General features: G+C 63.6%; 59 protein-coding genes and 1 tRNA gene (2 of these 60 running past the window's edge). 32 read left to right on the top strand and 28 right to left on the bottom strand.

Annotated elements, in window-relative coordinates; translation table 11 throughout:
* Positions 1–346 carry the 3' portion of a hypothetical protein gene (locus tag F2P46_RS17400; RefSeq protein ID WP_166892122.1) on the top strand. The gene continues 290 nt to the left of window position 1, outside the view, so only the last 346 of its 636 coding nucleotides appear in the window; the start codon falls outside the window, past its left edge; the stop codon is at positions 344–346.
* An 8-nt stretch (positions 347–354) separates the two neighbouring features.
* On the opposite strand, the gene F2P46_RS17395 is transcribed toward F2P46_RS17400, so the two are convergent.
* On the bottom strand, positions 355–660 hold the full coding sequence (locus F2P46_RS17395; RefSeq protein WP_166892119.1) for an Arc family DNA-binding protein: 306 nt from the start codon (positions 658–660) through the stop codon (positions 355–357).
* Positions 661–732: 72 nt separating this feature from the next.
* Here F2P46_RS17395 and F2P46_RS38825 point away from each other — a divergent pair, with 72 nt between their 5' ends.
* From F2P46_RS38825 to F2P46_RS17380, 3 genes are all read left to right on the top strand, one after another.
* Positions 733–909 carry an Arc family DNA-binding protein gene (locus F2P46_RS38825; RefSeq protein WP_166892116.1) on the top strand — a complete coding sequence of 59 codons (177 nt, stop codon included), beginning with the start codon at positions 733–735 and terminating at the stop codon, positions 907–909.
* Between the two features lie 175 nt (positions 910–1,084).
* A complete protein-coding gene (locus F2P46_RS17385; protein ID WP_166892113.1) occupies positions 1,085–1,519 on the top strand; it encodes a hypothetical protein in 435 nt (144 codons plus the stop codon).
* A gap of 214 nt (positions 1,520–1,733) precedes the next feature.
* A complete protein-coding gene (locus F2P46_RS17380) occupies positions 1,734–2,369 on the top strand; it encodes a hypothetical protein (protein WP_166892111.1) in 636 nt (211 codons plus the stop codon).
* A gap of 616 nt (positions 2,370–2,985) precedes the next feature.
* On the opposite strand, the gene F2P46_RS17375 is transcribed toward F2P46_RS17380, so the two are convergent.
* Complete coding sequence (locus F2P46_RS17375; protein ID WP_166892108.1) at positions 2,986–3,216, bottom strand: hypothetical protein; 231 nt, start codon at positions 3,214–3,216, stop codon at positions 2,986–2,988.
* Between the two features lie 475 nt (positions 3,217–3,691).
* On the opposite strand from F2P46_RS17375, the gene F2P46_RS17370 reads away from it, so the two are divergent.
* Positions 3,692–4,621 (top strand): Abi family protein, encoded by a 930-nt coding sequence (locus F2P46_RS17370; RefSeq protein ID WP_368737925.1) that lies wholly within the window; start codon positions 3,692–3,694, stop codon positions 4,619–4,621.
* 150 nt (positions 4,622–4,771) lie between these two features.
* Here the strand turns inward: F2P46_RS17370 and F2P46_RS17365 are convergent.
* The 6 genes from F2P46_RS17365 to petA all read right to left on the bottom strand — a co-directional run bounded on the left by F2P46_RS17365 (position 4,772) and on the right by petA (position 9,032).
* A tRNA-Thr gene (locus tag F2P46_RS17365) sits at positions 4,772–4,847 on the bottom strand.
* A gap of 27 nt (positions 4,848–4,874) precedes the next feature.
* Positions 4,875–5,399, bottom strand: a complete 525-nt coding sequence (locus F2P46_RS17360) for a ClpXP protease specificity-enhancing factor (protein ID WP_166892102.1) — start codon at positions 5,397–5,399, stop codon at positions 4,875–4,877.
* A 105-nt stretch (positions 5,400–5,504) separates the two neighbouring features.
* Complete coding sequence (locus tag F2P46_RS17355; protein ID WP_054265664.1) at positions 5,505–6,116, bottom strand: glutathione S-transferase N-terminal domain-containing protein; 612 nt, start codon at positions 6,114–6,116, stop codon at positions 5,505–5,507.
* Between the two features lie 104 nt (positions 6,117–6,220).
* The gene (locus F2P46_RS17350) at positions 6,221–6,982 is read right to left on the bottom strand and encodes a cytochrome c1 (RefSeq protein WP_166892099.1); all 762 of its coding nucleotides are present in this window, start codon (positions 6,980–6,982) and stop codon (positions 6,221–6,223) included.
* Between the two features lie 29 nt (positions 6,983–7,011).
* A complete protein-coding gene (locus F2P46_RS17345) occupies positions 7,012–8,424 on the bottom strand; it encodes a cytochrome bc complex cytochrome b subunit (protein WP_166892096.1) in 1,413 nt (470 codons plus the stop codon).
* 2 nt (positions 8,425–8,426) lie between these two features.
* On the bottom strand, positions 8,427–9,032 hold the full coding sequence (gene petA / locus F2P46_RS17340) for a ubiquinol-cytochrome c reductase iron-sulfur subunit (protein WP_166892092.1): 606 nt from the start codon (positions 9,030–9,032) through the stop codon (positions 8,427–8,429).
* Between the two features lie 293 nt (positions 9,033–9,325).
* Between petA and mscL the strand changes: the two genes are divergently transcribed.
* The 5 genes from mscL (at position 9,326) to F2P46_RS17315 (ending at position 12,771) form a co-directional block, all read left to right on the top strand.
* A complete protein-coding gene (gene mscL, locus F2P46_RS17335) occupies positions 9,326–9,745 on the top strand; it encodes a large conductance mechanosensitive channel protein MscL (RefSeq protein WP_166892089.1) in 420 nt (139 codons plus the stop codon).
* A 13-nt stretch (positions 9,746–9,758) separates the two neighbouring features.
* Positions 9,759–10,907 carry a Do family serine endopeptidase gene (locus F2P46_RS17330; RefSeq protein WP_166892086.1) on the top strand — a complete coding sequence of 383 codons (1,149 nt, stop codon included), beginning with the start codon at positions 9,759–9,761 and terminating at the stop codon, positions 10,905–10,907.
* A 48-nt stretch (positions 10,908–10,955) separates the two neighbouring features.
* The gene (locus tag F2P46_RS17325; RefSeq protein ID WP_166892083.1) at positions 10,956–11,645 is read left to right on the top strand and encodes a DUF2461 domain-containing protein; all 690 of its coding nucleotides are present in this window, start codon (positions 10,956–10,958) and stop codon (positions 11,643–11,645) included.
* Positions 11,646–11,656: 11 nt separating this feature from the next.
* On the top strand, positions 11,657–11,986 hold the full coding sequence (locus tag F2P46_RS17320; protein ID WP_166892080.1) for a cupin domain-containing protein: 330 nt from the start codon (positions 11,657–11,659) through the stop codon (positions 11,984–11,986).
* 146 nt (positions 11,987–12,132) lie between these two features.
* On the top strand, positions 12,133–12,771 hold the full coding sequence (locus F2P46_RS17315; RefSeq protein ID WP_166892077.1) for a transporter substrate-binding domain-containing protein: 639 nt from the start codon (positions 12,133–12,135) through the stop codon (positions 12,769–12,771).
* Between the two features lie 67 nt (positions 12,772–12,838).
* Here the strand turns inward: F2P46_RS17315 and F2P46_RS17310 are convergent, their stop codons facing one another.
* The 5 genes from F2P46_RS17310 to F2P46_RS17290 form a co-directional block, all read right to left on the bottom strand.
* Positions 12,839–13,879, bottom strand: coding sequence for an NAD(P)H-dependent glycerol-3-phosphate dehydrogenase (locus F2P46_RS17310; RefSeq protein WP_166892074.1), 1,041 nt, complete (start codon positions 13,877–13,879; stop codon positions 12,839–12,841).
* A 5-nt stretch (positions 13,880–13,884) separates the two neighbouring features.
* Positions 13,885–14,328, bottom strand: coding sequence for an SH3 domain-containing protein (locus F2P46_RS17305; RefSeq protein WP_166892071.1), 444 nt, complete (start codon positions 14,326–14,328; stop codon positions 13,885–13,887).
* Positions 14,329–14,445: 117 nt separating this feature from the next.
* Positions 14,446–14,919, bottom strand: a complete 474-nt coding sequence (gene secB, locus F2P46_RS17300; protein WP_166892068.1) for a protein-export chaperone SecB — start codon at positions 14,917–14,919, stop codon at positions 14,446–14,448.
* Between the two features lie 148 nt (positions 14,920–15,067).
* The gene (gene grxC, locus F2P46_RS17295) at positions 15,068–15,331 is read right to left on the bottom strand and encodes a glutaredoxin 3 (protein ID WP_166892065.1); all 264 of its coding nucleotides are present in this window, start codon (positions 15,329–15,331) and stop codon (positions 15,068–15,070) included.
* A 13-nt stretch (positions 15,332–15,344) separates the two neighbouring features.
* Positions 15,345–15,746 (bottom strand): rhodanese-like domain-containing protein, encoded by a 402-nt coding sequence (locus F2P46_RS17290; protein WP_166892062.1) that lies wholly within the window; start codon positions 15,744–15,746, stop codon positions 15,345–15,347.
* A 148-nt stretch (positions 15,747–15,894) separates the two neighbouring features.
* Between F2P46_RS17290 and gpmA the strand changes: the two genes are divergently transcribed.
* The 20 genes from gpmA (at position 15,895) to F2P46_RS17190 (ending at position 37,399) form a co-directional block, all read left to right on the top strand.
* Positions 15,895–16,641: a 2,3-diphosphoglycerate-dependent phosphoglycerate mutase gene (gpmA, locus tag F2P46_RS17285; RefSeq protein ID WP_166892059.1), complete on the top strand. Its 747-nt coding sequence runs from the start codon at positions 15,895–15,897 to the stop codon at positions 16,639–16,641.
* A gap of 51 nt (positions 16,642–16,692) precedes the next feature.
* Positions 16,693–18,174, top strand: coding sequence for a peptidoglycan DD-metalloendopeptidase family protein (locus F2P46_RS17280; RefSeq protein WP_166892056.1), 1,482 nt, complete (start codon positions 16,693–16,695; stop codon positions 18,172–18,174).
* 22 nt (positions 18,175–18,196) lie between these two features.
* Positions 18,197–19,699: a S41 family peptidase gene (locus F2P46_RS17275; protein ID WP_166892053.1), complete on the top strand. Its 1,503-nt coding sequence runs from the start codon at positions 18,197–18,199 to the stop codon at positions 19,697–19,699.
* 25 nt (positions 19,700–19,724) lie between these two features.
* Positions 19,725–20,474 (top strand): molybdopterin-synthase adenylyltransferase MoeB, encoded by a 750-nt coding sequence (locus F2P46_RS17270; protein ID WP_166892050.1) that lies wholly within the window; start codon positions 19,725–19,727, stop codon positions 20,472–20,474.
* A gap of 299 nt (positions 20,475–20,773) precedes the next feature.
* Positions 20,774–22,894: an amidohydrolase family protein gene (locus tag F2P46_RS17265; RefSeq protein ID WP_166892047.1), complete on the top strand. Its 2,121-nt coding sequence runs from the start codon at positions 20,774–20,776 to the stop codon at positions 22,892–22,894.
* 268 nt (positions 22,895–23,162) lie between these two features.
* The gene (gspG, locus tag F2P46_RS17260; RefSeq protein ID WP_166892044.1) at positions 23,163–23,630 is read left to right on the top strand and encodes a type II secretion system major pseudopilin GspG; all 468 of its coding nucleotides are present in this window, start codon (positions 23,163–23,165) and stop codon (positions 23,628–23,630) included.
* A gap of 15 nt (positions 23,631–23,645) precedes the next feature.
* Positions 23,646–24,125 carry a type II secretion system minor pseudopilin GspH gene (gene gspH, locus F2P46_RS17255; protein WP_267875869.1) on the top strand — a complete coding sequence of 160 codons (480 nt, stop codon included), beginning with the start codon at positions 23,646–23,648 and terminating at the stop codon, positions 24,123–24,125.
* Between the two features lie 29 nt (positions 24,126–24,154).
* On the top strand, positions 24,155–24,547 hold the full coding sequence (gene gspI / locus F2P46_RS17250) for a type II secretion system minor pseudopilin GspI (protein ID WP_229509329.1): 393 nt from the start codon (positions 24,155–24,157) through the stop codon (positions 24,545–24,547).
* Entirely contained in the window at positions 24,544–25,221 is a 678-nt protein-coding gene (locus tag F2P46_RS17245; RefSeq protein WP_166892042.1) for a prepilin-type N-terminal cleavage/methylation domain-containing protein, read from the top strand. Before gspI ends, F2P46_RS17245 begins: the two co-directional genes overlap by 4 nt.
* On the top strand, positions 25,221–26,219 hold the full coding sequence (gspK, locus tag F2P46_RS17240) for a type II secretion system minor pseudopilin GspK (RefSeq protein ID WP_166892040.1): 999 nt from the start codon (positions 25,221–25,223) through the stop codon (positions 26,217–26,219). The genes F2P46_RS17245 and gspK overlap by 1 nt, the downstream gene beginning before the upstream one ends.
* A gap of 18 nt (positions 26,220–26,237) precedes the next feature.
* Complete coding sequence (gene gspL / locus F2P46_RS17235) at positions 26,238–27,455, top strand: type II secretion system protein GspL (RefSeq protein ID WP_166892037.1); 1,218 nt, start codon at positions 26,238–26,240, stop codon at positions 27,453–27,455.
* Positions 27,452–27,985, top strand: coding sequence for a type II secretion system protein GspM (gene gspM / locus F2P46_RS17230; RefSeq protein WP_166892034.1), 534 nt, complete (start codon positions 27,452–27,454; stop codon positions 27,983–27,985). The genes gspL and gspM overlap by 4 nt, the downstream gene beginning before the upstream one ends.
* Positions 27,982–28,761 carry a type II secretion system protein N gene (gene gspN, locus F2P46_RS17225; protein WP_166892031.1) on the top strand — a complete coding sequence of 260 codons (780 nt, stop codon included), beginning with the start codon at positions 27,982–27,984 and terminating at the stop codon, positions 28,759–28,761. The genes gspM and gspN overlap by 4 nt, the downstream gene beginning before the upstream one ends.
* Positions 28,761–31,004, top strand: a complete 2,244-nt coding sequence (gene gspD / locus F2P46_RS17220; protein ID WP_166892028.1) for a type II secretion system secretin GspD — start codon at positions 28,761–28,763, stop codon at positions 31,002–31,004. The genes gspN and gspD overlap by 1 nt, the downstream gene beginning before the upstream one ends.
* Before the next feature lie 22 nt (positions 31,005–31,026).
* Positions 31,027–32,472 (top strand): type II secretion system ATPase GspE, encoded by a 1,446-nt coding sequence (gspE, locus tag F2P46_RS17215; protein ID WP_166892026.1) that lies wholly within the window; start codon positions 31,027–31,029, stop codon positions 32,470–32,472.
* Between the two features lie 10 nt (positions 32,473–32,482).
* The gene (gene gspF, locus F2P46_RS17210; protein ID WP_166892023.1) at positions 32,483–33,703 is read left to right on the top strand and encodes a type II secretion system inner membrane protein GspF; all 1,221 of its coding nucleotides are present in this window, start codon (positions 32,483–32,485) and stop codon (positions 33,701–33,703) included.
* A gap of 11 nt (positions 33,704–33,714) precedes the next feature.
* Positions 33,715–34,314: a type II secretion system protein N gene (locus F2P46_RS17205; RefSeq protein ID WP_166892020.1), complete on the top strand. Its 600-nt coding sequence runs from the start codon at positions 33,715–33,717 to the stop codon at positions 34,312–34,314.
* Between the two features lie 7 nt (positions 34,315–34,321).
* Positions 34,322–36,574 (top strand): patatin-like phospholipase family protein, encoded by a 2,253-nt coding sequence (locus F2P46_RS17200; protein ID WP_166892017.1) that lies wholly within the window; start codon positions 34,322–34,324, stop codon positions 36,572–36,574.
* A gap of 269 nt (positions 36,575–36,843) precedes the next feature.
* Positions 36,844–37,131, top strand: a complete 288-nt coding sequence (locus F2P46_RS17195; RefSeq protein ID WP_166892014.1) for a type II toxin-antitoxin system prevent-host-death family antitoxin — start codon at positions 36,844–36,846, stop codon at positions 37,129–37,131.
* A complete protein-coding gene (locus F2P46_RS17190; protein ID WP_166892011.1) occupies positions 37,094–37,399 on the top strand; it encodes a Txe/YoeB family addiction module toxin in 306 nt (101 codons plus the stop codon). Before F2P46_RS17195 ends, F2P46_RS17190 begins: the two co-directional genes overlap by 38 nt.
* Positions 37,400–37,518: 119 nt before the next feature.
* On the opposite strand, the gene F2P46_RS17185 is transcribed toward F2P46_RS17190, so the two are convergent.
* Positions 37,519–38,253 (bottom strand): helix-turn-helix domain-containing protein, encoded by a 735-nt coding sequence (locus F2P46_RS17185; protein WP_166892008.1) that lies wholly within the window; start codon positions 38,251–38,253, stop codon positions 37,519–37,521.
* Positions 38,254–38,396: 143 nt separating this feature from the next.
* On the opposite strand from F2P46_RS17185, the gene F2P46_RS17180 reads away from it, so the two are divergent.
* Positions 38,397–38,972 (top strand): outer membrane beta-barrel protein, encoded by a 576-nt coding sequence (locus tag F2P46_RS17180; RefSeq protein WP_166892005.1) that lies wholly within the window; start codon positions 38,397–38,399, stop codon positions 38,970–38,972.
* 64 nt (positions 38,973–39,036) lie between these two features.
* On the opposite strand, the gene F2P46_RS17175 is transcribed toward F2P46_RS17180, so the two are convergent.
* The 11 genes from F2P46_RS17175 to F2P46_RS17125 form a co-directional block, all read right to left on the bottom strand.
* Complete coding sequence (locus F2P46_RS17175; RefSeq protein WP_166892002.1) at positions 39,037–39,234, bottom strand: hypothetical protein; 198 nt, start codon at positions 39,232–39,234, stop codon at positions 39,037–39,039.
* Complete coding sequence (locus F2P46_RS17170) at positions 39,231–39,431, bottom strand: hypothetical protein (RefSeq protein ID WP_166891999.1); 201 nt, start codon at positions 39,429–39,431, stop codon at positions 39,231–39,233. The genes F2P46_RS17175 and F2P46_RS17170 overlap by 4 nt, the downstream gene beginning before the upstream one ends.
* An 11-nt stretch (positions 39,432–39,442) precedes the next feature.
* Positions 39,443–40,783, bottom strand: a complete 1,341-nt coding sequence (hslU, locus tag F2P46_RS17165) for an ATP-dependent protease ATPase subunit HslU (RefSeq protein ID WP_306667699.1) — start codon at positions 40,781–40,783, stop codon at positions 39,443–39,445.
* A 29-nt stretch (positions 40,784–40,812) separates the two neighbouring features.
* Positions 40,813–41,349 (bottom strand): ATP-dependent protease subunit HslV, encoded by a 537-nt coding sequence (gene hslV, locus F2P46_RS17160; RefSeq protein WP_099873691.1) that lies wholly within the window; start codon positions 41,347–41,349, stop codon positions 40,813–40,815.
* Positions 41,350–41,502: 153 nt separating this feature from the next.
* Complete coding sequence (locus tag F2P46_RS17155) at positions 41,503–42,834, bottom strand: STAS domain-containing protein (RefSeq protein ID WP_166891996.1); 1,332 nt, start codon at positions 42,832–42,834, stop codon at positions 41,503–41,505.
* A 299-nt stretch (positions 42,835–43,133) separates the two neighbouring features.
* The gene (dksA, locus tag F2P46_RS17150; protein WP_054265697.1) at positions 43,134–43,586 is read right to left on the bottom strand and encodes an RNA polymerase-binding protein DksA; all 453 of its coding nucleotides are present in this window, start codon (positions 43,584–43,586) and stop codon (positions 43,134–43,136) included.
* Positions 43,587–43,783: 197 nt separating this feature from the next.
* Entirely contained in the window at positions 43,784–44,830 is a 1,047-nt protein-coding gene (locus tag F2P46_RS17145; RefSeq protein ID WP_166891993.1) for a GTP-binding protein, read from the bottom strand.
* A 139-nt stretch (positions 44,831–44,969) separates the two neighbouring features.
* A complete protein-coding gene (locus F2P46_RS17140; protein ID WP_166891990.1) occupies positions 44,970–45,920 on the bottom strand; it encodes a tyrosine recombinase XerC in 951 nt (316 codons plus the stop codon).
* A 1-nt stretch (position 45,921) separates the two neighbouring features.
* A complete protein-coding gene (locus tag F2P46_RS17135; RefSeq protein WP_166891987.1) occupies positions 45,922–46,584 on the bottom strand; it encodes a DUF484 family protein in 663 nt (220 codons plus the stop codon).
* A 467-nt stretch (positions 46,585–47,051) separates the two neighbouring features.
* Complete coding sequence (locus F2P46_RS17130; protein ID WP_166891984.1) at positions 47,052–48,335, bottom strand: porin; 1,284 nt, start codon at positions 48,333–48,335, stop codon at positions 47,052–47,054.
* A gap of 272 nt (positions 48,336–48,607) precedes the next feature.
* Positions 48,608–49,669, bottom strand: a complete 1,062-nt coding sequence (locus tag F2P46_RS17125; RefSeq protein ID WP_166891982.1) for a porin — start codon at positions 49,667–49,669, stop codon at positions 48,608–48,610.
* A 462-nt stretch (positions 49,670–50,131) separates the two neighbouring features.
* On the opposite strand from F2P46_RS17125, the gene F2P46_RS17120 reads away from it, so the two are divergent.
* Positions 50,132–51,769: an SEL1-like repeat protein gene (locus tag F2P46_RS17120; RefSeq protein WP_166891980.1), complete on the top strand. Its 1,638-nt coding sequence runs from the start codon at positions 50,132–50,134 to the stop codon at positions 51,767–51,769.
* Between the two features lie 63 nt (positions 51,770–51,832).
* Here F2P46_RS17120 and dapF read toward each other — a convergent pair whose 3' ends face one another.
* The 3 genes in view from dapF to F2P46_RS17105 are tightly spaced (at most 24 nt apart) and all read right to left on the bottom strand, a layout consistent with a single transcriptional unit that may run on beyond the window.
* Complete coding sequence (dapF, locus tag F2P46_RS17115) at positions 51,833–52,705, bottom strand: diaminopimelate epimerase (RefSeq protein WP_166891977.1); 873 nt, start codon at positions 52,703–52,705, stop codon at positions 51,833–51,835.
* A 24-nt stretch (positions 52,706–52,729) separates the two neighbouring features.
* Positions 52,730–53,602: a lipid A biosynthesis acyltransferase gene (locus F2P46_RS17110; protein WP_166891974.1), complete on the bottom strand. Its 873-nt coding sequence runs from the start codon at positions 53,600–53,602 to the stop codon at positions 52,730–52,732.
* Positions 53,599–54,336 carry the 3' portion of a lysophospholipid acyltransferase family protein gene (locus F2P46_RS17105; RefSeq protein ID WP_166891971.1) on the bottom strand. 114 nt of this gene lie beyond the right edge of the window, so the window shows 738 of its 852 coding nt (coding positions 115–852); its start codon lies off the right edge, out of view — the gene reads right to left on this strand; it ends in the stop codon at positions 53,599–53,601. Before F2P46_RS17105 ends, F2P46_RS17110 begins: the two co-directional genes overlap by 4 nt.

Genomic DNA, 54,336 nt, shown 5'->3' with positions numbered 1-54,336 from the left:
TTACTGGGGAAATATTCTGATAATCGACAGACTTGAAATTCTCCCAAAATTCAGAGCTCACAATCTCGGCCTTGTGGCCATGCGCCGCATAATCGAGCGATTCCGGCCAGGCGCTGAGATAGTCGCAATAAAGCCATTCCCCCTACAGAATGAGGTTTTCATTGGCAACGACGCTGCTTGGCGCGCCCGCCTTGATCTACCGAACTTCAAAGGAAATCAAGCACGTGCGGTGGCAAAGCTGCGCCGCCATTATGCCAAGCTGGGCTTTAAGCGGCTGCGAGACACGGAGTTCATGTTTCTGTTTGGGGGCGCGATTTTGCCGGGCATCGCGGGCCTGGAGAAGTAGCCGTGCGGTTATTTTTTCTTGGGGGCGATTCCTGCTCTCTTGGCCGCGTCACCCGACACTACCAATTGAAGCGTGCCATCGAGGCGCTTGACGACAGTCGACAGTAGCTGTTCGGTGGGGATGGATGCGAGGTCAATTTGCGGCTCCAGTGCCGCCATCACCATGGCGACTATTTCGGAATTAACGCTACGTCCATTTTTCTTTGCATGAGCTTCGAGGCGTTCGCGCAGCGCGGGCGCCATACGAAGGGGGAAGGGGGTTGTTTGGCTCGGTGCAGGCATGTGCGCGATTGTCCCCCACAGCGTCAGTTCCATCAAAGAGTCTTCTTGACTCTGAGTCTATTAGATTCTATATTGAGTGTAATCAATTTCCATGAGGGATGAAAAATGGCCAGTCAGCCAGCAGGGTATCCGTTGCGTATGCCGTCTGAGCTACGAGAGTGGTTTAGCGCAGAAGCGACGAAAAACGGGCGGTCCTTGAACAGCGAGCTGGTCCATTGCTTAACAGAGATTCGGGCACGCAGTACCCCGCCGGCCGCCGCAACGCAGCAGTTGGGCACCTAAGGCCGCGTCAACAGATGAAAGGAGTGTAATCGAAGAAATGAAAGCCAGATGTGACAAGGGCCAACTGTAGGAGGTCGGCCCTTGGAAAGTACACCGCCTAGTGGAGCTAGGCAAGTTGGGCCTTAAATGTATCAGCATTTATGGCCTGTTGGATCAGTGCATCTTGGAGAGACACATGAACATATCGAACATTAAAGTAGGCGGCGGAAAATGTCAATCGTCCCTGGTTACCAGTACCGCCATTTCGCCTATCCTGGCGGAGCTGCGCCACGCCGACTATATAATCGGTGCCATGCTGAACGCCATGACCCCCCGGCAGAAAGCCAAGGTCCACGAGCAGCTGGTCAAGGCCGGCGTGTCCGGCGAAGGCATGACGCGTGCAAATGAGCGCAGCGCCGTCATCGAGGTGGCCACCGCCACCGTTGCCGCATCGCCGACTGCGGCACCGATTCATCTTACGGAAGATGGAAGGCGGATGCTGGCGGCGTATCGCGCCCTTAATAAGGACCTCCAGGGATTTTGTTTAGGCATAGCGCTATCAATGGCGGTGGAAAGCCGGGCGCGCAACAAGCGCCCGGCCCTGCACTTGGTGCCCGGTGGTGCAGTATGAGCGGCCCGACTAAACGCCAAGACCGGCCAGGGAAGCTGGTACCGTTGGGCTCAACCTCTGCTGCGGCCCCACTGACGCATGACGAGCAGCAGATGTTGGAGCTGTTCCGTGCCACCACGGATAAGCAGCTTCTCTTGGGCTTTGCAGCTGTTTGTGTGAAAACTACCCCATGCCACAAGCGCCCTGTACTGCGCCTGGTGCGCGGGGGTGTAGCGTGAACGGCCCGAACCCTCACTTCAACCAGATCGAGCGCGCGCCCGCAAGCCTGGAGAGGGATGCCGTCGCAGACAACCCAAGCCTAGGGCGTGTCGACCGGGCGCCGTACCAACTTGCAAATTTGCTTCGTCGCCTGCCGGCTGACTTCTCAGCATATCAGCCGTTCCCCGATGCCGACTGTGCGACAGCAGAGATGGTGGCGCACCACGCTAGGAACGCTAACGACACGTTAATGCATGGACTTGCCGCGCTAGGCCACGTGATGATGTTGGCCGGCCTCAATGAAGAGGGGCGGGTGGCTTCGAGCCATCTGGCACGAATGGGCGACCTCATCACGCATCTGGCGGTCGAAGCCGAGGCAATGCAGGAACTGGACCTGTCGATTAGTAATGCGCTTAAAGCCCAGCTGAGCAGCGCTGGTGAACCCCAATGTTGGGTACCCGCCTTGCCTAGCCAGCTACCGCCACCGGAGCAAACTGTGATCGGCTGGCATACCGAGCTGGAGAGCCCGGTTGTTATTTTTTACGACAGCAGTGGAATTGGTGAGCCGTGCTGGCGGGTCTGCGCTGACGGGGGGCAATTCCCCCTCGCCGCCGTGACGCACTGGCGCCCATGCCAGCAACCAGGTAGCTAGATTCGCAAGGGTTTCTGAACGCGCGATAAGCGTGAAAGCCATTGCGAATCAAATGGTTGCGGCAGAGCGCGCAATGCCAATGCCGACCGTTTCTGAACGGATCGGCGGCGAGTTCGCTGCCGGCGCCAGCATTCGAGCCGGGGGGGCGTCAATGAGCGCGCGCCCAAAATTCACCTCGAGCTGGGGCGGCAAGGCCGACGCGGTGCCGGATGCCGGGTATGTGCTGGAGCGCGCAGTCGTCAGCTCGGCTGGTGGCTCCTGCACAACAACGGGCCGGTGCCGGAGGTGCCCGAATAGGTCACTTGTTTTTGAATAGCCCCTTTAGCGATTGCTGAATAGCCGCTGTGGTTTGTTTGGCGCCTTCCGCCATGACTTCGCCATACTTGCCTTTTGCCCCGCACGCATTGCATGTAATTACAGTGTCCGCGTGAGGGCTCTCGGGAATCAAGAACTCTTTACTGCCGCATGAGCAAGCGATAGAAACGTCAAAAGTGTCGCGTGACATATTTACCCTTTCAAGAATCGTTGTGTGAGAGCTTTGATCGTACCGTAAGGAAGCGAGTGCAGGTTACTTGCAATAGGCAATGCCCTGTTTCGTCCTGTGTCCCCTGTCCCGCTACCAAGCAACAACCTCCTGAGGGTTGCATTTCAAATGCGACCCTTGACGCCCGACCAGTGAAAGCTGCGCGGGGATTTTTTGCGAATCGTATGGGCAAAGTGCCGGAAAGTGCCGGGAGGGGCCGTAGCCGACGAGGCGTCCTGACGGGATAGCGCAGCGTACCAGCGCGGTCAGGTGCGGCGCCAGCGCCAGCAAAATGGCGGCGATTGCCTGTTGTTCCGGGTTCAACGCGCGCCTAGCTAGCTGGGCGAATAAGTCGCCGAAAAGTACGGGCCAATACGGTAAGGCGTCGACCGCCGCCTTGCCTAAGCCGGACGAACTCGCCTCTGTTTCGCGTCGGGATGGCGCCCGAATTGGCGACAGTGGCATGCGCGAGGTGGACAAAGTGCCGGAAAGCGTCCACAGCCTAAGGACGCACGGCAGCCCTAGAATAGCTAGAATTTCGCCTCTAGGCGGCAAGTCCAGCCCGCATTTAGTTCTGAAGGAGAATCGTGGCTTGATAGCCAAATGCATCATTTTGTAACAATTGAGTTGGTGCGCTTTTCTATATGCTGATGTATTATCATAGTCAATATGGCCCGGCCCTCTGCGCAAGCACGGTCGGGTTTTCTCATTTAAGGGGGCGAAAATTTCGCTAGTTCCGTTCGAGAAGCCCCATCTTAGCTATGCCGCTCAGTTAGCGCTGCTTAAGCAGCGCGGTTTGGTGGTACGTGACGATCAGCAGGCCCTTTGGTACTTAGAAACAGCGGGCTACTATCGTCTCAGCGGCTATTTCTATCCTTTTCGCTGCCTACCCGAACCATTGGTCGTGAACGGCAAGGCTCAACGCCAACCACGTCTATCAGAGTTCATTGCGCAGTCATCATTCGATGCAGTTGCGTCACTCTATCGATTCGACAACGAGCTTCGACTCTTGGCGTTAAGTGCCATCGAAAAGCTTGAGATTGCGATTCGGGCCAAGATCGCGCACTATCTTGCGGAAAAGGACCCAAGCGCGCATCTGAACGCTGAGTTGATGCACGTCAAGTTTAGGGCGGCCATATTGGATGATGTTGGCAATGCAACGCCTTCAAATTATGAGGTTTGGCTTCAACAACACTCCAAGTTAATCACTCGGTCCAAGGAAGACTTCGTTAAGCATTTTCGCGATAAATATGAGCCCCCGATTCCGATTTGGGTATCAATTGAAGTTTGGGACTTTGGTTTGCTTTCGCATTTCTTCAATGGGTTGAATGACATTGACAAAGCAGCTATTGCAAGTTTTTTTGGCTTGTCACGCTTCGTGCTCCTCGCGAGTTGGCTACGGTCGATTAGCCATCTGCGCAATATTTGTGCGCACCACAGTAGGCTCTGGAATAGGGCTTTGATCGACAACCCTAAGCCACCAGGACGCAACGAGATTCCCCTCCTTGAGCACTTGATGGGGGACCCGCATGACAGAACACATGTTTACGGGACCCTTGCAATCATGCAATTTTTGCTTGTTAAAACTGGCTTCGGAAATGCCTGGGCGGACAAACTTAAGTCACTTGTCGGAACCTTTCCAGTTTTGAGTCCAGCAGCTACATTGCACGCCATGGGCTTCCCAGAGCACTGGGACAAACTTGCAATATGGAATTTACCCAAGGAATAGCAATGTTCCGACATCTCGTGCGTGATTCAGATTCATTGCGCACTTCGGCCGCTGGGTTACATAGTGGTTACATCATCCGTAGATAGTTATGCCTATGAAAAAAGGGTTACACGCCGAAGCCTGTAACCCTTTGATTTTCCTACTAAATTCTGGTGCCGACTGCCGGTTTCGAACTGGCCACCTGATGATTACAAATCAACTGCTCTACCAAATGAGCTAAGTCGGCGAAACTTTTACAGCCGCGATTATACGCTTATTTGATGCGCGTGAGCGTCGGACGGCCACCTTTTTTAGGCGGATCGTTGTTGTCGTCCGGACCCGGCGCGCTGGCCGGCACGCCCGTCGGCGCACTGTCCGATGCCGTCACCGGCACGCTCGACAGTCCCACCGGCGCTGGCTTGGACGGCGACGGCACGCTCGACAGTGGGCTGTCGGTCGGCTGCCCGGCGCCGTTCTCGGACGCCGTGCTGGTCACTTCGAACGCCATCCCCTGGCCGTTCTCGTTGCCGTAGATCGCCAGCACATTTTGCACCGGTACGTAAATCTCGCGCGAGACGCCGCCGAAGCGGGCGTGGAACTGGATCGCTTCATTGTCCATCTTCAAGCCCGAAGTGGCGCCGAAGCTGATGTTGAGCACGATTTCGCCTTTTTTGACGAATTCCATCGGCACCGTCGTGGCGGCGTCGACCTTGACGGCGAGGTAGGGCGTGAACCCGTTGTCGGTGCACCACTCGTAAATAGCGCGCAGCAGGTAGGGCTTGGTTGAGATCTCGGACATGTTCTGTAATGGTGTGGTGCGACGCGTACACGCCAGTCTACTGCGATTCGCCCGCGCGCGGGCCAACTGGCGTGTAAGGAAAGTTGCAGCTGGCGCCAGGGGCGATCAGCGGCGCATGACTTTCTCGGATGGGGTCAGCGCTTCGATGTAGGCCGGACGCGAGAAAATGCGCTCGGCGTACTTCATCAGCGGTGCAGCCGTCTTCGACAGTTCGATGCCGTAGTGATCCAGGCGCCACAGCAGCGGGGCGACGGCCACGTCGAGCATCGAGAATTCGTCGCCGAGCATGTACTTGTTCTTCAGGAACAGCGGCGCGAGCGTGGTCAGGCGGTCGCGGATTTCGGCGCGCGCCTTGTCGTGGCTCTTGTCGTTGGCCTTGGCGCGCTCGCTCTCGAGCACGTGCACATGGACGAACAATTCTTTTTCGAAGTTGAACAGCATCAGGCGCGCACGCGCGCGCATCAGCGGATCGGCCGGCATCAGTTGCGGATGCGGGAAGCGCTCGTCGATGTATTCGTTGATGATGTTCGATTCGTACAGGATCAGTTCGCGCTCGACCAGGATCGGCACCTGGCCGTACGGATTCATCGTCGAGATGTCTTCTGGCTTGTTAAACAGGTCCACATCGCGCACTTCGAAGTCCATGCCTTTTTCGAACAGGACCAGGCGGCAGCGTTGGGAGAACGGGCACGTGGTGCCGGAGTAGAGAACCATCATTTTTATAGTTCCTTAGAAACAAAGGGGGTGAAACGACGAGCGGATCACCCCGAAATGTGCCCGCTGAATGACTCAGCGGGCAATGAATGAAGCGTGCAGCCTGCTTACTTGACTTCTTTCCAGAACGATGCGCTCAGGCGCCATGCGAACAGGGCGAAGATCGACATCAGGAACAAGACCCACACACCCAGGCTCTTACGGGTGGCGGCGGCCGGCTCGGCCATCCACTCGAGGTAGGCCACCAGGTCGGCCGTCGCTTCGTCGAACTGGAGCGGGGTCATGGTGCCGGGTGTCACTTGCGTAAAGCCAGCGAACTTGTGCACGGTTTTGTTTGCATCATGCGGATCTTTGACCTCATCCATCTTGACGGTACGCACACCCTGCTGTTGCCACATGACGTGCGGCATGGCGACGTTCTCGACCAGCAGATTGTTCCATCCGGTCGGACGGGTATCGTCCTTGTAGAAGGTGCGCAGATAGGTGTACAGATAGTCGGGGCCGCTGCCGGCCGAGGAAGCCTTGGCGCGCGCGATCACCGACAGGTCGGGCGGTACCACGCCGAACCATTCCTTGGCGTCGGCCGGGCGCAGCGCGGTGGTCATCAGCGCGCCGACTTTTTCACCGGTAAACAGCAGGTTTTCCTTGATTTGCTCTTCCGTCAGACCCAGGTCTTTCAGGCGGTTGTAGCGCATCGAGGAAGCCGAGTGGCAGTTCAGGCAATGGTTGACGAACAGCTTCGCACCGTTTTGCAGCGAGGAGAGGGTCGGACGCGCCGGCGCCTTGTTGTACGGATGGGTGCCACCGCTGGCCAACGCCAGGCCCGGCAGCAATGCCAGGATACCGATCAGTTTTTTCGGAAAATTCATGTAATGTCCTTTTGCTGTGATGTCGTCGATTAGTGCGGATGGAACGTCACACGTTTCGGCACGGGCTTGAAGGTGCCCATCGAGCTCCACCAAGGCATCAACATGAAGAAACCGAAGTACAACAGCGTGCACACCTGCGAGGCGGCCGTGAAGAAGGCGGTCGGCAGCTGGGTGCCGAGGTAGCCGAGGATCACGAACGACAGGCCGAACACCATGTAGACATACTTGTGCCAGTCGGGACGGTAGCGGATCGACTTGACCGGCGACTGGTCCAGCCACGGCAGGGCGGCGATGATCATCACCGACGAACCGAACAGCACCACGCCCCAGAATTTCGCGTCCAGCACCTGCGGCAGCATGCCGATGATGACCAGCAGCGCGAAAGCGGCGATGCCGGCCTTGACGATGAACGGCAGGCGCGTCTTGACCCAGATGAAGGCCACGTACAGGGCGATCGCCCCCATCAGCACATACATGAAGTCGGCCGTGGTGGCGCGCAGCACCGAGTAGAACGGCGTGAAGTACCAGGTCGGGGCGATGTGCGCCGGGGTCTTGAGCGAATCGGCCGGGATGAAGTTGTTGTACTCCAGGAAGTAGCCGCCCATTTCCGGGGCAAAGAACACCACCGCGCTGAAGATCAGCAGGAACACCGACACGCCGAACAGGTCGTGCGCCGAGTAGTAAGGATGGGACGGGATCGAATCGAGCGGATGGCCGTCCGGACCCAGGGTTTCCTTGACTTCGATACCGTCAGGATTGTTCGAACCGACTTCGTGCAGCGCGATCAGGTGGGCAGCAACCAGGCCCAGCAGAACCAGCGGAATCGCGATCACGTGGAAGGCGAAGAAGCGGTTCAGGGTGGCGTCGGAGACAACGTAGTCGCCACGGATCCACAGCGACAGGTCAGGGCCGATGAAAGGAATCGCACCGAACAGGTTGACGATCACCTGGGCGCCCCAGTACGACATCTGGCCCCATGGCAGCAGGTAGCCGAAGAAGGCTTCGGCCATCAGGCACAGGAAGATCGCAAAGCCGAACAGCCAGATCAGTTCGCGCGGTTTGCGGTAAGAACCGTACAGAAGGCCGCGCGTCATGTGCAGATAGACGATGATGAAGAAAGCCGAGGCGCCGGTCGAGTGCATGTAACGCACCAGCCAGCCCCACGGTACTTCGCGCATGATGTATTCGACCGAACCGAAGGCCAGGTTGGCGTCCGGCTTGTAGTGCATGGTCAGGAAGATGCCGGTGACGATCTGCAATACCAGCACCAGCATCGCGAGCGAGCCGAAGATGTACCAGAAATTGAAGTTTTTCGGGGCGTAGTACTGGCCCCACTGGTCGTTCCACAGCTTGGTCAGGGGAAAGCGGTCATCCACCCAGCCCAGCGCCTTGTCGGCCACCGGCGCATTCGCGGGGAACTTGGTTTCTTTAAAAGCGGCCATGGTTATGCCTCGCCTTTCTCGTCTTTACCGATGATCAACTTATCGCCCACGAACATATGGCGCGGCACTTCGAGGTTGTCCGGCGCCGGCTTGTTCTTGAACACGCGACCGGCCAGGTCGAAGGTCGAACCGTGGCAAGGGCACAGGAAGCCGCCGTGCCAGTCGTCCGGCAGGTTCGGCTGGGCGCCTTCGGTGAACTTCGAGGTTGGCGAGCAGCCCAGGTGCGAGCAGATGCCGACCGCGACCAGCAGCTCGGGCTTGATCGAACGGTGTTCATTGCGTGCGTACTCGGGCGTGAGCGCGTCGGGCGTGCGCTCCGACTTCGGATCGGCGACCGCGCCGTCGGTCTTCTTCAGCGAAGCGACCATTTCCGGCGAACGCTTGAGAATCCACACGGGCTTGCCGCGCCATTCCACGGTTTTCATTTCGCCGACCACCATGCCGGCAATATCTACTTCTACCGGCGCGCCAGCGGCTTTTGCCTTCTCCGACGGCTGGAATGTGCTTACCAAGGCTCCCGCCGTGGCCAAACCGACAACACCGCCCGCCGCGCACGTAGCGGCGAGCATGACGCGTCGGCCCGGATCGACCTGCTTTTCGTTACTCATACCAACCCCAATCAGTCAAAATGCGAAATCTTAAAAAGCTACTTAGAGCTTCTAGCAACCTTAAATTATAAGGGAATAGGGGGGCGAGTTAAAGAAAAAATGTTGCTCGTGCGCCTGTCAAGAGCGAATCATCGCCAATTTGAAACGAATCAGACGTCCGTTGCGCGCATTTCGCGCCAGTCAGCCCTGTTTGCAGGACGATCGCGCCTGGCCGGGAACCGGTGACACGGTTTGGTTTCTAATAGCGGTAAGGTATGATCCGGATAACTGTTTCACAATCTTTGGGGGCAATAATGACGATGATGGGCGAGTTCCGGCAATTCGCAATGAAGGGCAATGTGGTCGACCTCGCGGTCGGCGTGATCATTGGTGGTGCTTTCGGCAAGATTGTCGATTCATTAGTGCAGGACATCATCATGCCGCCCATCGGCCGCCTGTTCGGCGGGCTCGATTTTGCCAATTATTATTTGCCCTTGAACAACCAGGCCATGAACCTGCCCCTGGTCGAAGCCAAGAAAGCCGGCGCGGTGCTCGCCTACGGTAACTTCCTGACCATCCTGCTCAATTTCATCATTCTCGCCTTCATCATCTTCCAGATGATCCGCCTGATGAACAAGCTGCGCCGCGCCGAGGAACCGCCGGCGGTGGCGGCCTCCCCGACCCCCGAAGACGTGCTGTTGCTGCGCGAGATACGCGATTCGCTGAAAAAATAGACGGGAGGGCGCGATGCGGCGCTTGTGGTTGTTGTTTGCCCAGGTGGTCACGATGGCACTGGCGCTGTACCTGGTGGCCGCAGCCGTGCGCCCGGACTGGCTGGCGTGGCCGGCGCGCCGGCTTGAACCGGCCAAGGTCGCCGGCAACGTGCCGCTGCTGCAGGCGCCGGGCGCGGTCCCGGCCGCGGGCAGCTACCGTGAGGCGGCCGCGCGCGCCATGCCGGCCGTGGTCAACATCCTCACCAGCAAGGATCGCGGGCGCGAGCATCCGCTGCTGAAAGACCCGTTCTTCCGCCGCTTTTTCGGCGACCGCCTGCCGCCCGAGGAGCAACAGGCCAGCCTGGGCTCCGGCGTGATCGTCAGCCCGGACGGGATCATCCTCACCAACAACCATGTCATCGAAGGCGCCGACCAGATCCAGGTGGTGCTGGCGGACGGGCGCAAGGCGCCGGCGCGCCTGGTCGGCAGCGACCCGGAGACCGACCTGGCGGTGATCCGCATTGATGTGCGCAAGCTGCCCGCGATCGTGCTCGGCAACGATGCGGCGGTGCGCGTGGGCGACGTGGTGCTGGCCATCGGCAACCCGTTCGGGGTCGGCCAGACGGTTACCCTGGGCATCGTGTCCGCACTCGGGCGCAACAACCTGCACATCAACCAGTTCGAAAACTTCATCCAGACCGACGCCGCAATCAACTTCGGCAACTCGGGCGGGGCCCTGGTCGATACCAACGGCCACCTGCTCGGCATCAATTCGGCCATCTATTCGCAAAGCGGCGGCTCGGTCGGGATCGGCTTCGCGATTCCCGTCACCACCGCCAAAACGGTGCTCGACGCCATCCTGCGCGACGGCGCCGTGGTGCGCGGCTGGATCGGCATCGAAACCCAGGACATCACGCCCGAGCTGGCGGACAGCTTCGGGCTCGAGCGGCAAAGCGGCACCATCATCGCCGGCGTGGTGCGCAACGGCCCGGCCGACCGCGCCGGGCTGCGTCCGGGCGACATCGTGCTGGCCGTCGACGGCAAGGACGCCGGCAGCACCAACGACACGCTGAACCTGATCGCGCAGCTGGCGCCGGGCGGCAAGGCTACAATGACCGTGATGCGCAAGAACCGCCCGGCAACGGTCGACGTCACCGTCGGCAAGCGCCCGCGTCCGCAGTAGCCATCCCGCTGTAGTTTTCCTTGTCTTACCTTTTCTTCCGGACCCACAATGCATTTGCGCGACCTGACGCAGTTTCTGAACGAATTAAGCGAAAATAACAACCGTCCCTGGTTCATCATGAACAAACCGCGCTACGATATCTTGCGCGAAGAATTCCTGGCCGTCGTGACCGAACTGATCCGCGAACTGAGCAAGTTCGATAAGCAGGTGGCGGCCTGCAATCCCAAGAAAGCGATGTTCCGCATCAACCGCGACATCCGCTTTGCCAACGACAAGCGCCCGTACAAGACGCGCTTCTCGGCCGGCATCACGCCCAAGGACCTGCGCCGGCCGAGTGCCGGTGGCGGCTCCACCTATTATTTTCAGATCGAAGGCAAGGGCACATTGCAGTTCGGGGTCGGCGAATACCTGCCGCCGGCGCCGCGCCTGAAGGCAATTCGTGAACACATTGTCAACGACGCGACAGGATTTGCCAAAGTGCTGAAGAATAAACAACTGCGCGCCACCTACGGCGACCTGCTGGACGAAGACAAGCTGCAGCGTCCGCCCAAAGGCTTCGATCCGCAGCATGTGCATATCGAGTATTTGAAGCTGAAAAGCTTTTTCGTCTGGACCGAGATCGACCTGAAGATCAATCAACCGGACCAGCTGGTGCCCGACCTGGCGCGCGGATTCAAAGATGCCTTCGCGCTGGTGACGTGGTTGCGCAGCGTGGAGATGAGCAACACGGAAGAATAAAGGGAAACATCATGGCCTTGCAACATGCCGCCTCGGGCGAGCTGATTCCACTTCAACGCGGCGACGACGACATCGCCCATTTCACCTCGGTGGCGCTGGCCAAGACCGGGAACATGGAGCTGATCCGGTTGGTGCTGCCCAAGGACCGGGACATGCCGGTGCACAAGGTCGATGGCGAAATCACCTTGCTGTGCTTACAGGGCGAGATCGTGTGCGATGCGCACGGCAAGAGCGTCGTGTTGCGTCCGGGCGAGATGCTGTACCTGCTCGGCGGCGTGCCGCATGGCTTGCACGCGAACGACGATGCGGTGGCGCTGTTGACCATCCTGCTCACGTCCTGAAGCCTTGACCGTGGCAATGAACAGGTTAAGATGATACTGAGCACATTCCTCCGGAGAGTCCCGTGGACCGCCACCGTTTTTTGATACTCGCACTGGCCTTGAGCCTACTGGGTCCAGGGGCCGCTGCCGCTGCCGAGACCAGGGAAATGCACGTTTCCACCCTGGTCGGCAAGGATCCGTCCGCCAACATCGCCGAACTGGTCATGGCCGAAGCCTATCGCCGCATCGGCCGGGTACTGGTGGTGCACAAGCTGCCGGGCGAACGCACCCTGATGATGGCCAACGAAGGCAGGATGGATGGCGAGCTGTACCGAAAGGTCGGCATGGAGCGGGAATATCCGAACCTGATGATCGTTCCCGTGCCCTTGCTGACCTATGAGATCGTCATCTTCACGCGCGGGACCGAGTTCGTCGTCAACGGCTGGGAAAGCCTGCGACCGTTCTCGATCGGCTATGTCCGCGGCATCAAGATCGTCAAGGAAAATACGGTGGGCATGAAGACCGAAGCGGTGCCTACCATGGAACAAGCGTTCCAGAAGCTGAGCATGGGACGCACCGATATCGTGGTCGGCAACCGCTTGTCGGGACTGGCCGCCGCCGAGACCCTCAGTATCGACGATGTGCGCGCGCTCTCGCCCGCACTGGCCTCGTTTCCGGTGTACCACTACGTGAACAAGAAGCACGCCGCGCTGGTGCCAGCACTGGCGGCGGCCCTGCAGGCGATGAAGGCGGACAAGACCATCGACAAACTGCAGAAACAGGGCGCGCGCGGCGCGATGCCCTGATATTCGGCGGCCCGGGCTGCGCCGCGCCCGGCCACAAGCAGCGGCGACGTCCCGCTCGCCTGACCCTTCAGCTCAATTCATCGCGCGGATCGCGCGCCAGCAATTGCGCCAGCATCGCCTGGGGCGTGTCGCCATCGAACAGCACGCCGGCCACCGCATTGGTGATCGGCATGTCCACTCCCAGCGTGCGCGCCAGCGCGCGTACCGCTTTCGCGCATGGCACGCCTTCGGCCACATGCCCGAGCTCGGCCACGATGGTGTCGAGCGCCTTGCCTTGCGCCAGGCCCAGGCCCACGCGGCGGTTGCGCGACAGGTCGCCGGTGCAGGTCAGGATCAGGTCGCCCATTCCGGTCAATCCCATGAAGGTGGCCGGAATGCCGCCCAGCGCCGTGCCCAGCCGCGTAATCTCGGCCAGCCCGCGCGTGATCAAGGCCGCGCGCGCATTCAAGCCCAGCCCCAGTCCGTCGGCCACGCCGGTGGCGATCGCCAGCACATTCTTGACCGCGCCGCCCACTTCCACGCCGACCAGGTCGTCGCAGGCATACACGCGGATAGGGCCGCCATGCACCGTGGACACCACCCGCTCGCGCAGCATGTCCGAGCGCGACGCCACGGTCAGCGCACACGGCAAGCCGCGCGCGACTTCCTGCGCGAACGACGGTCCCGACAGCGCGGCGCCGGCCACCCCGGCGCCCAGCACCTGCTGCACCACCTGGTGCGGCAACAGGCCGGTATCGCCCTCGAAGCCCTTGCAAAGCCAGACGATATGCGACATTGCGTGGGCTTGCAGTTGCAGCAAGAGCGGGCGCAGCCCGGCCACCGGGCAGGCCGCGATCAGCAGCGGCGCCTCGTCCTCGGGCGTGCCGAGCACGTGCGCCAGGGCGGCGTCAAAATCCGCCGTGACCCGCAAGCCGGGCGCAAACGCGCAGCCGGGCAGGTAGGCGCGGTTCTCGCGCGCTAGCGCCATGGCGTCCATGGCGCCGCCATTGCGGCCCCACATCAGCACATCATGGCGCGCCGCCAGGGCAATCGCCACGGCGGTGCCCCAGGCCCCGGCGCCCAACACGGTAATCTTGCGGGGTGAAACCTTGTGCGTGCTGGTCGACATGGGGCTCAGATGCCCCACACGTCGGCGGCGCGCATATAGCCGGTGATGCCGTCACGATGACGGACTTTAACCCAGCTTGACGCCGGCGCATCGACCAGCTCCAGCAGCACGCCCTTGTCGGCGGTCATCACCGGATTGGCGTCGGCGTCGGCCGCGCTGCGCACTTTGGCGTTGGCGCTGCGCACCACCAGGGTGCGGCGCGGGCTGAGCGATTTGGCTTCGGCCCAGGCCAGGTCGCCGCTGATGTCGCGCAGCTTGACCCATTCGCCATAGGTGAGCACGACTTCGACCGGCATGCCGCGCGGCGCGATGAACAGCCGGGTGCCTTTGAGCGAGGGCGCGTCATACAGGATCAGGCTGGCCGCGCCGACGCTCTTGAATTCGAGCGCGTGCGCCGAGGCCGAGGCCAGCACGAATGCGGCACTGAGGAGAAAACGGGGAATTGTCATTGCGTGGCCTTCGCCGTGAGAGTGCAGGGTGGCGGCCGCGGCGACGGAGATCCGTGCCCGGACAGGACCCGCGCGCAACTGCTGCGCGCGGGCGGCCCGGCCCACCCTGCGGCTTGCTTAGTGTGCTGCGGTGTCCGCTGGGGCAGCGGCAGCTGCATCAGCCAGCGCCTGACGACGCTGCTGGTAGAACACTTCGAAATTGATCTCTGCCAGATGCACAGGCGGGAAGCCGGCACGGGTGATCACGTCGGCGATATTGCCGCGCAGGTAAGGGTAAACGATGTTCGGGCAGCCGATTCCCAGCAGGGGATCCATCTGGTCCGCAGGAATGTTGCGCGCTTCGAAGATACCAGCTTGCTTGCCTTCAACCAGGAACGCAACCTTGTCCTTGACCTTGGCGGTCACGGTGATGGTGACGGTCGACTCGTAGATGCCGTCGGCGATGGCTTCGGCGCCAACGTCGAGCGACACTTCGATCGACGGCGCTTCTTGCTCAAGGAAGATGGCTGGGGAATTCGGCTGTTCCAGCGACATGTCTTTCAGGTAGACGCGTTGGATTTGGAATACGGGTTGCAGATTTTCGTCAGACATGGAACGCTTTCGTTGAGAAATTAACAGAACGGCGACACGCCGTTCCCTCTGTGCTTGGACTTCAAACGCGACGGCAATTGTAGCAAAATCATACGACTTGAAATAGTTTTGCGCAATCGATTAGCGGTAACCTGGGACTATATGCCGATCAAAGCCCTTTTAACAAGGGATCGAGGCGTCCTTGTTGATCGAGCGCATACAAGTCATCGAAACCGCCGACATGCGTCTCGCCCACGTAAATCTGGGGCACGGTGCGGCGTCCGGTCTTGTTCATCATGACCGTTTTTTGTTCCGGGTCGAGGTCGACGCGGATTTTCTCGATGTCGGTCACGCCCTTCGCTTCGAGCAGGCGCTCGGCGCGCACGCAGTACGGGCAGGAGGCGGTATGGTAGAGCACTACATGGGCTGTCATGGTGTTTCCTTTCTCACTTTGCAATCGGCAAGCCAGCGGCTTGCCATGCGGTCTGGCCACCATCGAGGCTGAACACGTCGGTAAAACCGGCGCCTTCGAGGATCTTGATGGCCTTGTCGGCGCGTGCGCCGGTCTGGCACACGACGATCACGGTTTTGCTTTTCGCCTTGTCGAGCTCGGCGATGCGGGACGACAAGTCTGCCAGCGGAATGTTTTTCGCGTCGCGCAAATGCCCGTTTGCAAATTCTTCAGCCGTGCGCACGTCCACCAGCACGGTCTTGCCGCGGTTGATGAGCTGGGTCACCTGCAGCGAAGAAGCACGTTTGCCGCGTGGTTGCAGCGCCGGCCAGAGCAGGGCACCGCCCGACAGCACGACGATGCTGACGATAAAAATATGGTCAATAATGAATTTCACGGGGTTCCAATGGTTTAGGACAATCCCCGCATTATAAAATAGAAGCCGGATCTGCTATAACTTACCCTTTGCCGCATCCGTAACAGGCTGTGGCGCTCACCATTTTCGCATCGCACCCCTTTTCCTCACTCTTCTGAAAAACTTGCTTATGTACAAAATTGTCTTCATGCGCCACGGCGAATCCACCTGGAACCTCGAGAACCGCTTCACCGGCTGGACCGACGTCGACCTGACCGAAAAAGGCGTGCGCGAAGCGCGCAGCGCCGGCCAGGTGCTCAAAGAAGCCGGCTTCACCTTCGACGTCGCCTACACCTCGGTGCTCAAGCGCGCCATCCGCACCCTGTGGCTGGCGCTCGACGACATGGACATGATGTGGCTGCCGATCAAGAACGACTGGCGCCTCAACGAGCGCCACTACGGCGCCCTGCAGGGCCTGGACAAGGGCGAAACCGCCGCCAAATACGGCGACGCCCAGGTGCTGGTCTGGCGCCGCAGCTACGACACGCCGCCGCCGGCCCTGGAAGCGTCCGACGAGCGCACCTCGTTCAACGATCCGCGCTACGCCGGCGTGCCGAAAGACAGCATTCCCCTGACCGAATGCCTGAAAGACACCGTGGCGCGCGTGATGCCGGTGTGGGATGAAGAAATCGCCCCGGCCATCCGCGCCGGCAAGAAAATCCTGATCTCGGCTCACGGCAACAGCTTGCGCGCCCTGATCAAAATGCTCGACGGCATCAGCGACGAAGACATCGTCGGCCTCAACATCCCCAACGGCCAGCCGCTGGTGTACGAGCTCGACGCCGACCTGAAACCGATCCGTCACTACTACCTGGGCGACCAGGACGCCATCGCCGCCGCCGTCGCGGCGGTCGCCAATCAAGGGAAGGCCAAGTAAGTTTTGTCTTTTAAGTTCAAGCAGTTAGCGGCCGGGGCGCTATGCGCGCTCGTGGCCGTCGCCACATGCGGCGCGGCCCCGGCGTCCGCGCCGGCTACCGCGTCGGCTCCCCGCCAGACCGAACGCAGCAAGCAGAAAGCGCTGGCGGAGAAGACGCGCGCCGGCATCCAGCAAAAGCTGGCCGAGCTCAAGCGCGAAGTCAGCAAGACCGAAAGCGAGCGCGAGGATGCGGCCGACACCCTGGCCGAGTCCGAGGAAGCCATTTCCGACGCCAACCGCGTGCTGCGCGAGCTCGCCAACGAGCAGAGCGACACCAACGCCAGCGTGGCCGTCCTGGCCGCCTCGCAAGAGCAACTGGGCGCCACCATCGTCAGCCAGAAACAGCAACTGGCGCGCCTCTTGCGCGAGCAATACGTTGCCGGCAACGAAGACCGGATCAAGCTGCTGCTCTCGGGCGACAATCCGAACCGCATCAACCGCGACTTGCAACTGATGGCGTATGTGTCGAAAGCCCAGGCCAGGCTGCTCGGCTCCTTGCACGGCAACCTGGCCGCCGTCGCCAGCAACCGCGACAAGGCCGAAAACGCGCGCGAGGAACTCGATGAAATCGCCCGCGAAGAGCGCGAGCAGAAAGCCGTGCTGGTCAAGGAAAAGGCGCGTCGCGCCGCCTTGCTCGGCTCCCTGTCGGAACGGCTCTCCGAGCAGCGCAAGGAAATCGGCGGCCTCGAGCGCGACGAACAACGCATGGCCGGGCTGGTCGACAAGCTCTCCAAGCTGATCAAGGAACAAGCCGAAGCGGCGGCTGCCGAGCAACGGCGCCAGGAAGCGCTGGCCGCCGCGCGCGCCAAGGCCGCCGAGCAGGCGCGCCTGCTGGCGGAGGCCAAAAAAGCCGAGCGCCGTGCCGAACGCGAGCGCGAACGGGAACGCGAACGCGAACGCCTGGCGCGCGAAGCGGCCAAAAAGCCGCCCAAGACCGATCCGCGCACCGGCGCCAAAACCCCGGTCCCGGTCCCCGTTCCGGTGCCGATGGACCCGATCGACGACGATGAAGCACCCGTGCTCGCGCAAGTGCCGGAGAAAGCGCAAGCGGCGCCGCCGCGCAAACCCGATATCGCACTGGCCCCGGCCATGCTGGACGGCGCCTTTGCCAGCCTGCGCGGCAAGCTGCGCGCGCCGGTGTCCGGCAAGCTGGCGGCCCGCTTCGGCGCCAAGCGCGGCAGCGGACCGAGCTGGAAAGGCATGTTCATCAAGGCCGCCGAAGGCAGCGAAGTGCGCGCCGTGGCCGGCGGGCGGGTGGTGTTCGCGCGCTGGATGCGCGGCTTCGGCAACCTGATCCTGGTCGACCATGGCAGCGAATACCTCTCGATCTACGGCAACAACCAGGCCCTGCTCAAACGCGAGGGCGACGCCGTCAAAGGCGGCGACCCGATCGCCAGCGCGGGAAACACCGGCGGCAACGAGGAATCGGGGCTATACTTTGAAATCAGGCACAAGGGTGCGGCAGTCGATCCGGCGGGCTGGGTGAATTTCTGACGGTATTACTATAGGTAGAAGAATGAAAGTCAAAAGTATCGGCCTGATCGGCATGGGCATGGTGGCCGGCGTGGCTGCGTCCTTCCAGTTTTCGGCCATGGCGCAAAAGCCCGGCAGCGCGCCCCTGCCGCTCGACGAGCTGCGCCAGCTCACCGATGTGTTCGGCCTGATCAAGTCCGACTACGTCGAGCCGGTCGAAGACCGCAAGCTGCTGTCCGAAGCGATCACCGGCATGGTGGCCTCGCTCGACCCGCACTCGGTCTACCTCGACAAAAAAGCGCTGCGCGAAATGCAGGAAAGCATGCAGGGCCGCTTCGTGGGCCTGGGTATCGAAGTGGCCATGGAAGAGGGCTACGTCAAGATCGTGACCCCGATCGAAGATTCGCCGGCGTTTCGCGCCGGGATCAAGGCGGGCGACCTGATCACCCGCATCGACAGCACCCCGATCAAGGGCATGTCGCTGGACGAAGCGATCAAGAAAATGCGCGGCGAGCCGAAAAGCCGTGTGGTGCTGACGATTGCGCGCAAGGGCGACGACATGCCGTGGATCGTGCCGCTGACGCGCGAAGAAATCCGCGTGCAAAGCGTCAAGGCCAAGATGGTCGAGCCGGGCTACGGCTGGCTGCGCATCAGCCAGTTCCAGGAACAGACCGTGGACGACATGGTGAAAAAGGTCAATGCGCTGTACGCCCAGGACCCCAAGCTCAAGGGCCTGGTGCTGGACCTGCGCAACGATCCGGGCGGCTTGCTGCCGGGCGCGATCGGCGTGTCGGCCGCGTTCCTGCCGCATGACAAGCCGATCGTCTCGACCGCCGGCCAGCGGCGCGACTCGAACGAAGTGTTCTACGGCCGGCGCGAATTCTACGCCGCCAGGAATGGCGCCGATCCGCTCGCCAAGCTGCCGGCCGCGCTGAAAAACGTGCCGGTGATCGTACTGGTCAACACCGGCTCGGCCTCGGCCTCCGAAATCGTCGCCGGCGCCTTGCAGGATTACAAGCGCGCCATCATCATGGGCACCCAGACCTTCGGCAAGGGCTCGGTGCAAACCTTGCGCCCGCTCACCAAGGACACCGCCGTCAAGCTCACCACCGCGCGCTACTTCACCCCGAACGGGCGCTCGATCCAGGCCAAGGGCATCGTGCCCGACGTGATGGTCGACGAAACCGCCGAGGGCGACGGCTTGAACAGCCTGCGCGTGCGCGAAGCCGACCTGGAGAAGCACCTGTCCGACGGCAGCGGCAAGGACAGCGTCGATGCGGGCCGCGCGCGCCGCGACGAAGTCGAAGAAGACCAGCGCGCCCAGGCGCTCGCGCGCACCCGCAAGCCGCTCGAATTCGGCAGCAAGGACGACTTCCAGCTGGCCCAGGCCCTGAACCATTTCAAGGGCTTGCCGGTCAAACTCTCCAAGGTCGAGCCGATTCACGACAAGGAAGGCGAGAAGGCGAAGGAGAAGGCGGCGCCGGGTGTCAAAGTGCCGGCAACCGAGCTCAAGCCGCCCGAACTCAACAAAGGCGACAAGAAATAATGCAGCACGGTACGGCCAGCATCCGATGAACGACGACCAGCTGCTGCGCTACTCGCGCCATATCTTGCTCGACGAAATCGGCATCGAAGGCCAGCAGAGGGCGCTGGCGGCGAGCGCGCTCGTCATCGGCGCCGGCGGGCTCGGTTCGCCGGCGGCCTTGTACCTGGCCTCGGCCGGGATCGGGCGCATCGTACTGGTCGATGATGACGATGTCGACCTCACCAACCTGCAGCGCCAGATTTTGCATACCACCGGGCGGGTGGGGCAAGCCAAGGTCGACTCCGGGCGCACCGCGCTGCTGGCGATCAATCCCGATATCGATGTCGTGGCCTTGCGCGAGCGGGCCGATGACGCGCGCCTGGCCGAGCTGGTCGGGCAAGCGTCGGTGGTGCTCGATTGCAGCGACAACTTTGCCACGCGACACGCCGTCAATCGGGCCTGCGTGGCGCACAAGGTGCCGCTGGTGTCGGGCGCGGTGATCCGTTTTGACGGGCAGATCAGCGTGTTCGATGCGCGCCGCGACGATTCGCCGTGCTACAGCTGTTTGTTTCCCCAGGATCAGCACTTTGAAGACGTGGCGTGCAGCACCATGGGCGTGTTCGCGCCCTTGGTGGGCGTGGTCGGCGCGATGCAGGCGGCCGAGGCGCTGAAATTGGTCATGCAGGTCGGGCACTCGCTGGCAGGACGCCTGCTGCTGCTCGACGGGCGCGCCATGGAGTGGACCAGCATCGGCGTGGCGCGCAATGCGGGGTGCCCGGTGTGCGGGTCGACCTGACGAACGCCTCCATAACCCTTATTCTTCAGACCGTCGTTCCCGCGAAGGCGGGAACCCAAGTTGTTGAGCCGCCGAGGCTACAGCACGAAATTGGGTTCCCGCCTTCGCGGGAAAGACGGTTTTGAGGGTAGCGCTTAGTCATGCTGTGCCGCGGCTTCCGGCCCCCTTTTCACCCCTCTCCCTCCCCCAACATAGTCATTTGTGCATTTGTCTTTCTGACATTGCTCTAGACCGTACTTCGCCGTGCTATTCTTGCGACCCAGCACAATTCCCACCATCCCGCCCAGGAGATGCATCACATGAAACGTCCGCTCGTCCTTGCTGTCGCTGCCGCCCTGAGCTGGTCGGCCCACGCCGCCACCCAGACCATCCGTTACGAAATGCATGCCGAGAACGGCAAGCGCATCGGTGAACAGGTCGTCGAGCGCGACGACGATGGCCTTACCCGCGTACGTTTCATCTACAAGGACAACGGCCGCGGCCCCGAACTGACCGAACAATTCCGCCTCGGCGCCGACGGCACCATGATCGACTACACGGTCAAGGGCAACTCGACCTACGGCGCGGTGGTGGACGACCGCTTCGAACGCAAGGGCGACCAGGCCAGCTGGCAATCGACCTCCGAAAAAGGCGCCAAAGCGATCACCGGCCCGGCCCTGTATGTGCCCCTGAACGGCTCGGCCGAAATGGCCTCGATCGCGATCACCGCGCTGGCCGCCAGCCCGAGCGGCAGCCTGCCGCTACTGCCTTCCGGCACCCTGACCCAGCGCAAGCTCGACGAAGTGGACGTGTCCGCCAACGGCAAGACGCGCAAGGTGCAGCTGTTCGCCCAAACCGGCCTGGGCATGTCGCCGCAGTTCTACTGGGCTACCACCGACGCCAAACCGCGCCTGTTCGCCATGGTCATCCCCGGCTTTATGACCGCCGCCGAAGAAGGCTGGAACAGCGTCGGCAAGGTGCTGGCCGAACGCCAGAAACTGGCCGAGAGCAAAATGCTGAGCGACCTCGCCAGCGCTCTCCAGCACAAGCTGACCGGCTTGACGGTGGTCAAGAACACGCGCATCTTCGACAGCGAAAAAGCCACCGTCGGCGCGCCGTCCGACGTGTATGTGCTGCGCGGTCGCATCAGCGCCATCCTGCCGGCCGGCGCCCCGGTGCGCGGCGCCGTCAACGAAATCGACGCGGCCGGGCGCATCATGTTGCCCGGCCTGTTCGACATGCACGGCCACGTGGACCGCTGGGACGGTGGCCTGAACCTGGCCGCGGGCGTGACCACGGTGCGCGACATGGGCAACGATAACGCGCAATTGCAACAGATCCTCGACGAAATCGCCGACGGCCGCCTGCTCTCGCCGCAAGTGGTGCCGACCGGTTTCCTGGAAGGCGAGAGCCCGTTCTCGTCGAACGGCGGCTTCGTCGTCAAGGACTTGCCGGCCGCTAAAAACGCGATCGACTGGTATGCCGAACACGGCTATCCGCAGCTGAAGATCTACAACTCCTTTCCCAAGGCGATCCTGAAAGACACCGTGGCCTATGCCCACAGCCGCGGCATGCGCGTCTCCGGCCACATTCCGGTCGGCCTGCGCGCGCATGAAGCGTTAGATGCCGGCTACGATGAAATCCAGCACATCAACCAGGTCATGCTCAACTTCCTGGCCACGCCGGAGACCGAAACGCGCACCCTGGAACGCTTCATATTGCCATCCGAAAAAGTGGCCGGCCTGGACTTCGATTCGCCCAAGGTCAAGCAATTCATCGCGCGCCTGGCAGCCAAGCAGATCGTGATCGATCCGACCCTGGCCACGTTTGCCTTCCTCAAGCAGCGCGACGGCGACCTCAACGAGCCGTTCGTGGCCGTGGCCGAGCACATGCCGCCGGATGTCAAGCGCGGCTTTTATGTCGGCACCATGAAGATCGCCGACGAAGCGGCCCAGAAGCGCTACGAAAAATCCTACGCCAAGATGGTCGACTTCGTCGGCCGCCTGTACAAGGCGGGCGTGCCGATCGTGGCCGGCACCGATGAAATGGCCGGCTTCACCCTCCAGGCCGAACTCGAACTGCTGGTCAAGGCCGGTCTCACGCCAGCCCAGGCGATCCAGGTCGCCACCCTCAACGGCGCGCGCTACACCCGCACCCTGGCCGATCGTGGCACGGTCACGCAGGGCAAGCTGGCCGACCTGGTGCTGGTCGATGGCGATCCGACCAAACAGATCGGCGACATCCGCAAGGTGGCGGCGGTGATCACGCGCGGTTACGTGGTCTACCCGCATGAAGTCGACAAGGCACTCGGCATCGTGCCTTTCGTCAAGGATGCGCCGATGGTGAAAGCGCTCGCGCCGGTCTCGAGCAACCTGGCCGAGGGCGGCAATGATGGCGCCCTGCATCGCTTCACGGGCAGCAGTGCAAGGCATCACCACTAATCGTCGACAGCTTGCGCTCACCGGCGCTGTCGATTCGTCCATCATTGGAAAGCGCCACCGCACTGCCTTACAATTGACCAGTCGCCGCGCACATGCGATGGCGCTGCCGCGTGTGCCAGGGTAACTTGTATGACGTCCGGCAACGCAAGCTTACACGAGCGCAATTATGACGGTGGGATGACGCAAAAATGCCCGCAGTTGTATAGCGACGGCGGGCCTCATTGGCCTTATACTCCGACTTCATCGTAGAACTTATTACAGACTGACTATGAAACTAGCTGCAAAATTTTCTCTCCGCCAGCGCCGCGCGCGCGGCATTCGCGCCCCGGGCTTCACTCTTGTTGAAATCATGGTGGTGGTGGTCATCATCGGCATCCTCGGCGCGCTGGTCGTGCCAAAGCTGATGGGCCGCACCGTCGAGGCGCGCATCACCGCCGCCAAGAGCGATATCGCCAGCTTGAGCCAGGCGCTCAAGCTGTACAAGCTGGACAACCAGCGCTACCCGACCACCGAGCAAGGCTTGCAATCGCTGGTCGCCAAGCCGAGCAACGGCCCGAGCGCGAATGGCTGGAAGGCGGGCGGCTATCTCGACAAACTGCCGAACGATCCGTGGGGCCATCCGTACCAACTGCTCTCGCCCGGCGTGCAGGGCGAAATCGACGTGTTCTCGCTGGGCGCCGACGGCTTGCCGGGCGGTACCGGTGACGACGCCGATATCGGTTCCTGGGAACAGTAAGCCAGGCCGGCTCGCTTGAACGTGACAAAGGCAGTGCGCGGCGCCCGCGGCTTCACCCTGATCGAGGTGATGGTGGTGCTGGTCATCATGGGCATCGTGCTGGGCATGGTGTCGATCAATGCCATGCCGAGCCCGCGCCAGAACCTGGAGAACGAGGCGCGCCGCCTGGCCTTGCTGCTGCAACTGGCGCGCGACGAAGCCATCGTGCGCAACCGCCTGGTGGCCTTCGAAGCCGACACCGAACGCTATCGCTTCCTGGTGCGTAACGAATCGATCTGGGAGCCGGTCACGCGCGACGACCTGCTGCGCGAGCGGCCCTTCAAGAGCGCGCCGGTACAGGTGTTGCTCGACCCGCCGGTGTCGGTCGGCGGCGGCCCGGTGCGCATCACCTTCGGGCGTGAGCCGGTCGACAAGCCGTTCGTGCTGACCCTGGCGAGCGGCGACGACCGGGTCGCCATCCGGGCCGACGGTATCGGCCACTTTGTCGTTGAGTAACTTTGTCGTTGATCAAACCAGCCGAAAGAATGATGCGCGCTCCTGAACGTTGTCCATCCTCCCGCCAGTCCGGCTTCACCCTGCTCGAAGTGCTGGTGGCGCTCGTCATCATCGGCACCGCGCTGGGCGCCTCGCTGCGCGCGGTGGGCAGCCTCACGTCCAACAGCGCCGGCTTGCGCGCCGCCATGATGGCCACCTGGTCGGCCGAAAACCGGCTGGTGCAGATCCGCCTGGCCAAGGAATATCCGGCCATCGGCAAGAACAGTTACGAATGCCCGCAGGGCGACCTCAAGCTGCTGTGCCAGGAAGAAGTGCTGGCCAGCCCGAATCCGCGCCTGCGCCGGGTCGAGGTCAGCGTGTTCGACAGCGCCAGTCCGGAACGCCGCATCATCAAGCTGGTCCAACTGGTGCTCAACGAATGAGTCGGCGCGGGCAGTACGGAAAACGGCAGCGGCAGCGTGGTTTCACCCTGATTGAACTGCTGGTGGCGATCAGCATCCTGGCCATCGTGGCGGTGCTCGGCTACCGCGGCCTGGACAGCATCGTGCGCGCGCGCGAAGCGCTCACCGCCCAGCTCGAATCGGCGCGCGGCATGCAGCTCGCCTTTGCCCAGATGCAGAGCGACTGCGAACACCTGGCCACGCCCGGCCTGCTGCAGGGCCGTCCCTACCTGCTGTCCGCGCCCGACCGCCTGACCCTGGTGCGCAATGTGTACAACGAAAACGACGCGGCCCGGCTGCAAGTGGTCACTTACCGCGTCGTCGAGCGCATGCTCACGCGCCGCGAAAGCAATGGCACGCGCGACCTGGTCCAGCTCGACGTGATGTGGCAGGCCGCCATCAGCAATGCCGACACCAGTCCCTCGGTCACCCTGCAGTCGGGCGTGAGCGCGATGCAGGTCATGACCTGGGAAAACAATGGCTGGCGCCAGAACACGCAGCCGGTGGCGCAGGCGGTGCCCGACCCGTCCCAGCTTGCGCCCGCCGGAGCGAGCAACGTGGCGCCGACCGTGGCGCCAACCGGGCTGCAGGTGCAGCTCCAGATCGACAATGTGGCCGCCGTGATGACCAAGTCGTTCCTGTTGGGGGGCATGTGATGCGCCGCCCGTATCCGCGCCGCCAGCAGGGGGTGGCCATCATCACGGCCCTGCTGCTGACCATGCTGTCGGTGACCATCGTCGCCAGCCTGTTCTGGCAGCAACAGGTCCAGGTGCGCTCGATGGAAAACCAGCGCCTGCACTTGCAGACCAAGTGGATCCTGCGCGGCGCGCTCGACTGGGCACGCCTGGTGCTGCGCCAGGACGGCATCGACAACCGCAGCCTGACCACCCTGAACGCGGTCTGGAACACGCCGCTGGCCGAAACCCGGCTCGACCAGTACATCGAACGCGAACGGATCGAGGGCGAGGTGTTCGACGCCACCCTGTCGGGCCAGATTTCGGACGCCACCGCTCGCTACAACCTGCTCAACCTGTCCAACGGCCGCCAGCTCGACAAGAACCACGTCCTGATCTACCAGCGCCTGCTGCAAAACCTGCAGCTCGATCCGGCCCTGGCCCAGCGCACCGCGCTGGCGGTGGCGGCCGGCGCGGTGGCGGAGGCCAAAAAAGTCGACGATAACGGCCAGCCGCCGCCGATCGACCCGGACGTGGTGACGGCGCCGGTCTCGAGCGGTACGGCGCCGCTGGGCCTGACCCAGCTCGACGACCTGCTCTCGATTCCCGGCTACACCGTCGAGACGGTCAACCGCCTGCGCCCGTTCGCCATCGTGCTGCCCGAAAAAACCACGATTAATGCCAACACCGCCCCGGCCGAAGTGCTGGCCGCGATCGTGGTCGGCATGTCGGTGTCGGAAGCGACGGCCCTGGTGGCGCGCCGCAAGACCGCCTACTTTCTCGATGACGACCGATTCAAGGAACAGTTGTACGGCCATAAAGAAGGCGTGATCAAGAAGACCTACAGTTTCAAGAGCGAATATTTTTTGGTAAAAAGCCGGATCCGCCTGGACCGGGCCGCGCTCGACGCGGAAGCGCTGGTCCAGCGCAGGCTGGACGATCGTGTGACGACCACGACCGTTTGGGTACGGCAAAATTGAGAACGAAAGCGAGATAGTTTGACTACTTTATATATCCGGCATCCGGCCAGGGCGGACAGCGAAGGGGCATTGGCCCGCTTCGCGCTGGTTGCCGACGGTGGCGCCCTGATGCAGCAGGGCGAGGGTGTCCTGAAAGGCATGGGCGACCTGGTTGCGTCGAGCCGGCGCGTGGTGTTGCTGCTGGCCGCGGCCGATGTGACCTTGCTGCACATTAAAGTGCCGCCGCTGTCGGCCGCGCGCCTGCGCACCGCGCTGCCCAACCTGGTCGAAGAACAAGTGCTGGGCGACCCGGAAGACTGCGTGCTGGTGGCCGCGCCCGCCGCCGCCCCGGACGGCTTGCGCGCCATCGCCGTGGCCCAGCGCGCCTGGCTCGAAGCGCTGGTGCGTTCGCTGCTGGCCATGGGCGCGCGCTCGGTGGCCGCCTTTCCCGGCCAGCTGTGCCTGCCGCTGGCGCCGGGCAATGCCTCGGCCGCCATCGATGGCGGCGGCATCACCATCCGCCATGGCCAGTATCACGGCCTGGGACTGGCGCTGGCCGGCGAACCGGCGCTGGCCCTGCAAACGGTGCGCGCGCTGGCCGGCGACACGCCCTTGACCTTGTACGTACACGAGCAGCAGTTGGGCGAATACCAGGCCCTGCTGGCCGAAGCGGGACCGGCCGTCACGCTCGAAGCCGACCACTGGGCGCACTGGATCGCCGGTTCGAAAAGCACGGTGCTCGACCTGGTCCCCGGCCTGGGCGCGGCCGGCGCCCGCACGCGCGACTGGCAGCGCTGGAAGTGGCCGGTGCGCCTGGCCCTGCTGGCGGTGGCGGTCAACCTGGCCGGCCTCAATTACCAATGGCTGCGCTTAAAGCGCGAAGCCGACAACACGCGCACGGGCATGGTGCAGGTGTTCCGCGCCGCCTATCCGAAAGAAACTGTCCTCAGCAACAACCTGGAGCGCCAGATGCAGCAGAAAATCGCCCAGGCCCGGGGCGCCTCGGGTCAGGTCGGCCCCGATGAATTTACGTTCCAGGCCGCCGCCCTGGGCGAAGCCATGCGCACCCTGGGCAAGCCGCCCGAGCTGGCCTCGATTACCTTCCGCGAGCGCAGCATGACGGTCAAGGTCAAGCCCGAGGGCGCCGATCCGGCCCTGGTCGCCAACCTCAAGCCGGGCTTGCAGAAGTACAAGCTCGACGTCAGTGACGTGGCCGCCAACACCATCCTGGTGCGCACGCCGGGAGCGAAACCATGAGCGCCCTGACCGTCGTCGGCGGTTTCAAGGACAAGCTGGCGCTGTACTGGATGGCGCGCACCGAGCAGGAGCGCAAGTTCCTCGGCATCGGCGGCGCCATCGCGCTGCTGGCGCTGGTGTACGGCGTGTTGCTGGCGCCCGCGCTGGAAGGCAGCGCGCGCCTGCGCAAGGAATTGCCCCTGCTTAAGCAGCAGAAGGCCCAGCTCGAAGCGATGGCCAAGACCGCCGCCGAACTGGCCGGCCAGACGCCGCCGCAAGTGACCCCCATGTCACGCGAGACGATCAACGCCAGCTTGAGCGCGCGCGGCATCAAGCCCGAGTCGGTCAGCATCACGGGCGAGTACGCCAAGGTCCAGGTCAGCGGCGTAGCGTTTTCCACCCTGGTCGCCTGGCTCGACGCGCAGCGCCTTGAACACCGTATCAGCGTGCTGGAAGCGGCCATTACCGTCCCGACCACCGCCTCGCCCCCGGCCGGCCAGGTCGACGCCACCATGACCTTGCGCCAGATCGCGGATGCGGGTTCGCGATGATGCGCGCCGTGCTATGGTTGGGCGCGATCGCGCTGGCCGTCGTCCTCACCGTGCTGGCGTTCGCGCCGGCCACCTGGCTGGGCGACGTCATCGAGCGCCAGACCGGCGCGCGTTTGACTCTGGGGGATGCGCAGGGTACGCTTTGGCGCGGCTCGGCCTTTCTCGGCGGCGCGCCCGGGCCAGGTGGCTCGGTCACGCCGCTGCTGCCGGGGCGCTTCGCCTGGACCCTGTCGCCCCTGGCCCTGCTCGGCCAGGTCGACATGACCCTGGAAAACCCGCTGGCCCTGACGCAGCCGGTGCGCCTGACCGGCAGCTGGTCGCAGTGGCAGGTCAGCCCGGCCGCGCTGCTGCTGCCGGCCGAAGGCCTGGCCGGCCTGGGCGCGCCGCTCAACACCCTGGCGCTGTCGGGCGACATGCGCCTGTCCTGGACCACGCTCGGCCTGGCCACGGTGAATGGCGGCAAGGCGGTCGCGATGGATGGGGTGACCACCCTGGAACTGAACGAGATGGGCTCGCGCATGGCCCCGATCAAGGTGCTGGGCAGCTACAAGATGACCATGGATTGGCAGGGTCAGCAGGCACAACTGAATTTGAAGACCGAACGCGGTGCCTTGTTGTTGGCGGGAAAGGGCAGCCTGAACCAGGGCCGCTTCCAGTTTTCCGGCACGGCACAGGCCGCCGATGGATATGAAGAAACGCTGGGCAATCTCCTGAATTTACTGGGCCAGCGCCGAATGGTGGACGGCAAGAAAACTATCGCCTTAGAGTTTAAATGATGAAAAAACAGTCACTGAGCACTTTCCCTTCCCCGGCGTTGCGCCGCATCGCCGCCGGCGTCCTGTTGTGCTGCGCGGTCGCGGGAGCCCCGGCGCCCGCGCTGGCGGCCCCGGACGAGTCGGCCGCCCTCAATTTTGTCGGCGCCGACATCGAATCGGTCATCAAGGCGGTCGGCCATTACACCGGCATGACCTTCATCATCGATCCGCGCGTCAAGGGCACCCTGACCGTGACGTCGGAAAAACCGGTCACCAAGGCCCAGGCTTTTGGCTTGTTGACCTCGGCGCTGCGCCTGCAGGGCTACGCCGTGGTCACCGGCGACGGCTACGCCAAGGTGGTGCCGGAAGCCGAAGCGAAGCTGCAATCGTCGCCGACCCAGGTCGGGGTGGGCGGCGCCAGGATCAAGGGCGACCAGATCGCCACCCAGATTTTCCACCTGAGCCACGAATCGGCGGCCAACCTGACCGCGGTCTTGCGCCCGCTCATTTCGCCGAACAATTCGATCATGGCCAATCCGGGCAATAACAGCCTGGTCATCACCGATTACGCCGACAACCTGCGCCGCCTGGCCAAGATCGTCGCCGCGCTCGACGCCCCGGTGGCGGCCGACCTCGACGTCATCCCGGTGCGCCACGCGATCGCCTCCGACCTGGCCACCATGGTCAACAAGCTGATGGAGCCGAGCGCCGGCGGCGATTCGGGCCGCATCTCGGTGGTGGCCGATCCGCGCACCAACGCGGTGGTGCTGCGCGCGCCGTCGGCGGCGCGCGCCAACCTGGCCAAGTCGCTGATCGCCAAGCTCGACCAGCCGACCTCGGAAGCGGGCAATGTGCACGTGGTCTACCTGAAAAACGCCGACGCCACCAAGCTCGCGCAAACCCTGCGCGCGGTGGTCTCGTCCGACTCCTCGGCCTTGCCCCAGCAACAGCAGGGCACCACCGGCGGCAGCGTGGCCAGCGGCGGCGGCGGCGCCAACAGCATGACCGGCGGGAATAACCAGAACAGCGGCGCCGGCAACAGCATGGCGCAGCAGAGCCAGACCAGCGGCGGCAGCGGCGGCAGCGGGGCCGGCTTCATCCAGGCCGACGCTTCCACCAACACCCTGATCATCACCGCCCCGGACGCGGTGTACCGCAACCTGCGCGCCGTCATCGACCAGCTCGACGTGCGCCGCGCCCAGGTGTATATCGAATCGCTGATCGTCGAAGTGAACGCCGAAAACGCGGCCGAATTCGGGGTCCAGTGGCTCGGCATCACCGGCACCGAAAACAGCAAGTACCGGGTCGGCGCGCTGCAAAACTCGACCAATGTGGCCGGCAACAACGCCTTGCTCAAGCTGGCCGCGGCCGGGCGCGCGGCCACGCCGGGCGCGGGCCTGTCGATCGGCGTGTTCAAGCAGATCGCGGGCGAACTGGGCCTGGGCGCGATCGCCCACGCCCTGCAAACGACCGGCAACGCCAACATCCTGTCGACGCCGAACATGCTGACCCTGGACAACGAACTGTCGACCATCAAGGTCGGCCAGAACGTGCCGATCATCACCGGCAGTTTCACCACCAACACCGGCGGCGCCGCCGGCGGCAACCCGTTCCAGACCATCGAGCGCAAGGATGTGGGCCTGACCCTCAAGGTGCGTCCGCAGATTTCCGAAGGCGGCACCATCAAGATGGCGATCTACCACGAGACCTCGAACGTGGACCAGTCCTCGCTGGCGGCGCCCTCGGGCGTGACCACCAACGTGCGCATCATCGAAAACAATGTGATCGCCGACGATGGCCAGATCATCGTGTTGGGCGGCCTGATCAAGGACGACACCAGCGACAATGAAGAGCGCGTGCGCGGCCTGGCCGACATTCCCGTGCTCGGCAACCTGTTCAAGTACCGCAAGCGCGGCCGCACCAAGACCAACCTGATGGTGTTCCTGCGCCCGGTGATCGTGCGCAGCAAGGAAGACAGCAACGTCATCGCCGCCGACCGCTACGACTTCATGCGCTCGGCCGGCCAGGCCGTGGGCGAACCGAAAGACAATATCGTCATGCCCGACTACGGCACCCCGGTGCTGCCGCCATTGACCAACGGCCAGCCGCCGCCGGGCGGCACCATGGCGCCGATGCTGCAACGCCCGGTGCAGGCACCGGCCACGCCGGCCCCGGCGCCGGGCAGCACCACCGAGCGTCCCTTGACCGCCCCGGCCACGATCAACCCGGCCGATGTGAACATGTATCGTCCGGCGACAAAATGATGAAGAAGCGGACTATCCAGCGATGAGCAACCTCTTACCTTACGCCTTCGCGCGCGACTTCGGCGTGCTGGCGCGCTCGCCCGACAATGGCGAGCATCCGATCGAAGTGTGGGTCTCGGGCGCGACCGCGCCGGCGGCCATCGCGGAAGTGTCGCGCCGCTTCGGGCGCATCGCGCTGCGCTCGATGGAACGCGCCGAGCTGGAAGCGGCCATCGCCAGCGCCTACGCCGGCGCCGGCGGCGACGCCTCGCAGGTGGCCGACGAATTCGACGCCGACCTCGACCTGACCAAGCTGTTGCAGGACGTGCCGGCCATCGAAGACTTGCTCGAATCGTCCGACGACGCGCCGGTGATCCGCATGATCAACGCGCTGCTGACCCAGTCGCTGCGCGAAGGCGCTTCCGACATCCACATCGAGCCGTTCGAGCAAACCTCGGTGGTGCGCTTCCGCATCGACGGCTCGCTGCGCGACGTGGTCCGTCCGCGCAAGGCCATCCACGCCTCGCTGATCTCGCGCATCAAGATCATGGCCCAGCTCGACATCGCCGAAAAGCGCTTGCCGCAGGATGGCCGCATCACCCTGCGCGTGGGCGGCAAACCGGTCGACGTGCGCGTTTCGACCCTGCCGACCGGGCATGGCGAGCGCGCCGTGCTGCGTTTGCTCGACAAGGAAGCCGGCCGCCTCGACCTGTCGCACCTGGGCATGAACGCGGCCCTGCTGCCGCAGTTCGATGAGCTGATCAACCAGCCGCACGGGATCGTGCTGGTCACCGGGCCGACCGGCTCCGGCAAGACCACCACCCTGTACGCGGCATTGAGCCGCCTGAACGCCTCGACCACCAACATCCTGACCGTGGAAGACCCGATCGAGTACGACCTGATCGGCGTCGGCCAGACCCAGGTCAACGCCCGCATCGACATGAGCTTTTCCAAGGCCCTGCGCGCGATCCTGCGCCAGGATCCGGACGTGATCATGATCGGCGAGATTCGCGACCTGGAAACGGCGCAGATCGCGGTCCAGGCCTCGCTCACCGGTCACCTGGTGCTGGCCACCCTGCACACCAACGATGCGGCGGCGGCCGTCACGCGCCTGCTCGACATGGGGATCGAACCGTTCCTGCTGTCCTCGTCCTTGCTGGGCGTGATGGCGCAGCGCCTGGTGCGCAAACTGTGCGAGCACTGCAAGGTGCGCGACGAAGTCGAAACGCCGCAGGGCCGCTCGGTCCAGTGGAAAGCGGTCGGCTGCGACAAGTGCGGCCAGACCGGTTATCACGGCCGGGTCGGCGTGTACGAACTGTTAGAGACGAACGACAAGATCAGCGCCCAGATCCACAACCGCGCGTCCGAAGCCGAGATCCGCACCGCGGCCCAGGCCAGCGGCATGAAAACCATGCGCGAGGATGGCCAGCGCTGGCTCGACAACGGCACCACCACGCAGGCCGAATTGCTGCGCGTGACCAAGGACTAGGCCGAGAACGATGCCCGCATTCCGTTATGAAGCCGTCGATGGCGACGGCAGCACCCGCAAGGGCGTGGTCAACGCCGACAGCGCCCGTTCGGCGCGCGCCGACCTGCGCCTGCAGGGCTTGACGCCCTTGATGGTCGAAGCCATCGCGGCCCAGCTCGACGCCTCCGGAGCGGAGAAAAGCCGCGGCTTCGGCGAGCGCCTGTCGCAGGTCGAACTGGCCCTGTTCACGCGCCAGCTGGCCAGTTTGCTCGAGGCCGGCCTGCCGCTAGAACAAGCCTTTACGGCCCTGCTGGAACAGGCCGAGCGTCCGTATGTGCGCGACCTGGTGGCCTCGATCCGCTCGGAAGTGATGGGCGGGGCGCCGTTTTCCGACGCGCTCTCGCGCCACCCGCGCGACTTTGCCGAGATTTACCGCGCGCTGGTCGCCTCGGGCGAGCAGATCGGCCACCTGGCGCGCGTGCTCTCGCGCCTGGCCGACTACATCGAACGGCGCAACGCGCTGGTGCAGAAGGTGCGCCTGGCGTTCACCTATCCGGCCATCGTCACCGTGGTGGCGTTCGCGATCGTGATCTTCCTGCTCACCTACGTGGTGCCGCAGATCGTCTCGGTATTCGCCAACACCAAGCAAAAGCTGCCGCTGCTGACAGTCATGATGCTGGGCGTATCGAATTTCGTGCGCGCCTGGGGCATCATCGTCGGCATCCTGATGGTGGGCGCATTCTGGATGTGGCGGCGCGCGCTGCGCAACCCGGTGCTCAAGCGGCGCTGGCATACCTGGCTGCTCACAGCCCCCATCTACGGCAAGTTTGAGCGCAGCCTGAACACGGCGCGCTTCGCCAGCACCCTGGCCATCACCACCGGCTCGGGCGTGCCGATCTTGCGCGCGCTCGACACCAGCCGCGACACCTTGTCGAACCTGGCTATGAAGGAGCTGGTCGAGCAGGCCAGCGCCAGCGTGCGCGAGGGCGTCAGCCTGGCGCGCGCGCTGTCGGCGCAAAAGCACTTTCCACCGATGCTGATCCACATGATTCGCGCCGGCGAGATCACTGGCGAACTGCCGGCCATGCTGGAACGGGCCGCCAATTCGCAGCAGCAGGACCTGGAGCGGCGCACGCTCACCATCGCCGGCCTGCTCGAACCGGTGCTGATCCTGGCCATGGGCGTGGTGGTGCTGCTGATCGTGCTCGCGGTGCTGATGCCTATTATTGAAATCAATCAGCTGGTGCGGTAAAAAGGAATGTAATGAAGCGTTTGCCAATAGTTTTCAGCCTGCTCGCCGTGGTTCTCCTGTCGGCCTCGATCGCGTACTGGGCCATGCAGTTCATCAAGGGCGAGCAGCGCCCGATCGTGGCGGCCGCCAGCGCGCCCGATCCGGTGCCGGCGCCGGATGCCGCCGCCACCTTGTTCGGCGGCCAGGCCGCCGCCGTGGTGGTCAGCAATTACCAGTTGACCGGCGTGATCTCGGCCGGGCGCGACAGCGCCGCCATCCTGGTGGCCGACGGCCAGCCGCCGCGCGCGCTCAAGGTCGGGCGCGAGCTCGCCCCCGGCGTGACGGTCAGCGCGGTGTTCCCGCGCTACGTGATCCTGTCCGAAGGCGGCGTCGAGAAACGCATCGAACTGGCCACCGACGCCAAGGCCGGCCCCGAGATGGCGCCGCCGATGGCGGCCCCGCCGCCGCCGCTGCCGCAGGGCGAGAACGCCAACCCGGCGCCGGGCGCGCCGCCGGAACCGGCGCAAGCTCTCTCGCCAACGCCGCCGCCGACCGTGCCGCCGCCGCAGATGCCAGGGCCGACCCGCACCGTGGTCAGCCCCGGCAACAACAACCAAGCACCGACCCAATAAGGCCACCATGAAGCGATTGCGCGTGCTGGCCGCGGCCTGCGCCCTGGGCCTGCCCGCGGGAGTCGCCCTGGCGCAGCCTGCCGCCGCGCCGCAGCCTGGCGCCGTGCCGCAGCCTGAGGCTGGCGTGGCGGTGGCGGCGCGTCCGCGCGTGGCGCTGGTGCTCTCCGGCGGCGGCGCGCGCGGCTTTGCCCACATCGGCGTGCTGCGCGTGTTGCGCGACATGCGGGTGCCGGTCGACATCGTGGTCGGCACCAGCATGGGCAGCGTGATCGGCGGCGCCTACGCGGCCGGCTCCTCGGTGGCCGACCTGGAACAGATGGCGCGCCACACCGACTGGGACCGCGTGGTGGCCGACCGGCCGGCGCGCGAAGACCTCGAATTCCGGCGTCGCGAAGAAGACGTGCTGCTGCCGTCGCGCATCGAGTTCGGCCTGCACCGCGACGGCATCTCGCTGCCGCCGGCGGCGGCCGGCAACGCCGCGCTGGAACTGGCGCTGGCGCGCCTGCTGCCGGCCGGCACGCGCGACCGCCCGGTCAATCAACTCAGCCTGCCGTTTCGCTCGGTCGCCTCGGACCTGGTCACGGGCGACCTGGTCGACCTGGTCGACACCCCGCTGTTTTTGACCATGCGCGCCTCGCTCGCGGTGCCGGGCGTGTTCGCGCCGGTGCGGGTGAACCAGCGCCTGGTGGTCGACGGCGGCCTGGTGCGCAACCTGCCGATCGACCTGGCGCGCAAGATGGGCGCCGACATCATCATCGCGGTCAACGTCGGCACCCCGCTGGCGCCCGAGAAAAACCTCGGCAGCGCGCTCGGGGTGGCGCAGCAGATGATCAACATCCTCACCGAGCAAAACGTGCAGCGCTCGATCAGGGAACTCGGCCCGGGCGATGTGTTGATCTCGCCGGAACTGAGCGGCACGAGTTTTCTGGACTTTCGCAATATCGACAGCGCCATCAAGGGCGGCGAGGCGGCCACGCGCGCGCTGGCGCCGCGCCTGGCGGCGCTGGCGCTGCCCGCGGCCGAGTACGCGCTGTTCGAAAACAACCGCCTGGCCACGCCGCCGCTGTCGGACACGCCGATGCTGTTGACCGAGGTCAAGGTCGAGAGCAGCGGGCGCATCAATCCGAAAATCCTGCAGGTGCAGTCCGGCCTGGCGCAGGGCCAGACCCGCACGCGCGACCAGGTGCGGCGCGCCGCCAACAGCCTGTACGGACGCGGCGACCTGGAGCGGGTCGAGATCGACATCGACGACGAGGGCGGCCAGCGCGCGGTCGCCATCCGTGCCACTGAGGCCAGCTGGACCAACAGCCGCCTGCGCGTGGGCCTGGAACTGGCCAGCGACTTCGACGACGCCAACCGCTTCGCGCTCAAGGTGATGCATGTGCGCTCCTCGATGAACCCATGGGGCGGCGAGCTGCGCACCACGGCCCAGATCGGCGACGAGCGCGGCATCGGCGTCCAGTTCCACCAGCCGCTCGGCCCCGGTTCGCCCTGGTACGTGGCGCCGGCGCTCCAGTACGGCTCGACCTCGCTCGACTTCTTCAGCGAAGGGCGGCGCAAGGTGCGCTATGCCTACTCGCAGCGTTCCGTGAGCTTGGTGGTGGGGCGCGAACTGGGGACCTGGGGCGATGTGCAGTTCGGCATCGTCAAGCAGCGCCTGGGTGCGCGCGCGCTCATTCCCGAGGATGGGGCGGGCGAGCATGCATCGAACCGCTATCAATACTTCCGTTACCGGGTCGACACGCTCGACTCGCTCGGCTTTCCCAGCCGCGGCTACCTGGTTGACGCCAAATTGTCCGGCACCGGGGTCGGCGCCGATGGGGCGGCGCCGCTGGCGCAGTTTTCCCTGCTCGGCCTGAGCGCTTTCCGCACGCGCGACTGGGCCGGCCATGTGTACGGCGAATACGCGGTCGCCAGCAGCGGCGCCGCGCCGCTCAGCCTGGGTGGATTCTTGCGTTTGTCGGGCTCGATGCCGGAATCGTTGGAAGGCAACCGCATCGCCTTCTGGCGGCTGGTGATGGCGCGCCGCATCGGCGCCTTGCCGGTGACCCTGGGCGGCACCCTGCGCGCCGGCTTTTCGCTGGAAGCGGGCGGCGCCTTCGACCGCCGCCAGATCGTGCAGGGCGACACCGCCGCCTTCAAGCAGGCCGTCAGCGGGTTTTTGTCGGTCGAAACGCGCTTCGGCCCGGTGTACGCGGGCGCCGGCAAGACCGTACACGGCGGCAGCACCGCCTACTTGTTCCTCGGGCCGATCTGGTAAACGGACTGACCGGAGTCGATTTGACCGAGTGAACGACATATCGTTTAGCAGGTCATATGGGGATGAGGTGAAAGGACTTCACCGAGCAGCATCTGGCTGCTCTGAGGCAAGTCAAAGATGTACAGGATGTTGTACATAACTTGCTCTTTCGTACCACATCTTGTACAATAGGTGTTGGTGACATGTTGTTTGTCGCCCAATGGTAAGAATATCCACTTGTGTCCGCCGGATTCAACATCCCGGCACTTGATTGAGGCAGCGAATATATTATGAACGTCATAACATTCAGCGACGCACGGGCTAGCTTGAAGACGGTGATGGACGACGTATGCAAGGACCACAACCCAACAGTGATTACGCGCGTAAACGGGGAGCACGTTGTCATGTTGTCCCTCGCAGACTTCAATAGCATGGAAGAGACAATGTATCTTCTGAGCTCGCCCAAGAACGCGAACCGCTTGATGGAGTCCATTGCGCAACTCAAGGCTGGCCAGGTCCATACCAAGGAGCTAATACGCAATGAGCAAGCAGAAGGTCGACAACAAGAAAGAAGCTAAGGGGTTCACCCTTGCATGGACAGATAATGCTTGGGAGGACTATCTCTACTGGCAAAAAGAAGACGCAAAGATCCTCGAAGAGATCAATAATCTTCTGGAGCAATGTCAACGGCATCCCTTCACTGGCACCGGAAAACCGGAACCGCTCAAGAATAATCTGACGGGATTCTGGTCCAGGCGGATTAACAAAGAGCATCGTCTCGTTTATCTTCCTGAAGACAATGCAATTTACGTTGTGGCTTGCCGCTTCCACTACGGATCGAGCTAGCGCTTGATCAACCGGCAATAAAAAATTGCCACGCTTTCGTAAGAGAATGCGACAAGCGTTGCCACAACTGCTTGCGGCAACGATGATGATGCGACTTTGATAGGTCAGCCAGACACGGCCTACGCGCGGCGCAGCGCGGTAAACGCGCTCGACTCCCATGATTGAAAGCCGAGCAGCAAGGTCACGCCGTCGCGCTCGTCGCGAGCCAGGCGACGGTCGGCCTGGTGCAGGCGCGCCAGCTCGGCCGCCAACTGCTGGATTTTCAGCAGCAGTTCGCGCGAACTGCCCAGCGACAGGCGCGCGGGCAGGCACAGCAAGGTTTCGCCGGCGCCGTCGAAGCGCCCGCTGAAGTAATCTTCCACCACATGCTCGCGGAAATACTGCTGCACCGGCCCGTCCGGCAGCCAGCGGAAGGTGGTCGAGACGCGCATGCTGTAGCGGTTCAGGGGTTTGAGTTCGATCAGGCCGAGGCGGTCGAGTTCGACCATCAGGCCGATGCATTCCGGCTCGCTCAGCTGATAGGTTTCGATGATCTGGTCGAGCGTCCAGTTGCCCAGGCAGCAGATGGCGACCAGCAGCAGGCGCGGATTGGCCATCAGCGACTTTTCCTGGGTGGGCGTGAGGGTGTCGGCCTGGGGACGGGCGTCGGCGGCGCGGCGCAGCACGTCTTCGAGCGGGACCCCGGCCGCCTTGCAGATTTGCGCCAGGCGCGACAGCGCCATATCTTTCTGCCCGAACATGCGCTTGACGCTCGACTCGCTCATGCCGATGCGTGTCGCCAGCGCCTTGTAGGTGATGCCCGCCGCGCGCAACTCGGCGCGCAGCACTTGTATGACCAGCTCGGGTGAGCTCATGCGATTCCTTTGACGGCAAAATGTAGTGTTATTCGATACTCAATGTACCGAATTTCGGTGCTTCGCACAAGCAGATAGGACTTTTTGCGGAAAAGCAGGACACTGTACTCAGCCCAGAAACGTCCCTGACCGAAAGTGAACCGATGCAGAAACTCGCGCTGCTTGCCGTCCTCCTGCTGACCGTGTTCAGCGGCGCCGCCAGCGCCGCCAGTTACGGCGACACCAGTCCGATCTATGCGGGCGGCGGAGCGGGGCGGATGCAGTTGAGCGCGCCATGCGGCGGCGGAGATGGATGCAAGGGACAGGACAACGGCAGCGGCAAGCTGTTCGCCGGTTTCAATTTTGCGCCGTTCAGCGCGTGGCAGGGTTCGGAGTTGACCAGTTCGGTCGAGCTGGTGGGCTACCGCAGCGGCAAGATGAACCTGGCGCGCGAGCGTGGCGCGGCGTCGCTGCGGGGAGCGGGGCTGTCGTACCGGATCAGTTCACGGGAAACCGATGTGCTGTCGGTGCATGCCAGGGCGGGGCTGACCCGCTTGTCGGGCAAGTTCGATGGCGAGTCAAGAGCGTCGACGGGCCTGACGGGTGGCTTGGGGATCGCGTATGCGCTCGACAAGCATCTGTCGCTGACGGCCGATTACGACGTGCTCAGGGCCGGTTTCGGCGCGCTGGCACGCACGCATGTGCATTGGATGACATTAGGCGCGGCCTGGAAGTTCTAGGCGGCGCACCCAAGATGGCCTGATCGCGGGCGCCCACCAGGGCGCCCGCTGGCGGCCCTCGGAACTACCCGGCGTACTCCAGCACCGGCTTCGTCAACGCTTCCATATACAGTTCACAACAATTCTGCAACTCATCCAGCGTTTCCCCAAGCGGATACGCCGGGTCGACGCTGACGCCTTCCACCTTCCCATCGTCGTCGTAGTACACAGAATAGACCGCCAGTTCCCCGGCCTGGTTCATCACCCGGTAATTCCACGTCATTCGTCCTCCGGCACCAGCCTGGCCTTCTTGAGCGCGCGCTTGGCCGCCTGGCGCTCCTGCGCCGGGCCCTTGGCGTGCGGCCCGGCGGCGCGCAGCTTGGCTGCCACGGCCACCGGATTGCGCACCTTGGCAACCTGCTGGGTCGGCTTGACCGTGATGCGCATTTTTTGCCGCGTCGCCAGTGCCTTGTTCGCCATCGCGCGCCTCCTTACAGCACGTAGCGCGACAAGTCTTCATTGTCGGCCAGTTTGTCCAGGCGCTCGTTCACGTACGCGGCACTGATGGCCACCACGCTGCCGCCGGTCTCGCTGGCGGTAAACGACACTTCTTCCAGCAACTTTTCCATCACCGTGTACAAGCGCCGCGCGCCGATGTTCTCGGTGCGCTCGTTGACCGAAAACGCAATCTCGGCCAGCCGCGTGATGCCGTCCGGCGCAAACTCGATTTTCACATCCTCGGTCGCCAGCAAGGCCTCGTACTGCTTGGTCAAACAGGCGTCGGTGCTGGTGAGAATGCACTCGAAATCGGCAATCGACAGCGATTCGAGCTCGACCCGGATCGGAAAGCGCCCCTGCAACTCGGGAATCAGGTCCGACGGCTTGGCCAGGTGGAACGCGCCCGAGGCGATGAACAGAATATGGTCGGTGCGGATCATGCCGTACTTGGTGTTGACCGTGGTGCCCTCGACCAGCGGCAACAGGTCGCGCTGCACGCCGGCGCGCGACACATCGGCCCCGCCCATTTCGGAGCGCGACGCGATCTTGTCGATCTCGTCGAGGAACACGATGCCGTTCTGCTCGACGTTGGCGATCGCCTTTTGCTTCAACTCGTCATCGTTGACCAGCTTGGCCGCTTCTTCATCGATCAGGATCTTCATCGCTTCGCGGATCTTGATCTTGCGCGGCTTCTTGCGCGCCGCGCCGATGCCGGAAAACATGGACTTGATCTGCTCGGTCATTTCTTCCATGCCGGGCGGGGCCATGATTTCCATCTGCGGGCCGGGCTCGGCCACTTCGAGCTCGATTTCACGGTCGTCCAGCTCGCCTTCACGCAGGCGCTTGCGGAAGGTCTGGCGCGTGCCGTCGCCTTCCTTGGTTTCAAGCGGCGCCGGCGTGACGTTAAAGCCGAAGTCGCGCGCCGGCGGCACCAGGATGTCGATGATGCGGTCTTCGGCCGCGTCTTCGGCGCGCTGGCGCACTTTTTTCATTTCGCTGGCGCGGGTCTGCTTGATGCCGATGTCGATCAGGTCGCGGATGATGGTGTCGACGTCGCGCCCCACATAACCGACTTCGGTGAACTTGGTCGCTTCGATCTTGATGAAGGGGGCGTCGGCCAGCTTGGCCAGGCGGCGCGCGATCTCGGTCTTGCCCACGCCCGTGGGGCCGATCATGAGGATGTTCTTGGGCGTGATTTCATGGCGCAGCGGCTCGGCCACCTGCTGGCGGCGCCAGCGGTTGCGCAGGGCGATGGCGACGGCGCGCTTGGCCTTGCCCTGGCCGACCACGTGCTTGTCGAGTTCGGAAACGATGTCGCGCGGCGTCATGTTCATGTTCATGGAGTTTGGCATGGTGCTTCCCCTTAATCCAGTGTTTCGATGATGTGCGACATATTCGTATAGATGCACAGCTGGCCGGCGATGGTCAGCGATTTTTTCACGATCTCGGCCGGCGACAAATCGGTGTTTTCTTGCAGGGCCTTGGCGGCCGACTGGGCGTAGGTGCCGCCCGAGCCGATGGCGCCGACCCCGTCTTCGGGTTCGAGCACGTCGCCGTTGCCGGTGATGACCAGGGTCGATTCATGGTCGGCCACCAGCAGCATGGCTTCCAGGCGGCGCAGCACGCGGTCGGTGCGCCAGTCCTTGGCCAGTTCCACCGAGGCGCGCAGCAGGTTGCCCTGGTGCTTTTCGAGCTTGCCTTCGAAGCGGTCGAGCAATGTGAAAGCGTCGGCGGTGCCGCCAGCGAAGCCGCACAGGACCTTGCCCTGGTAGAGCTTGCGCACCTTGCGGGCCGTGCCCTTCATGACGATGTTGCCGAGCGTGACCTGGCCATCGCCGCCGATCGCGACTTGCTTGCCGCGCCGTACGCACAGGATGGTGGTGCCGTGAAATTGTTCCATTATCGTTGCCTCTCAGTGATGGAGCGGCCGGCCGGAGATGGCTCCCGCGCGGCTGCATGCCCCCCAGAAATGGGGATGCTCACGGAAATTGCAAGACAGTTAACGGCCGCTTGCCCATGCCGCGCACCGGCCGGCCATGCTCGGCGGCGCTGGTCAGTACTTGTGCGGGAACAGCTTGGCCACTTCCGTGAAGCCCAGTAGTTTGAACAGTGCGGCGACCAAATGGTTCAATTCGCGCAGCTCGATTTTTTTCTCGGCCGCGATCGGGCGCAAGCGGTTGAGCAGGGCGGCCGCCGCCGAATAGTCGACCCGCGCCAGGCGCGAGCAGTCGAACAGCACCGTTTCGGCGCTGTCGGCGGCGTAGGCGTCGATGGCGTCGAACAGGGCCGTGCCCGACCCTTCGATCACCGACGGCAGCATGAAGCCATCGGTGGCCGGCGGCGTGTGCAGGATGCTGACCGAGGTGGCGGTGCTCAAGGAAGGTTCGAACGACGGCGGCGACACCTCGTAGGTGACGCAGTAATCCATCGCCGTTTCTTCGAAGTCTTTTTCGCGGTCGAGCAGCTGGAACAGGGCCAGCAGCAGCAGCCAGGGCGCTTCGCTGGCGTCGCGCTGGCCGATCTCGATGGTCGAGTGGACCAGCTCGGCCAGTTCGGCGGCGCCGGCCACGATCAGTTCGCGGTCGCTGGCGCGCAGGCGGTTCATGGTTTCGAGCAGCAGGGCGCAGCCGTCCGGCGTCACGCTCTGGATGCGCGCAAATTCGAGGCGCAGCACCGGGTTTTCGCTGGCGCGCTGCAACAGGCGTTCCAGGCGCGGGGCCACTTCGCCGTCGAGCACGCCGCTGAAGACTTCGGTCGGGGTGACGCCGGCAAAGGTGCGCTCTTCCATGCCCGGAGGCATCAGCGGCGGCGACCACGACGGCGGCGAGGTTTCGAACTGGCTGGCGTAATCGATTGCAATGTTGTCAAAATCCTCCTGGCGTCCGCCGACCTGGTACAGGTCGAACAGCATCCACCAGATGGTGCGGTCGTCCTTGCCCAGCTCGACCAGGCTGTCGAGCAGCAGGTGTTCGGTCACGGCCATCTGGTCGTTGGCGAACATGATGGCGATTTCTTCGATCACGGGCGCGGTCTGGGGCGCCACTAGTGCATCCGGCAAGTCTTCGTCGGCCAGCAGCTCGGTGGTGGCCAGTTCCAGCATCGGCAGGGTGTCGGTGGTGGCGCCATCGGCGGCCGCGGCCTTGGCCTTGCGCGGGCCGCTGCCCCAGGCCGGCTCGGGCGTGTTGAAAATGTCGTTCGACATGGCCGATTCGATCGCGTCGATCTTGGCCGCGGTGGCGCGCGCGATTTCGCGCTGGCGCGCGCGGTCGGCGTCGGTGTCGGCGGCCAGGCGCGACGGTTCACCGACGCGCAGGCGCGAGTCCGGCGCATTCTTGGCGCCGGGCTGCTCAGTTTTCTTCTTGTTGAAGATGGAGAAGATACCCACGTCGTTCCCTGTCTCGTTCTACGCTGCGTACTGCGCCAACCGCACCGGGCGCATCGAGCGCAGCAAGCGCCCTGGTTGATCTGACTGCGGATCTGTCTGCGGAACCAACCGCACCGTCAAGCCGCACGGTAGCATGCCGGCCGGCACCACGCCACCCACCCCTACTGTCCACTTGCCTGGACAATCCGACATAGTGTAGCCGATAGGCAAGCTTCGAGTCGGATTGGCGGGAGCGGCAAAACAAAAAAGCATGCGGGGGCGAACCCGCATGCTTCTTCGGAGGTGGCGCGCGGCGCGGCTCAATCGCCGTACAGCTTTTGTTTCAGCTCGCGGCGCTGCTGCGCTTCGAGCGAGAGCGTCGCGGTCGGGCGCGCGATCAGGCGTGGAATGCCGATCGGCTCGCCCGTCTCTTCGCACCAGCCGTAGTCGCCACCGTCGATGGCGGCGATCGATTGCTGCACCTTCTTGAGCAGCTTGCGCTCGCGGTCGCGCGTGCGCAGTTCGAGCGCGTGCTCTTCTTCGATGGTGGCGCGGTCGGCCGGATCGGGCACGAGCACGGTTTCGCGCAGGTGCTCGGTGGTCTCGCCCGCGTTCTTGAGCAAGTCTTTTTCGAGCTGCTGCAAACGCGCCTTGAAAAACGCCAGCTGCGCCGGATTCATATAGTCCTTCTCACCCATGGCACGGATTTCGTCCTCGGAGATGAGATGGCCTTCTGTATTGACGGCGGGGGTCGATTTAGTTGTTTTAGTCATGACTTCACTTACCTTCGATACGACGGTGGTTTCATTTTATCAGCTAACCCGGTCGCGGCACCGGTAAAGCGGCGGTGCCTGCGCCCGAAGCGCCTACCTTGACGGCTTGCTGAACTGCCGCCTTGTTCGTGTCTTCCCGCCCCGGAGGACTTTTTACTGCCGGTGCGATAAAGCGGGCATCTTAAAACCCGGATAGTTTATACCAAACATTGTTCCAAACCGCTGACAAAGACATCTTTCGGTAAATTTTTGCCAATAAAAACCATTTTGCTGCCACGTTCCTCGTTTTCGCCCCATTTTGCGCCCAGATCGCTGCCCATCATCTGGTGCACGCCCTGGAATACCACCTTGCGTTCGGCGCCCTGCATCAGCAGCACGCCCTTGTAACGCAGCATGCGCGGACCGAAGACATTGACCAGGCTGGCCAGGAATTCGTCGAGCTTGGCCGGATCGAAGGGACGGTCGCTCTTGAAGACGAAGGCGGCGATGTCGTCGCTGTGGTGGCCGTGGTGGTGATCATGGTGGTCGTGCTCGTGACGGCAGGCGTCGGTATGCACATGGCCGTGATCGTGGTCATGGGCTTCTTCGGCCTTGAGGAAGTCCGGATCGATTTCCAGCTTGTCGTTCAGGTTGAAGCCGCGGATGTCGAGCACCTCGGCCAGCGGCGCGCGCCCGAAGTCCACCGTGCTGATCGGCGCGCGCGGGTTGATGCGCATCAGGCGTGCCTTGAGCGCGTCGAGCTGGGCCGTATCGACCAGGTCGGTCTTGGAGATCAGCAGCTTGTCGGCAAACCCGACCTGGCGCTGGGCTTCCTCGTAGTCGTCGAGCTGGGTCATGGCGTGGCGCGCGTCGACCACGGTCAGCACGGCATCTAACATGTAGTGCACGCCCACTTCCTCGTCCATGAAGAAGGTTTGCGCCACCGGCCCCGGATTGGCCAGGCCCGTCGTTTCGATGATGATGCGGTCGAAGTGCAGCTCGCCCGCCTCGCGCTTTTGCGCCAGGTTGGTCAATGCCACGATCAGGTCGCCCCGCACGGTGCAGCAGATGCAGCCGTTGTTCATCTCGACGATCTGCTCGCTGCTGTCCTGCACCAGGATTTCATTGTCGATGTTTTCCTGGCCGAACTCGTTCTCGATGACGGCAATCTTCAGCCCGTGATCCTCTTGCAGGATGCGGTTCAGGAGCGTGGTTTTGCCGGCGCCGAGGAAGCCGGTCAGGATGGTGCTGGGTATCAAGGCCATGTTGTCGTCAATCAGTGTGCCGCCCGGAAGCGGGCGAATAATCGAGCGATTATGCCGGATTTCGCCATTTCCTTCCAACTACCGCCGGATCGCTTGACGCGGATCATGCCGCAAACGCGTATCCGGCCCTGTTGCAAGCCTATTTCGCCTTGGCGCGCGGATGGGCCTGGTCGTACACGGCCGCCAGGTGCTGGAAGTCGAGCGCGGTGTAGACCTGGGTCGAGGTGATGCTGGCGTGGCCGAGCATGTCTTGCACGGCGCGCAGGTCGCCCGACGATTGCAGCACATGCGAGGCGAACGAGTGGCGCAGCATGTGCGGATGCACGTGCACCGGGGTGCCGGCGTCGATCGCGTGCTGTTTCAGGCGCAATTGCACCACGCGCGGCGACACGCGCGTGCCGCGCTCGGACAGGAACAGGGCGCCGCTGCCATCGGTCGGCGGCGGGCGCACCGCCAGCCAGGCCGCCAGCGCGGTGCGCGCGTGGCTGCCCACCGGCACCGTGCGCATCTTGTTGCCCTTGCCGGTGACCAGCACGTCGCCCGAGGCCAGGTCGATCCAGCCGAGCGAGGCGGCCTGGCCCTCGCCGCCCTTGGTATACGTCACGTCGAGCCCGGCCAGCTCGGCCACCCGCAAGCCGCTCGAATACAGCAGCTCGAACATGGCGCGGTTGCACAGCTCGGCGCTGGTCGGGGTGCGGCCGGGCGGCGCGCTCGACACCAGCTGCACGGCGTCGTCCACCGCCAGCGCTTTCGGCAGCGGGGCCGGGCGCCTGGGGGCGCGCACGCCGTCGGTGGGGTTGGCGGCCAGGGTGATGTGCTCCGACAGCCAGCCGAAAAAGCCGCGCCAGCTCGACAGCTTGCGGGCGATTGAGCGCGGTCCCAGTTGCTGGCTGTGCAGAATCGAGGTCAGGCGCCGGATGTCGGCCTGGCGCACCTGCTGCCAGGGCATGCCCTTGGCCAGCGTATGCAACTGGTGCAGGTCGCGCCGGTAGGCGTCGATGGTGTGCGGCGAGAGCTGGCGCTGCGTGGCCAGCTGCTCGAGGTAGCGCCCGACCCAGTCGGTGGTCTCTGGCGCGACCGGATGATCCATGTCAGGCCCGCAAGGCCGCCAGCGCGGCGCTGGCGGTTTCGCCGATGTGCACCAGGAAATCGGTGCCCATGCTGGCGGTAAAGCGTTCCGGATCGGGCGAGCCGAGGATCAGCAGGCCGAAGGCGCTGCCGTTGCTGCGCAGCGGCAAAATGACGGTCGACTGCACCGCGCCCGCGTCGGCCAGCCAGCGCACCGCTTCGAAGTCGTGGTTGCTGCCGCAGTAGGGCGCCAGCAGGCTGTTGGCGAACAGGCGCGCATCTTCCGACACGCCGTTGACGTACCAGTTGCCGGCATGCGCCGGCGCCAGGTTCCACAGGCGCAGGGTGGCCTGGGGCACGCCGAAATGGGTGGCCAGGCCATCGACCAGGGCGCGCGGCATGTCGCCGTCGTGGCGCGTCTTGAGCAGGGTCTGGGTCCAGCCGTGGAACTTGTTGGCGATGGCGGCGTTCGCTTCGGCCAGGCGGACCAGGTCCGACATGCGCAGTTCGAGCGCCTTGTATTTGTCGCGCATCACTTCCATCTGGCGCTCCTGGAGCGAGACGGCCTTGCCGGTCAGCGGGCTGGACAGCTTAACCTCGCCCAGCAGATTGGCGTGTTCCTGGAAAAAAGTCGGATGGTCGGCCAGGTAGTCGGCGACGGCGGTGGAGTCCAGAATGGCGGTCATTGAAAGTCTTTACGTGAAGTCTTAAGTAAGTGCGCAAAAATTCTTGTCATTTCTAGCTTTCATAAGCGGCGCCTTGCTGCGTTGCCCACCGCTAGCAGCCTGTCGGACTTGGGATCGTCGGCTGCAAAAATACCTGGGACGGCCCATATTTCGCCGCTTTCTCGGCCAATAGCTCGCTATTGGCACTGCGAAATCGTCAAAATCTGGCCTCGCCCAGCTATTTTTTCGCTTCGACTCTCCAAGTCCGACAGGCTGCTAGCAGTGCTCGCACTGCTAGCGGCGTGCGCCTTGCCAGGCATCCGCTTCTGTTCGCTAGAAATCACAATAATTTCTGCACACTTACTTAGTGCGGGGAATCGTGTTGCATGCGAAAAAACGTCCCGCAATTCTAACCGACAGCGTGCGCTCACACGCAAAAAGACGCCCGGAGGCGTCTTTTTGCAGTGCGGGATGGTCGCGCGCCGTGCTTAGAAGCGGTGACGCACGCCGATCTGGATGGCGTGGCTGTCTTCGCCAGCGACTTTGGTGAAGCCGCCCGGCGAACCGGCCGCGCCCGGCGTGTACTGGCCGTCGTTCTGGTTCTTGATATGCGACAGCACGGTGTAGACATCGGTGCGGGCCGACAGGTTGTAGTCGTAACCGACCGCCACCAGGGTCGCATCGCTGTTCGACACGGTGCGGTCGTTCTGGCGCGCCGCCGAGGCCATCAGGCGGCCCTGGCCCAGGCGGTAGTGCAGGCCGAACTGGTAGCTGCTGGCATCGACCTGGCTGTTGCGGGTGATGTTGGTGGTGTAGATATTGGTCAGGGCGGCGACGTTGGCAGCCGGCACGCCGGCGGCGCGCAGGCCCGGAGCGACCTGGCCGTTGAACACGGCGAGGTAATCGGCCAGCAGGGCCGAATTGCGGTTGACCTGGTCGTGGTAGCCGGCGAAGAGCTTGAAGTCGCCGACCTTGACCGAACCGCCCACGGTGGTGGTGGTCAGGCTCTTGCGGCCTTGCAGGTCTTCACCCTGGTTGTGGCCGACGCCGATGTCGAAAATGCTGGTCTTGTAGGTGATCGCGCCGCCCATGAACTTGTTGTAGCGGCCCAGGTAGCCGGAGTTCTTGGTGCCGTACATGAGCGAGCCGCCGAAGCCGGACGGGGTGGCGATGCGGTACTGGATCGATTTCTGCGAGCGGATGTCCGCGCCCAGCGCGGTGAAGCCGGCGGTGCCGCCGGTGATGCCGCCCCAGGTGCCGCCGGTGCCGGTTTCGAACGCGTCAGCCGCGGCGAACACTTCGTAGCCAGGGGTGTACATGCGCCCGACCAGGATGGCGCCGAAGGGCGTGACCACGCCCACCATGGCGGTGCGGTCGAACAGGGCTTTCTCGGCATTGACGGCGATCGCCGGCTGCAGGCCGGCGCGCAGGGTCGCCAGGGTCGGCGCCAGGGCCGGGGTCTTGAAGGCATCCATGCCCTTGGTCAGGTAAAAGCCTTGATTCGCGTTCACCAGGCCGGGGCTCTGGGTGCCGGTGTCGAGTTCGACGCGCGCTTCCAGATTGAAGATGGCCTTGTAACCACCGCCGATGTCTTCGGTACCTTTGAGACCGATGCGCGAACCGTCCGCGATGCCACTGACGAGTTTGGCCGATTCACCTTTGGTTTTCATGAAACCAGCATCGGCAATACCGTAAATGGTCACACTGGACTGGGCCAGGACCGGGGCTGCGAAACAGGTAGCAATTACACCAGCGATTAATTTTGTTTTCATTGTGTCTCCAGGAGATTATTTTATATAAAAACGAACGTGCGTACTAATTCGTTTTAACCAATATGCCATCGTTTTTTAGCCTTGTACAGAAAGCCGATCGCGCACGCAAGTGCTGGTTGCGAAAAAGACACAGACGAAGCAAAAACGTCAATACCGTCTTATCTGAAACACCACAGCCTGCGCCGTCAAAGGCAAAGGGCGGCGATGTTGCCATCGCCGCCCTTTGTTTTATCCGACCGACTTATGTTGCATGCGATTTATATCGCACTGCATCAAAAAGCGTGATTCACGCCCAATGCATAGATATTCATGCTCGATGGAATGGTCGGGCCTTTCTTGTTGGAAGCATCAGCATACACATAGGTGCGTGGCGACAGGCTGTATTCGTAGCCGATCGACATTTGCTTGGTCTTTTGCATGCCCTGGTTCAAAGCGCCCTGGTTCTTCTGGCCATAACCGGCCAGGATTTTGCCCTGGCCCATTTTGTAATTGGCGCCAACCACCCACGAACGCGCTTCTTCGCTGTTAAACAGGGTATGGCCGCGGTCTTGCTGCACGCGCGTGGCCATCAGTTTCAGTTCCGGCGTGGCCATCACATAGCCGGCGATCGAGAGCAGGCGCGATTCGACCGCGTTGCGTTCGGCGGCCAGCATCAGCGAACCGGCCGCGCCGGTATAGGTGGCCGAGACCGAGTAAGGATTGGCCGACGCTTCCGAGCCAGGACGGTATTGCGGGTTGGCCAGGGTGCCGCGGCCGACGATGGCTGCCGAACCCGTGCTCGCTTCCTTGGTGCCGACCGTGGCATTGATCTGGAAGCCGTTGTAGACGTTCGAGTTGTAGAACAGGGCGTTGTTGAAGCGGTTGGTCGAATTGCCCACCGAGCCGAGCGGGTCCGAGGTGTAGCCGGCGACCATCAGGTCGGTCTGGAAACCGGCCGGGCTCGGCACACCGTGGAACGGCTCGAACTGGGTGCTGCTTTCCTGGAAGGCGGTCAGGCCGCGTCCCAGGCGCACCATGCCGAAGGCGCCTTGCAGGCCGACCCGGCTCTGGCCCTGGAACAGCGGACGCTGGACGCCGCCCCCGCCCTGCTCGATGGTGCCCGAGTCCGGTTCATAGCGAATTTCGAGCTGGAACAAGGCTTTCAGGCCGCTGCCGATGTCTTCCACGCCTTTGAAACCGAGGGTGTTATTCGCGCGCTTGCCGATGGCCAGCGATTGGTCAGTACGTTTGATCATGCCGGCATCAACGGTGCCGTAGATGACCACAGAAGATTGTGCTTGTGCAAAGCCGGCGCTTGCGCCCAGAACTGCCAGAGCGACCAGTGATTTTTTCATGTACACGTCCCTAAAAGTGAAACAGTCGAATCCGCAAGTGCCTTGAGTTTTCAATCTACTGAACACCCGGATTAAGAAACCTTATTGCTTGGCCATGTCCAGCGTGGCTGTCCTGGTCGATTATGAGGGGTAGAATTGGTTGAAAGCCAATCATTCCGGCAGTGTTGTTGTATTTATGAAACGGCGCTGCGTATTGATACAGGCAAGACCTTCGTCATTTTTATGAAATCGTTTCATGCGGTATCCCGGATATTCTTACTAACAAGCTTTGTGCGAAATCAAGGAAGTCGCCATCAGCGGCCATCGCGCCGCGCGCCTGACGTAGACTTTAAAACGTCGGCTGCACCCGCATCAGCCAGGCAACTGTTGTATATTGGCAACTAGACCGGCACCATGCGGCGTAGCAGGCTCAAGGAGGCAATCTCCTCCCGGGGCTTCTCCAACAAGGTGATGGCAACAATCATGGCAAACCGCGAAGAACTAGCGCTCATCCGGGGCGCGCGCGCAGGCCGCGCCCAAGCCCAGCTCGACCTGGGAACCCTCTATCTGTTCGGCAGCGCCGGCTTGCCCAAAAGCCTGCCGACGGCCCTGCACTGGCTTGACCGTGCCGCGCAGCAAGGCAGCGCCGGCGCCTGCCAGCTGATCGGCACCCATATTCCCTTCGATGTGGCGGTGCAGAGCCAGCGGCCGGTGGCGTGCTGGTTCGAGCAAGCCTGCGACGATGGCAACCTGCGTGCCGGGCTGGTGCTGGCCCAATTGATCTTAGGCGGGCATGGCGGCGCCACGCCCGGCCCCGAGCGGCGCGAAAAAGCTTTTCGCGCGCTCGAAGCGGGCGCGGCGGCCGGCCTGGCCGAAGCCCAGTGGCTGCTGTCGCAGCACCGGCGCCTGGCGGGCGCGCTGACGGTGGCGTCCGAGGCGCACGTGGCGTCGCCGGCGGCGCCGCTGGCGCGTCCGGCGCCCGCGCCGGCGCCGCAGCGCACGGTCGATGCGCGCTGGCTGCAGCGCGCCGCCGAGAGCGGCTTGCCGCAGGGCCAGTTGTCGCAACTCGACACCGACTGGGAAGAAGGGCGCCTGGCCGCCTACGCGCAGCGCGCACTGCCGCTGGCGCGGGCCCTGGTGCGCCAGCTGGGCACGACGCCGCGCGCCGCCAGCGGGCTCGGTGCGGCGGACGTCACCTTGCTGTCGCGTTGCGCGCGCGCGCTGGGGGCCGCTGCCGGCGACCCTGATGCCGATGGCGATGCCGGCCGTTCCGATACGCTGGGCGCCGAGATGCGCCATTTCTTCGAGCTGGCCGCAGCCGAGCACGATGCTCATGCCCAGTTCGCCGTGGGGCTGTGGTGCGCGCGCATGCAGGTCGACGGCAAGCGCATCGCCGTGGGCGAAGGCTCGGCCAACTTCAAGAAAGCCATCCGCTGGCTGACCCTGGCCGGCAACCAGGGGCTGGCCGAAGCCTGGTACGCGCTGTCGCGCATCTACGTCAAGCCCGAGTTCTCCCAACGCAACGTGCTTGACGCCCAGCGCTATCTGGAGCGCGCCGCCGAAATGGGTTACCGCGACGCCCAGCTCGAGTGCGGCAACAGCGCCTGGCGCGCGCGCCGCGAGAATGAAAACAATGATGTGCGGGCGGTGTACTGGTTACAGAAGGCGGCGCTGCAAGGCTGTCCGCTGGCGGCCACGGCGCTGCACAAGATCGCCCCGCGCTGCGACGGCGCGGCCTACACCGAAACCGGGGCCTTGGCGGCGTACGAGCTGGGCGGCGCGCATCCGCTGCTGGCCGCGCGTCTCGAGCTGGCCGCCCTGTTCGGGCTGACGCGCGCCGAAGCGTTGTTGCTCGATGTAACGGCGGCCGACCAGGGGCATTGCCTGGTGATCGATATCCGCGGCAGTTACGGGCGCAGCAAGCGGCGTTTGGTGGTGATCGATTCGATGCACGAACGGCACGCGCTGGACCGCATCGTGCGCCTGTTCGACGGCGTCGACTGCGGGCCGAGCGGTCCGGAGGGCAATTACCGGCAGCGGCTGTACCGGCTCAAGACCCTGGTGCCGGAGTCCGAGCATGCCGAGCTGGGGGAGGTGGAGGCGTACGAGATGGCGGCGTGAGGGGAGGGCCGGGAACCTCAACACCGTCGTTCCCGGCCGAGGCCGGGAGCGACGGTCGTCAATCTAGCGGCCGGAAGTGACCTCAATCTCGCCCTCGAACACCGTCACCGCCGGTCCGCTGAGCATCACCGGCTGTCCATCGCCGGCCCACGCAATCGACAACTCCCCGCCGCGCGCAGTCACGCGCACGGGCGAATCGAGCAATCCGCGCCGGATCCCGGCCACCACGGCCGCGCAGGCGCCAGTGCCGCAGGCCAGCGTTTCCCCGGCGCCGCGCTCGTACACGCGCAGCTTGATGTGATGCCGGTCCAGCACCTGCATGAACCCCGCATTGACCTTGTTCGGAAAACGCGCATGCGCCTCGATCAGCGGCCCGGTGTCTGCCACCGGCGCGAGGTCGACATCATCGACCACCTGCACCGCGTGCGGATTGCCCATCGACACCACCGACACGAACACTGTCTTGCCACCCTGATATTTGATCGGCAAAGGCCACAAGGTATCCCGCCCCTCGGCCCAGCCGCCCAGCCCGGACGCATCGAACGGCACCCCGGCCGGTTCGAGCACCGGCGCACCCATGTCCACCGTGATGCTGCCATCGGCCTCCAGGCGCGGCGTGATGACGCCCTTCATGGTTTCCACCCGGATGCTGGACTGCTCCGTCAAACCCTTGTCGGTGACAAACTTGACGAAGGCGCGCGCGCCGTTGCCGCACTGCTCGACTTCGCCGCCATCGTTATTGAAGATGCGGTAACGGAAGTCGCAGCCGGCGCCCTGGGCTTTTTCCACCACCAGGATCTGGTCGGCGCCGATGCCGAAGCGCCGGTCCGCCAGGCCCTGCCACTGGGCGGGTGTGAAATCGAGCTGCTGGCTGATGGCGTCGATGACGATAAAATCATTGCCGGCGCCGTGCATCTTGGTAAATTTGAGTTTCATGCGTCTCAGTATAGTGCGAAACAACTATTGTTTCAGATACGGCGACGGTTCGCCGGGCGGGCGGGTCTTGAAGCGTTTGTGCGTCCAGAAATACTCGGCCGGCGCCTCGCGCACCCGCTCCTCGATAAAGGCATTCATCCGGCGGGCCGACTCGGCCATGTCATCGCCCGGATAATTCTCCCAGGCCGGATAAAACGTCACCTTCCAGCCAGTGTAATTCGGCAAGAATGTCGCCACCACCGGAATCACCTGCGCGCCGGTGGCCGCCGCAATGCGTCCCGGCGCGGTGAGCGTGGCGGCCGGAATGCCGAAAAACGGCACGAACTCGGCATCCTTGTCGCCAAAATCCATATCCGGCAGCATAAAGTAGGGCAAGTGATCGCGCATGGCGCGCAGGATCGGCTTGACTCCCTCCTTGCGCGAAAACAATTGCACCGGACGAAAGCGCGAACGCCCCTTGCGCAGCACCTCGTCGAACACGGCATTTTTTTGCGGTACGTAAATCGAGCACAAACTCGTTTCCAGCATCACCGCCACGCCCGCCACGTCCAGGCTCACGAAGTGCGGGCACAGCAGGATGGTCGGCCTGGCCGCGATCTGCGCCAGAGGCACGCCGGGCTCGACTTTGATCAAACGGCGCAAGCGCGCTTGCGGCGCCCACCACAAAATGCCGCGCTCCCACACGCTGCGCGAATACGACTGGAAATGCTGGCGCGCCAGCACCACCCGCTGCGCTTCCGACAATTCCGGCATGCACAGGCGCAGATTGGTCAGGGCGATATGGCGCCGTTTCCTGAGCACCAGGAAAAGCAGGCTGCCCACGCCCGTGCCGACCCGTCCCAGCACGGGCAGCGGTAACCAGTGCATCAGCCACACCAGGCCAATCAAGACCTTCATGCGTCCACCTGGGCGTCGGGCGCGGGCACGCCGCCGGGCTGCTTGTAGCGGTTATAACTCCAGAAATACTGGGCCGGGCAGCGCGCGATCAACCGCTCCATGGCACGATTGATCATGCCCGCCCGCTCGGCGGGGCTGCCCTCCAGTTCCTGGCCGAAAGGCACGAAGCGCACGATAAACCCGCGGCCGGCGGGACGCCGCTCGGCGTACACCAGGATGATTTCGGCATTGCCCAGTTGCGCCAGCTTGGCCGGCAGGGTCATGCTGTAGGCCGGGCGTCCGAAAAACGGCGCCCACACGCCTTCGCCCTGCTGCGGCACCTGGTCCGGCAGCACCCCGATCGGCTCGCCCCGCTTGAGGCACTTGGCCAGGATGCGCACGCCCGACAGGTTGGCCGGTGCCAGGTGCAGGTTGTGGCGCGCTCTAGCGCCCTCGATCAGCGGTTTCAGGGCGGCCTGCTTGGGCGGGCGGTACATCACGGTCAGCTTGGTGCGCAGCGCGATCTGCTGGGCGGTGATTTCGAAGCAGCCCAGGTGCGGGGTCAGGAACATGATGCCGCGCCCGCTGTCGATGACCGACTGGACATAGTCCCAGTTCTCGTCGGTGGCCATGCTCGCCACTTTCCCGGGCGGCGCGCACCACACGAAGGCCAGTTCGATGATCGACTTACCGGACTCGGCGATGGCGGCCGACAAATGCTGGCCGAAGCCGGCCGCGCGCATGTTGGTGCGCAT

Source organism: Massilia sp. CCM 8734 (assembly GCF_011682155.1).
In the GTDB taxonomy this organism is placed as follows: Bacteria; Pseudomonadota; Gammaproteobacteria; order Burkholderiales; family Burkholderiaceae_D; genus Telluria_A; species Telluria_A rubra.
The sequence above is the reverse complement of the archived record's forward strand: the minus strand, read 5'-3'. Positions and strand labels throughout refer to the sequence as shown.

What these genes read in the sequence shown, in the direction of transcription:
- F2P46_RS17395 (WP_166892119.1), bottom strand. Translation starts at nt 660, where the DNA reads ATGGAACTGACGCTGTGGGGGACAATCGCGCACATGCCTGCACCGAGC.
- F2P46_RS38825 (WP_166892116.1), top strand. Translation starts at nt 733, where the DNA reads ATGGCCAGTCAGCCAGCAGGGTATCCGTTGCGTATGCCGTCTGAGCTA.
- F2P46_RS17385 (WP_166892113.1), top strand. Translation starts at nt 1,085, where the DNA reads ATGAACATATCGAACATTAAAGTAGGCGGCGGAAAATGTCAATCGTCC.
- F2P46_RS17360 (WP_166892102.1), bottom strand. Translation starts at nt 5,399, where the DNA reads ATGTCCGAGATCTCAACCAAGCCCTACCTGCTGCGCGCTATTTACGAG.
- F2P46_RS17355 (WP_054265664.1), bottom strand. Translation starts at nt 6,116, where the DNA reads ATGATGGTTCTCTACTCCGGCACCACGTGCCCGTTCTCCCAACGCTGC.
- F2P46_RS17350 (WP_166892099.1), bottom strand. Translation starts at nt 6,982, where the DNA reads ATGAATTTTCCGAAAAAACTGATCGGTATCCTGGCATTGCTGCCGGGC.
- F2P46_RS17345 (WP_166892096.1), bottom strand. Translation starts at nt 8,424, where the DNA reads ATGGCCGCTTTTAAAGAAACCAAGTTCCCCGCGAATGCGCCGGTGGCC.
- petA (WP_166892092.1), bottom strand. Translation starts at nt 9,032, where the DNA reads ATGAGTAACGAAAAGCAGGTCGATCCGGGCCGACGCGTCATGCTCGCC.
- mscL (WP_166892089.1), top strand. Translation starts at nt 9,326, where the DNA reads ATGACGATGATGGGCGAGTTCCGGCAATTCGCAATGAAGGGCAATGTG.
- F2P46_RS17330 (WP_166892086.1), top strand. Translation starts at nt 9,759, where the DNA reads ATGCGGCGCTTGTGGTTGTTGTTTGCCCAGGTGGTCACGATGGCACTG.
- F2P46_RS17325 (WP_166892083.1), top strand. Translation starts at nt 10,956, where the DNA reads ATGCATTTGCGCGACCTGACGCAGTTTCTGAACGAATTAAGCGAAAAT.
- F2P46_RS17320 (WP_166892080.1), top strand. Translation starts at nt 11,657, where the DNA reads ATGGCCTTGCAACATGCCGCCTCGGGCGAGCTGATTCCACTTCAACGC.
- F2P46_RS17315 (WP_166892077.1), top strand. Translation starts at nt 12,133, where the DNA reads ATGCACGTTTCCACCCTGGTCGGCAAGGATCCGTCCGCCAACATCGCC.
- F2P46_RS17310 (WP_166892074.1), bottom strand. Translation starts at nt 13,879, where the DNA reads ATGTCGACCAGCACGCACAAGGTTTCACCCCGCAAGATTACCGTGTTG.
- F2P46_RS17305 (WP_166892071.1), bottom strand. Translation starts at nt 14,328, where the DNA reads ATGACAATTCCCCGTTTTCTCCTCAGTGCCGCATTCGTGCTGGCCTCG.
- secB (WP_166892068.1), bottom strand. Translation starts at nt 14,919, where the DNA reads ATGTCTGACGAAAATCTGCAACCCGTATTCCAAATCCAACGCGTCTAC.
- grxC (WP_166892065.1), bottom strand. Translation starts at nt 15,331, where the DNA reads ATGACAGCCCATGTAGTGCTCTACCATACCGCCTCCTGCCCGTACTGC.
- gpmA (WP_166892059.1), top strand. Translation starts at nt 15,895, where the DNA reads ATGTACAAAATTGTCTTCATGCGCCACGGCGAATCCACCTGGAACCTC.
- F2P46_RS17275 (WP_166892053.1), top strand. Translation starts at nt 18,197, where the DNA reads ATGAAAGTCAAAAGTATCGGCCTGATCGGCATGGGCATGGTGGCCGGC.
- F2P46_RS17270 (WP_166892050.1), top strand. Translation starts at nt 19,725, where the DNA reads ATGAACGACGACCAGCTGCTGCGCTACTCGCGCCATATCTTGCTCGAC.
- F2P46_RS17265 (WP_166892047.1), top strand. Translation starts at nt 20,774, where the DNA reads ATGAAACGTCCGCTCGTCCTTGCTGTCGCTGCCGCCCTGAGCTGGTCG.
- gspG (WP_166892044.1), top strand. Translation starts at nt 23,163, where the DNA reads ATGAAACTAGCTGCAAAATTTTCTCTCCGCCAGCGCCGCGCGCGCGGC.
- gspI (WP_229509329.1), top strand. Translation starts at nt 24,155, where the DNA reads ATGATGCGCGCTCCTGAACGTTGTCCATCCTCCCGCCAGTCCGGCTTC.
- F2P46_RS17245 (WP_166892042.1), top strand. Translation starts at nt 24,544, where the DNA reads ATGAGTCGGCGCGGGCAGTACGGAAAACGGCAGCGGCAGCGTGGTTTC.
- gspK (WP_166892040.1), top strand. Translation starts at nt 25,221, where the DNA reads ATGCGCCGCCCGTATCCGCGCCGCCAGCAGGGGGTGGCCATCATCACG.
- gspM (WP_166892034.1), top strand. Translation starts at nt 27,452, where the DNA reads ATGAGCGCCCTGACCGTCGTCGGCGGTTTCAAGGACAAGCTGGCGCTG.
- gspN (WP_166892031.1), top strand. Translation starts at nt 27,982, where the DNA reads ATGATGCGCGCCGTGCTATGGTTGGGCGCGATCGCGCTGGCCGTCGTC.
- gspD (WP_166892028.1), top strand. Translation starts at nt 28,761, where the DNA reads ATGAAAAAACAGTCACTGAGCACTTTCCCTTCCCCGGCGTTGCGCCGC.
- gspE (WP_166892026.1), top strand. Translation starts at nt 31,027, where the DNA reads ATGAGCAACCTCTTACCTTACGCCTTCGCGCGCGACTTCGGCGTGCTG.
- gspF (WP_166892023.1), top strand. Translation starts at nt 32,483, where the DNA reads ATGCCCGCATTCCGTTATGAAGCCGTCGATGGCGACGGCAGCACCCGC.
- F2P46_RS17205 (WP_166892020.1), top strand. Translation starts at nt 33,715, where the DNA reads ATGAAGCGTTTGCCAATAGTTTTCAGCCTGCTCGCCGTGGTTCTCCTG.
- F2P46_RS17200 (WP_166892017.1), top strand. Translation starts at nt 34,322, where the DNA reads ATGAAGCGATTGCGCGTGCTGGCCGCGGCCTGCGCCCTGGGCCTGCCC.
- F2P46_RS17195 (WP_166892014.1), top strand. Translation starts at nt 36,844, where the DNA reads ATGAACGTCATAACATTCAGCGACGCACGGGCTAGCTTGAAGACGGTG.
- F2P46_RS17190 (WP_166892011.1), top strand. Translation starts at nt 37,094, where the DNA reads ATGAGCAAGCAGAAGGTCGACAACAAGAAAGAAGCTAAGGGGTTCACC.
- F2P46_RS17185 (WP_166892008.1), bottom strand. Translation starts at nt 38,253, where the DNA reads ATGAGCTCACCCGAGCTGGTCATACAAGTGCTGCGCGCCGAGTTGCGC.
- F2P46_RS17180 (WP_166892005.1), top strand. Translation starts at nt 38,397, where the DNA reads ATGCAGAAACTCGCGCTGCTTGCCGTCCTCCTGCTGACCGTGTTCAGC.
- F2P46_RS17175 (WP_166892002.1), bottom strand. Translation starts at nt 39,234, where the DNA reads ATGACGTGGAATTACCGGGTGATGAACCAGGCCGGGGAACTGGCGGTC.
- F2P46_RS17170 (WP_166891999.1), bottom strand. Translation starts at nt 39,431, where the DNA reads ATGGCGAACAAGGCACTGGCGACGCGGCAAAAAATGCGCATCACGGTC.
- hslU (WP_306667699.1), bottom strand. Translation starts at nt 40,783, where the DNA reads ATGAACATGACGCCGCGCGACATCGTTTCCGAACTCGACAAGCACGTG.
- hslV (WP_099873691.1), bottom strand. Translation starts at nt 41,349, where the DNA reads ATGGAACAATTTCACGGCACCACCATCCTGTGCGTACGGCGCGGCAAG.
- dksA (WP_054265697.1), bottom strand. Translation starts at nt 43,586, where the DNA reads ATGACTAAAACAACTAAATCGACCCCCGCCGTCAATACAGAAGGCCAT.
- F2P46_RS17145 (WP_166891993.1), bottom strand. Translation starts at nt 44,830, where the DNA reads ATGGCCTTGATACCCAGCACCATCCTGACCGGCTTCCTCGGCGCCGGC.
- F2P46_RS17140 (WP_166891990.1), bottom strand. Translation starts at nt 45,920, where the DNA reads ATGGATCATCCGGTCGCGCCAGAGACCACCGACTGGGTCGGGCGCTAC.
- F2P46_RS17135 (WP_166891987.1), bottom strand. Translation starts at nt 46,584, where the DNA reads ATGACCGCCATTCTGGACTCCACCGCCGTCGCCGACTACCTGGCCGAC.
- F2P46_RS17130 (WP_166891984.1), bottom strand. Translation starts at nt 48,335, where the DNA reads ATGAAAACAAAATTAATCGCTGGTGTAATTGCTACCTGTTTCGCAGCC.
- F2P46_RS17125 (WP_166891982.1), bottom strand. Translation starts at nt 49,669, where the DNA reads ATGAAAAAATCACTGGTCGCTCTGGCAGTTCTGGGCGCAAGCGCCGGC.
- F2P46_RS17120 (WP_166891980.1), top strand. Translation starts at nt 50,132, where the DNA reads ATGGCAAACCGCGAAGAACTAGCGCTCATCCGGGGCGCGCGCGCAGGC.
- dapF (WP_166891977.1), bottom strand. Translation starts at nt 52,705, where the DNA reads ATGAAACTCAAATTTACCAAGATGCACGGCGCCGGCAATGATTTTATC.
- F2P46_RS17110 (WP_166891974.1), bottom strand. Translation starts at nt 53,602, where the DNA reads ATGAAGGTCTTGATTGGCCTGGTGTGGCTGATGCACTGGTTACCGCTG.